Raw genomic sequence first — 55,091 nt, forward strand, 5'->3', positions numbered from 1 at the left:
CCGCCGCGGCTACCTAGAACGACGTTCCCCGAAGAAACGCCGCTGAACGCGCCAGCAATAGTATCGGCAAGAGAGCCGTCTACGTAGAGCAGAAGATCGCTTCCAGACCTTTCAAAATAAAGGTGATAGGTCCGCCCAACAGTTGGCAGCCAGTTCAAGTCAATATTTGTCGATTCCAGCCGACGGACTACGAGCTGACCGGAGTTATCCCAGAACCCCAAAATCAAATTGGACTGCCCGCCGACACTGAGAATTTGACCAAATGTATCTGCGGAACCCAAAGTGAATTTGAACGCCAGGCTCTCTCCGTCTTCGCCCCACGTCGTGCGTGTATCAATCTCTCCGCTAACTCCATCGAGCCAAACTCCGCCAGCCCTCGCGCGGGCGTTGAGGTCGCTCGTGAGGTCGGCTACAGCACTGGCAGAGGCAAACGAGGAGAGCCCACCGGTGACGGTGTCCGGGAGGATCACGCCAGCCCCGCTCATGTCTACCTCATCGGCAAAGGTCCAAGTCTCGCCCTCTAGAGCGTTTACCCATGAGCTTGCTGAGAAATCCGGCCCAATCGCTTCCGGATCATCGAACAGAAATTTGATCGCCCCTTCGGACATGGTGCCGAGGGTGGTCCGCATACCGGACGCTGTGATGTCGTCCAGGAGAGTCTCGGCGAAGGGGGTTACGGTGAACTCCAGTTTCTCCGCATTGACAGTGCCGTCTGTGATGTCGCCGCCGTCAATGCGGACGGTTTGGGCGGGGAGAATCATCGGCGTCACCGCCAATGCTACCAGTAAAATTTGTCTTAGTTTTGTCATTACGAGTTAACCGGTTGGCGGATCAAATTGACGGTTAGGAAGCCTCCCGAAGTGGTGGAGCCTACTTGCGTGCATACGAGAGTGATGACCTCACCAATAGCGAGAGAAACGCCCGAAGAAAGGACGGTCTGCGCGTGAGAGGAACCAGCGGCAAGCGTGACGCTCTCTCCCGTAGTCACCCCGTCTTTGTAGACGTCAAAAGTAAGGTCTGCCCCAACAGGCGGTTTCTGCGCGGAAAGCTGGACAGCGAGAATAGACTCCGCAACCGGGGCCGTCCAAGAGCCAACGACATCGGCAACCGCAAGATCCCCAAACCACGCGAAGAGCGCGGAGGCGCGAAGGCTGGCTTGCTGGGCAAACGTGGAGTTGGCAACCGCAAGGGTGATATAGTTCGTAATCGGATCGACGGTGGTCGCCAGCCCTACCCCGTCTTCCTCAAACTCGATCTTCCCGTATTGGACAGTGATCGGCTCGCCTGTAGTGAGGTAAACCTCCAAGGCCATCCAGTATTTGCCTTTGCCTAAATTGGTAGCACCCTCAGCGAAGAAAAAGGTGAGGTGTTGCGCGGTCCCTGCGTCCCAATCCGCCTGTGATGGATTGGCTGTAATCGATGTGATCGTCTGTTGCATCAAGGCGGGATCTGCCGGTGAGGGAGCGCCGCCTCCTGTTGCAAGATCCTTGATCGTAAGAATCGACGAGGCGATGTTTCCCCCGTCTACGATGGCTGCGTTTTCCTGTAGCAGAAAATCAAAGCGGATGGCGTTGCCCGGAATGAGCTTTGGCGTATCCTCCGTTGCGACGTCTATCCAGCGATCCCGCTCATCGACGCTAACTACGCTTCGAATCCGTAATGATGAAAGTTGCTCAGGCATGGATGAAAACGGGCTTAGGTCTGAATTGCTGCACGCCCAGCCGAAGCGACGATGAAGCGAAAGGACTGAATGGTAGAGACGCCTTCCTCGCGTCCTTGGTAACGTTGTAGCGCGGCGGTATCGAGATAGACGGTGAGACGGGGATCGCCATCGGTAAGGATGCGGAGGGTTTTGGTCTGCCGCTCGGTTCCCTCGAACTGCTTGTCCATGCGAAGGATAAAATCCTGAGCAGTGCCTTCATCAGGCCACTCTCTTTCAATCGTAAAAGAGAAGTCCCGGAGAGCGTTGCCACGCGGAAAGATTGACGGATGGTCCGCTCGCGTCTGCGGTTCCACGTCGACAACGCGTTGAATATCGTTCGAGAGGTCCCGAACGGCTTCGCCCTCTTCGGGGGCGAGAAGAATACTACCCCAAAGAATCCGCACATTAGGAGGAGGTTTCGATTACGGCGACAGGACCCGCGCGACCGTTTGTGATCGTGCGGGTGGAGCGGAAGTTGAACGTGCCTGCGAGGTGAGGGGCGGTGCCTAAGCGGTTGGCCAGATCGAGGGGGATAGCCCGCTTGAGTGTGACCTTGGGTGCGCCCGATCCTCCGTCCATGACGAGGTCACGGCCAAAAGCGCGGCCCATCTTTGTGCCCCTGGCTACCCCCGTTCCCTGCATTTTGCCAAACTCGAGGAGGTTGGCATGCGAGAGGTTGACGGGAATAAGCGTCGCGCTCGCGCGAAGATCGGTCACGCGCATGTCGATGGTGCCGCCTTTGTCGGTCTTCACGGGCTCAAGGGAGAGGTCGAAGGTAACGTCTACGCCGTCTTCCGTCTCGATGTCGTTAAAGGGGGAGGCTCCCCAGGCGACCGAATACGGGACGTGAATGAGTGCCTCCTCGTTGAAACTGGTATCGGTGAAAGCGGTATCGCTGAGAGCGACGATGGAATTCGCCGCGCTGAGTTCTGTCGCATTTCCTTTAAGGGCAGTAAGCGTAAGACTGCCGATAAGGTCCTTCTCTACGCCCAAGCCCAGCGGCGGGGGCGTAGTGATCGCGCCCCGGGCGTAGGTGTAGCGTTTCCCCTCGGTCATACTCTGGATGACGATCGGTTTATCCACATCGCCAAAGATGCGGGAGCCGATCGCAGCGGAGAGACAGGAATAATAGATAAGGTTGTGAGCATCCACCCACTGAGCGGGCATGACGGTGATCTCCGCCATCACGTCAAGGAGCGTATCATCGATGGTGCCAAAGCCGCGAACGCTGTGATCGCGCGTCTCCTTGGTAACGGAGACCTCAATATCTTCTTCAGTGTAGATCGAGATGCCGTCAAAGCCCACATAAGCGGGACCGGCGATAACAGTAGATGCGTCGGTGCTCATAATCTACTAAGAGGCGGATTCGGAAGTTTTGACGGCAACGCGGACGCGCCCGGCATAAACTCCCGTGGCGGTGAAGGCGTGCACGCCCTGTTTGTAAAAGACCGTGCGGCCGGTCGACGGATGGCGGTAAGGCTTCTTGACTGCGGTGGCTTTCGCGCGGTCAAAAGTGAGTTCGACAGGTTCATTACGAGTGGGCGAAGGAGTGGTCTTTTTCTTGGGCATGGCTAGGCGGTTGGTTTGATAGTGATGTCGGTCCTGAGTTGGACCGTGTAGAGATAAAGACCGTCGGTCCGGATCGAGAGATCCAGAGGGTCATCAACGATGCGGAAGAGGCTCGAAAGATCCGGACCCCAGCTCCAATGATGAAGGGCAAAAAGAACGGCTTCGGAGAGATCGAGACCGTTGAGTGTGCCGTTGTATTGAACCGGATTGGCAAAGATTGTGACGACCAGTTCCTTCGCAAAGCGGGGGAGCGAGAGGTTCTTCTTGCCGTCGGAGGAATCCGAGAAACTAAGGAGGAGGGCAAGCCCTGGGGCCTGAAGCATCTCCTGATCAATCAAACCGAAAGCGTCTGGCGTCGTCTCCCGAAAGATAGGCACCGTGGACCCGTCGGGGAGAGTCGGTTCACCGTCGTCAGGATCTCCATCGCGCAAACCGGACACTTGGTCCAGAAGACGGACTTTGATATCAGAGAGAAGGGTTGAGAGCATGACAAGGGGCCGTTAGTTCTTCACCTTCGCAAGGATGCGTTGAAAGCGTTTGCGCGTCTCGCGCTCCTCGCGGAGCTGTTGATCCCTGGCGATCATCTCCGAGCGGAACTTCAGGGCGTCCTCAGTTTGGCGGCGGCCGTGCGAGCCCCCTGCCCAGGCAGAGCGGTTTACGATGCGGATGAAACCACGCTTGGAGGATTGATCGGCCTTGTCTTCAATCGTCCCCGCATCTGCATGACGCTGTATCCATGCCGCCGCCGGTTTACCTGTGAGCTTGTTGAGCGATTGCGCCCAGCCGCCCTTCGCTTCGCCGACTTTCGCTTCTTTGGCCCGTTTTGTGGCGTTGTATCCACGCATATCAAAGGTGGCTAAACCTTTTTCGCGGGCAGTCTTCGGCACCCTGCCCCGACGGCGCTCTCTTTCCACCAAAGAAGGAGAGAAATCGACGATGTCCTTAATCGGGAAACGACGATCTTCAAGAGCGTTAATGAGCGCCTCTTCGTTCCTTTTCCGTATCAGATCCTTCATTACAGAAGAGCGGAAATCTTGCGGCTTGAGCAAGCGCACCGCGTAGAACATGCCGAGCCGGATCGCCGCACTCCCCTGCCCTTTCTTCGACGGAGGAGTGATCTTGATCAACGCGCGAACCAGACGCCCACCTTGGTCATAAAGACCTTGGCGAACGGACACTTTCCGATCTTCCAGGTAAGCGCGGGTAGCATCCTGGAATGCGGGAAGATTGCTCTTTACGGTTGCGTCAATCATTAGCGGGGACTGACCGATCCTTTAATCGTGAGGAGGAGAGAGCCTGGGTTGTCGTCGGGCTCCGTCACTCGCAGTTTGTGATACGGCAGCGTGATGGTTTCGCCGGTCTTCGGGTAGCCTTTGGCAAATGCGGCCTGATCGCGGGGGACGTGAAGCGTGCTCTCCGATCCGCCGCTATTGCGGGCAAAGGGCCCCATCTGCGTAACAAGAGGCTCTTTTTGCAGCATGGCGCGAAAGGTCTTTGCCTTGCTGCTATCCGTGGGCTTCCAAGAACACTCGTCGCCATTCAACTGAATGATCTGCGCGAGCTGCTCGGCGCGGGCCGCTTTGTCCGGACCATCCACTAGGGCGGGGGACTACTTGCCCTTTTTTGGTGGAGCGGGTGGTTTCTTGCCACCCTCGGGAGGCGTGGGACTCTGAGGAGGTTCCGGGTTTGTCGGAACGTCTCCGCCTTCAGAATTCTCTCCGCCTTCAGGAGGCTTGCCACCCCCGGAATTGCCTCCGGTAGCAGGATCTTTGCCTTCACCCGGGTCGGTTTCCGTCTCCGGCTCTTTCGCTATCGGGCGGCGGCTCGGAGGTAGCTTGGGCGCCGCGACTGCAGCAAGGATCGCTTTTGTATCCAAGCCCGCCTCTTCCGCTGCAGCGAGAAGCGCGTCGCGCTCCCGCAGAAGGAGAGCAATTGCCGGGATGCGCCTCGAGAGTTTTTTGAGGCGCGTAGCCTGAACCTTTGCCCGTTGCACCCCGCGAAGTTCGTTCTTTGGCGTATGAGGCGCGTATTTATCTTTTTTGTTTTCGTTTTCAGCCATGACAAAATCAGTTGGAAGGGTTGAGAAAGAAACGGGCGGCCAGAGAAACCCTTTAGAAAATCTGACCGCCCGCGATAGGGAGTGGGAATGAGTGAGAAAAAAACCGCTAACGATCAGCCGTTGGTGAAGATCCCAACGAGCGGAACGCGATCTGCCGTGCTAACTCCGAGAGCCCAATTGGCCGCATCCGCCAACTCGGCATTAGTTGGACCAGCGTCGTCTGAAAGCTCACCAGTCCACTTCATGCCATCCGGATGGATGATTTGACGAGTGCGGTCATAGATCCCGGTAACGTTTTTTTCCTTGTCCATGCTACGCTGGAGCGAGGCCACGTCGATTACGTCCAGACCCTGAGGCTTGGCACCGTAGCCAAAAGAACCAGGGGCAAGAATATAAGTGTCGTAGACGCTACCGGAGGTCTGCCCCGGACGGGCAAGACGCCGGTCGGTAATGATCTGCAATTCTCGGAACATTGTGATCGTCAGACTACCACGTGAAACGTAATGAAAATCGTTTTCATCAAGCTTGCGGAGCGCGGCGATTATGTTGCTGTGGGCGTAGAGAATACCCCCTTGAAGGGAATCTCCCAGATCGCCCATCACAGCGACCGCATCGGTGATGAGGTCGGAATCGATCAGCTCTGGAGTTCCGCCCACGGCATCTTCATCAAACGCACCTACTGCATTCGCAGAGAGAGCGCCTCCTGAACCTTCCGAGATGATTCCACGAAGGATGTTCATCAACGTGGTCTGGTTGCGGAAGCGGCGGTTGGTTGCCAGCTGGCTAAGGATGTTAGCCACTGGGTCTTGAGTGCGGCCCGGCGTGTTGCTGATCGCTGTGGCAAGAGCTTCAACGCCCCAACCTTTCTCGCGATTCATGATCGCTGCAATGTTCATGATGTCGCCATGAGCGCCAAGGCTGATCGTTCCTCCCTGGTTGGTCTCCGCATCCTCGGAGAGGTCACGGTAACCGGGGACGTTGATCGTCAACCCACCGCCCGAAGCGGCCTGGTCGAGAAGATCGTTTTGAACGAAAACGGGAGAGCCGATAAGGGAGGGATCGGTGCGGACTCTTTCGTTAAGCCCCTGAACCCATACTTGAGGCTCCCACAAGTCGGAAATGGTAGTAGCTGCCATGATATTTGGTTTTGAGTGTTAGGTGATGGAGTGTGGATAGTGGTTAAAGATAGCGGGCCCTAGGCGTCCTTCTTTTCGGGAGCGGGTGCAGGCAAGCCCTTGGCTTGCGCCTCAAGCGTTGCGGCAAGGGTTGGATTCTCCTTTTTGAGGCGAATCTGCTCCGTGAGATTGACCGAACCTTCCGCGAAAGGATTTACGGTGGGAACTCCCGAACCGGCAGTGCCGGTGTTCAAGCCTCCGGTAAAGCCCGAATCCTTGAGGTCGTCATACTTCTTCTGAAGATCCTCCTTCTCGGTGTTTGCGGTCTTGAGCTGCTCCTCAAGAGCAGTCTTTTCGGTCTTCAGCGTGTCGCGTTCCTCGGTGATCGCCTTGAGGTTCTCGGCTTCATCCTGAGCCTTGAGCTTCTTCTCGATCTCCTCGATGGAGTCTTTGGGGTTGTTAGCGTGGAGGAGGAGAGCGCGGGACAACCGGGCCTCGTCATCGCCAAACTTCTTCTTCAGTTGTTCGATCATGTCGGTTTGATTTTGGTTGGTGTTGCCCGCGCTCGGCGCGGAGAAGTTTTCGAGGGCTGGGATCAGCCGCGAAAGTGCATCAACGCCCTTTGAGCGTTTCTTGCCAAAGAAAGAGGAGAGTTGAGCGAAGAGACCGGAGTTCGCGGCGGGGTCAGAGACGAAGGCAGCCGCCCGAAGATCCGTCACGCGGAAGGCGGGCATCCCCTCGTAGCGAAGCTCAACGTCCTCGGGCTTCTGCGAATACTCCGTGCCGTCGAGTGCGACAAAGACCGCATATCCCCAAGGCTCAATCGAAAGCCCGAAAAGGTCTGGCGTCTTCTCTGCCATCTCAAGAAGGAGCGAAGCCTCCGAGCTATGATCCCGGAGAAAAGTCTCGTAGAAAGAAAAACGTCCGGAGATGAGTGCCGCTTCACCATCAATGCTCCCTTTCGAGATGCTCTCGAACCAGCCAGGCATCTCCATGAGCCGGTCGATCTCAAGCCACCACTCTTCAAAATTGTCGTGGCAGATTTTTGCCTGCAACTTACCGCCGTTCTCAACGATCACTTCGAGAGCCGTTTCAATCGTGCGCTCGTCGATATAAAACCCATGACCCTTCGCGTCGCGCCCGGAAGTCAAGAGAGCGACATCACTCATTTGCCCAGCTTCCCGATCAACGGAAAACCGCCGCACCGGCGAGGAAAAGTGAAGTGAAGATTTTTCAGGCATGTTTACTAAGGAACCCCAATCGGAAGTTTTAATTTTCTTCTGGATCGATTGGGGGTTCTTCGGGCTCTTCTGGGGGTTCGGTTGGCACCGCCGCCGCATTCTTCATCTCCTCTGGCAAGAGCCCCCGCAGCAGATACAACTCCGGGACCTCGATCCCATCCTCGTCAGCATCCTCGGGAATCTTGCCGGTCGCCTTCATCAGGCTGATATACGTCGCCCGACGTTTCGCAAAAATCTCTTCCGGGGAATAGCCTAGCTCCTCCCAAATGTCTTCAACCCCTACCTCTCCGGTCTTCAACCGCGTCTCATTGGCCTTCGCGGTTTTCTCATCGTCGAGGACTTGAGGCTCTCTCCAGCGAAACTCCCACAAATCGGTCTGACCGGTCGGATGCGGGGGAACGTCACTTTCTTTAGTCGCCTTCGCCAGACGCCAGCCAATGAGACGATCTAAGAAGTTCTCCTTCGCAAAGTTTTGATAACGGCGGCGGCGGCCAATCCAGAGCGTTCCCAGGCCCTTATATCCCGAATACGAAACATCCCCAACGCCCGAGAACCAAAGCTCAACCGGAAGCCCAATCGGACAAGAAATTTGATGAAGCAGGATAAAGATCAGCTCCTTGTAATCTTCGGCCCTATACTCCGACATCAATTGATGAAGCTTTTCGCCCGGCTCCAAACCAATGAAAGTGCCGTTAGTCAGTTTAATCGTTATCGGCTCGTCAGTATCGCGATCAGCGGGGGAATTCTCGTCTTCAGCCGCGGCGTTCGATTCGTCGGGAAGCTCGCTTTGTTTATCCATCCAGTCAGCCGCGCCGTCTTTCTCGATGGCTCCGCTAATCTGGTTGGCATCCTTGATCTGCTTGGTTTTGGACCGGCAAATTTCGTAAAGATCACGAGCCGGTCGAAGAGATGCCAAAAGCCAAGGCAGACCACGGCCCATCAATACCCGATCTTTCCGCCAAACATGGATGACAAAACGGGCGGGGATCTCCACCGGCTCGGAGAAATCAACAAGTCCATAACCGTTGAGCTTGCCGAACAGATAGGCAATCGGCGTTCCTGAACGATTGTAAACAACCCCGTTCATCTCGTATTCGCCATTTTCGCGCGGAGCGTATTGACCAGCGATAGACCGGGAGCCGCAAAGCTCGGACGTGATCAATTGAATCTTCCCATTCGGGCGGAGAACCGCAAAAATTTCTCCTGCGATCAGCATCTCCCGCCAAAGAATCTCCTTCACCGTGTGGAGACTATCCCGCTCTGGAGTGACCATATTCCCCCAAAGCCGAATGAAGCGATCCACCGTTGAGTTGAAATCAGCATCGGGAGTCCGTTGACGAACCTCCGGGCGACCGATAGCGCCGGGAAACTCTTCAACCAGACCTGCTAAAAAAGCATTGTTGCGAACTTCCGAGCGGAAGCGCCCAATCGTTGTTGATCGGATCGACGGTGCAAAATGGTAATCCTCGAACCCCCGGATCGGCTGGCCGAAATCGGCCTCGTTCGTTGTCGCCGAAGCATCATAGACCGCGCCCAGCTCAATGGTTTTGCGGGGAGATTTGTTCAGAGGCGCAACCATCATTCCATCGAAGTTTTGGTCTGCGCGATCCCCGAACGACGGCTAGTCCCGTTAAGCCGATTCTCCAGCCGAAGAATATCATCCCTCAAATCCCGCTTACGCTTGAGCGCCCGGTTATAGGAAATTTCGGTTACAGAAGACCCGCCAATTGACCAAGAGCCCCCGTTTTTTTCGTGCCGGTCTATTGTTGCCTCAACCCGGGCCAACTCAGTACGCAGACGAATAAGCCGCTGACCAATAGTTTCCTTTTCGACAGCCATCGAAAAGGGGCGGAAACGGAAGTTTTAACAACCAGACATCTCAATCAGCCCACATAAGCCTTCCGGCGTGCCGAATAAAACGCACTCCAAGTCCTAACCCCTATAACCCGCCCAAACACCGAAACAGCAATCCGGTTGGCCCGATCTCCCTGGCGAATGACATACTCTACGGAAGCATACCCCGGACGCGTCACCCGCTCCACCATAAGCAACTCCCCCTCCATCGGAGGATAGTCTCTGGGAGGTCCAGCCATTCTATTCGCAGCCTGCACCACCTGCGACCGTCGACCCATCCGCGAACACCGTTCACGAATAGCCTTCTGCTTCCTCTGTCGGAAACTTTGCAAAGTTAGGATATCAACTTGTTCTGCAAAGGAAATGAATGACATCACCACAGTGGAAGGAATCGGCAAAAAGTTTCGTGAGTATGTGTCTACCCTCGATCTTCCACAATACTATAAGACCTTCCACACTACACCCCAACATGACGGATCGCCACATATCGAAAGTGAAGGAAATGAATTCCATTTTGTGGTTACTGAGCGGGGTGAAGAATTCCAACGCATAAGGTCTTTTGATCCCAATGAAATCCTCTACCTTCTTCTGAGTGGCGTTACTCACTACGCAGCTACGCAGCATGAACTAAAGAACAGAATTGAAGGAAAGGATTGTCGGGAGATATTCTTTCCTCACCAAGAGCAGCTTCTCCATCAAATGAATCCGACATGGGGAGAAAGAAAAAAGAAGGAGCATGAAGTTATCTTATCGAAGCACCCTCTACGAAATGAAACCTAGGAGCAGAACAAGGCGGTGGTGGCAACGCCGCTAGCGCGCCGTCGCCACACCTTAGCGTTCGAGAAGAGAAAAATGAAATCGAGCAAGGTATTGATTCCGTGTGATTGAAGTGAATACAACTGCTTGGAAAGAATACCAGCAGGATGGAACAGAGTTTCTCACAGAGGCACCAAGGCACAGAGAGAAACAAGCTCTGTGTGCTCCGTGCCTCCGTGAGAGAATGGCATTTGGGATCTGCCTCTCAGCTTAGGGTCTTTGCATCTTGGCGTGAGCCCTCCCCACTCCGACTCGAACAAAACGGCATAGGCAACCCGATGAACGTCTCCGTGAAATCGACAACCCATAGAACGCTGGACCTCTCAGGCCGGGCCGCCTAGCCTCTACGATAGACCGAAGGAATGGAAATCGAAACAATCATATGGGGCGTGTTTCCGTTAGTCTTGTGCGTTGCCTTCACATTTTGGAGTATCCAATTATCTCGAAAGCGAATAAGGGTTTGGAAGATAATCCTTTCAGCTTTGGTTCTGCTGTCTTTGACCTTTTCCGGGTTGATTCTCGTCAATATGATTCGGGGTGCGTGGCCTACGTTTATCCCGCATATAGTGATCGGAACCGTCTTCGTCGTGCTATGTCTGCAGCAGCTTTTTACTTCACTGAAAAATCGAGGGTCTATCCAGGCGAGGTAGTCAACCCGAGTTTCACGCCCGGCCTTGTGCTTGAGTCCTCAGGCTCGGTTGCCTACTCTTTACGATATGGGGAGAAAGAAGAACCGAAACCACGGATGACAGATGGGCACGGATAAGAGAAGAAGAAGGGAATGAAGCCGATCTATCCGCGTAAACCGTGATATCTGTGGTCAGAAAAAGAATGGAATGACGGTAATGAACTCGTTCGGTATATCCCGACTAACCGGGCACATTCGGTGGCCATATCCAGCCGGCGTAGGCAACCCGTTGAACGCGCCCGTGAAATCGACAACCCATAGAACGCTGGACCTCTCAGGCCGGGTCGCCTAGCCTCTACGTTGGAAAACAAAATAATGAAATCCTCTTCTAACCCAAAAACTGAAGATAGAGAAACTCCATCTTCAGAAAATGAACTCTCTGAAGTGAACTTATCCGCTCCTTGGGGCACGGTTAATGGATGTCAAAATATTGCAAGAGTCTCGAGGATAGATGCGAAAGAATTTGTCGAAACTAGATCCAAGGTGCATGAGACCTACATAATCGAAAATGAAAAAACGAAAAGAATGTGCCTTTGGATTGCCTGTATTTCCTTTATTTCAAGCTGTTTGGTTTTGATCTTTGGTCCTGAAGGAAAAGAAGTAATGACCTATCTTTTAGGAGCATCATTGATGATTATTTCAGCTGGAGCCGTGGGCTATAAAAGAGTATGGGGAAAGACTGAAAAATTTGAATTCGGTGCCAGTAATTTTGAAGAAAAAACCAATTCCAACAAGGCGGCAGAGAGGAATGCCGAGTAGCTCCGCTCCTCAGCATCCCTCACCTTCCCGTTCTGCAAAAGAAAATGATATCACTCCAAGAAGAGATTTCCGACATTTTCTCCGTTTTGCACGATGGGCACATTGAGAGTTCAGAACGAAATGAAGACACCCTTTCTTTTTCGGTTTCCATAATGTATCTCACCGAACGAATTGAAGGTTCCAACATGATACACGTCGCACTCTTTGGTTATCGCAACTCCGAGTTTATAGCGTGGATGAAAGATGGAAATAGTAAGACCATCTCGGACTACTCCTTGACTGACTTAGACATTCTTTCTGGAAAAGTAGAAGAAGGGAGAATCAGGGCTGATTTCAGCAATCATTCCTCTGATTCAGAGTACTGTGGAGGCACCCTTTATTTTGAATGCGATTCATATGCCATTGAGGCCCCCGAAGGAAAGTCGATAACTCTTCACGCCATCAAAGAAGTTGCCGCAAAGTATTGGGGTGATTTCGGTAAAAAGTAGGCAGAACAAAACGGCGTAGGCAACCCGATGTTATCGCCCGTGAAATCGACAACCCATAGAACGCTGGACCTCTCGGGTCGGGTCGCCTAGCCTCGACGTTATGCCTGCATTTCGTAAGCGATCCCGCGCACGTATTTCCACGGGTCACCTATGGCTTCGCGGCGTTCGTAATGCTTTACAAAGCGAATCTTGCCCGCAGTGGTCGGCGTGGCACGACAAGTAATCTTCCAGAGTCGCCGCTTAAGGTAGCGCCGAACGGGGAAGGCATAACAAGTCGCGGCACGAGAACCGCTCTTAATAGCTTCAGTGTTCATCGGTCGTCTTAGGGTTCGCGGTCTGTGCGCTTTGATCGTTAGATGAAATAACTTCCACTTCTTCCCGCCACGGGAATGGCCTCTTGATCGGCTCGTGCCGAAAGATCAATTCTTCGGTCTCTTTTACATACACCTTACCTTCCCACCAAAAAGTCTCCCCACATGGAATTTCCGAAAAAGGCATTTTGTCCATTCTCGCAGGCAGCCAATGATATCGAATGTATCGAACCAATCGAGATAGCCAACTTCTTCGAGGCAGCGGCGATTGAGAATCAGGCGGGGTTTTCATGGTCTTTTTTTTTGTTAAAAATGGCGGTTAATTTCTACGTTACTTCTCAACTTGAATACTTCTTTTCGTCTTTATCTTCCTTCGGCGGGCGGATTGCCTTTGCTGTAGCGTTCTGAATAACGCCAAGATATACACCTCATCGTCAAACTTGTGGTTGGGACCGACAGCGTAAAACTCGTGATCAGGAAGCCCCAAGCGTCTCTTTTTGCGGGGGCGCCTCTTTTCATTCAAAATCTCGCGATAGTAGTTTTTCTGGTCCTCGATTTCCTCTCCAGTTGGATCGGCCCCTAGCCGATAACTCCACCAATTCTGAATGTCGCCATTGATCCGCTTCTCAATCTCGACCTTGAACGCATACAGCGAGATATCCAACTTGGGGACCATGATGTTCGCCTTCTGCTTCGTATCTCCCATATAGACGTTGGCTTTGGTTACTTTCGTAAGGGTTTTCGCAACTTCAAAACCTTCTGCTCCGATCCAGTTCATATGAACACGATGATAGATCGCCTCAAGCGTCTCAGCACGCCGATCCTCAAAGTTGATATCCCCAATCACCCAGGACGTCCCAAAATGAGAGTAATCGTCCTGAACAGCTTGCAAATCACTCCAACTAGCCGCTAGCCCATCGTCGATCTTGTAGGATTCACCTGTCCATTGAAAAGCTCGACACACCCACGGAAGACCCCACGTCTGCACATCGAAACCAATGATGACCACATCGGCCTTCCACCCCTCAGGAAGAGCGCCTCGTTCGTAATCCTTTTCCAATGCCGCGCATTTATCCACGGAGAGATCAGCGACATTATCCACCCAGACCATACCCATCCGTGCGTTCCAAAAGTCCTGCCGGTCGACATAGAAACCGTCTGAACGGGCCTGAAGAAAATCACGAGCCAACCTACCCAACGAGTGCGCCTTCAATACGCCATCGAGACCAATGTTTTGATAACTCCGGTAACCAGGAGAGGCTTTCCGGGTTGGCCTCCACTCACCTTGCCGAACGACTTCCAAACGGACCTCATCATCCCACAGTTCACCTGTCTCCGGGCATTTATACCTTGCAGTGTTCATCACGCCTTCAAGATCCCATTCGCCATCTTCCTGCTTACACTCTTGATCCCATACCACGTTCGCCCACTCCATCGCGTGCCGCTCTTTCGCACCAGGAAACGAGACAAACCAGCGACGAAGATCGCCTTTAAGAACCTCTTTCCACTCAAGGGACTTCTCCCTCCTTGGAGTCGTCGAGTAGTAGTGCTTGCGACGATTCTCAAAAGACTCCGTCCGGTGCATAGACTGTTCGACTATCGCCGCTTCATCTTCGGTTGCGGGTCGCCACTTTCCAACCTCATTTCCAAACACGCGAACCACGGTCTCACCGCTGACCTGAGCATCCGAGTTTGCCCCAAAAACCGTCAAAGCAGCTCCGGGGAACAACATCATCCCATCTCCGTAGTGATGCCGATTGCGGGGCTTTCGGGAACGCAAACACTGGTTCCCCTCAACCAAGGGATGCCACTCTTTCTTGATAAAACCGCGACCCTTATCCATCGTTGAATCGATTAGAAGCGCGGGCCCTGGGTCGCCAGCGACACCGTAAGCCATCCCCACTTTCAACAAAAACGTCTTCCCGAATCGAGTGGGAGCAACATACCAAACCGTCTCAACTGCAGGATCACCGAGACAGTCGATAATCTCCTTCAAAAACGGTCTACGATCAAAGGAAACGGGTCCAGGAGTCGTTTCATTTGCACCCGATGGCAGAACTATAGATCGCTCAATAAACTGCGAAGGCGTTTCAAAGTTATGCGGACGGAAGAAATTTGCTGAAAAATCAAAGACAGACAAGCCGCCCCGAACGCCTGAATGAAGGTTACTAATCATTGGCTTTCTCAAACTGTGGACGGACCGACTTTAGCCGATCAGTAGTCTTTTCCAAGATCGCCTGAATCGCCTTCTCAATCACCGCTTTCGCCAATCCTGGGTTTTCCGGGTTAGCTTCTACCGCGATCGCACTAGGCAAAGTTAGCAGTTCGGACCGATGAGGCTGAAATACGTTCCCTACGACATCGAGGACTCGATCCAAGTCCAACAGCATCCCAGACTTTTCCTGAATCGCCAACCATTGAAGCCGCTGTTCACCCGCAACCTTGGCAGACTTGTTCCAAAGATCCAACGATTGGGTCAACCGATGGACGCTCCCTTGCTCTGCAGCTTGCTGATATAGCCTGTGCGCAATCAACGGGATTTCTTCCGCGTGACCAAGGATTACATCTTCGAACTCCTTACCTTCGGCCCCCGCCTTAATTTCTTCGAAGTTGATGATTACTCCGGGCGCCGTCACACCTACGGACCCGTTCAAAATTGCAGGGTGATGTTTCCGAGCCCACTCGTCAGCCTGATCCAAAGAAGAGAAGGCAGGCATGTTCTTCTTCGATTTCAATTTTGAGACCATTGCCGGGCTGACTCCCCAATGTTTCGCCAGCTCTTTGCCTTGAATCATTCTTGAGACAGCCTCTCCGCTTGCTCCGTCCGCAGTCGCAACAAAGTCCCGATCAACCTTATTCACAGTTAACCCCCCTCTGTAAATTTTTCACATAAAAAAACGTAAGAATGAGCGGGAACTTCCAAATACCACCTCCCTGGAAAGGACCCGCAAATAACTCTTCAGAATTCGAGCGAACCCAAAGCCTTCTGACATCAAGTAGTTCTTCAAAGTTCCTTGCCGTCACGCCAACACAGCCAGAGAACACTAACGGGTTAAATAGAAAACCCCGTTTTGTGACAGTGTGACAGAAATACCATAAACCTATAAACGCACTCGCATACATGAAAGGTCGTCTCCCCGCTGTCACGCTGTCACAACCCAGTATCTCTCGAAGACGATAACGGTTTTTAGCTGTCACAAATTCTAGGGTTGCTGTCACAATCACAACTCAACCTCCTTTTGCTCAAACGGTTTATCACTCGCTTTCTTTCTAAGAATCCAATTGCGAGAACCTGTCCCGCCTTCGCGTTCGTAGTATACTCGGCCTTGAAACTCTTCCTGCTTGGAGAGCTTCGTTAGAATCGTTCCGATCACACTAGCCGCCCACAGGTTGTCCTTTTCGGATCGACTCAGCTTCTCTGAATTCGCTAGAACGCTCTTCAGTTTTTCTGCACCGCCCTTCCATTCCGACACCGATTCAAAAATTCCACGTTCGATCAGCTCCCACAAATAGGCGGATTGTGACAGCGAATTTAATCCTCTCATCAAAGAAGGATGATGCCAAAAGCGAACGCCAAAACGCCCCTTGTTCTTCTCAGCAATCTCGTGGTCGAGCGCCCACTGGATAAAATACGGCAGTTCATAGACGAGCAGTTTCCAATAGGCTTCGCGTTCCGCTCGCGTTTTAGAGGGTAGAGGCTGTGGCTGACGGTATCCCTTTAAGATCATTAGCTTGTCCCGGATATCGTCATTGACATCCGGAAGGATCTTCAGGCGGTCTGGCTCATCGTTCAGCAGGATCATCAATCGCCAGGTAGGGCGTAGTGTGAACCCGTCCTTCTGCATAGCCCTTATCCGCTGATCCAAATCCGCAACCATCACTTTGATCTCTGCTCCAAACGCTTGGCGGGCAGCGTAAGTGGTGTTTGCGTTCTCGTCATCGATCGACAACAAAGGAGCCGTAAAAAGGTCGGCGTTGTGGGTCTCGGCCTTAATCATGTAGCGATACGGTTTCGCAACCCGGTTCCCAACAGAGGATTGGACCAAGAGCTTTAGCAGAGACTTTCCGCAATCCGCTTCTCCAGCTAACGCCATCGCCAAACCCTGAGAGTGCTTACCCTCATAAATCGACTCAAGGAAGTGCGCCCACCAAGAAACGAATCGGTCTCGCTGATCACAATCCGGGTCAGATTCTTCGTCGTTCGGATCATTCTTGTGAAGAAGTAGATTACCTAACAGCATCCCGACTGTTGGAAAACCGTGACAGCCGCCAAAATAATCATCGTTATCCGAGTGATGCAGAATGCTGGCCACGCACTTGCGCAAAGTTTCGCGATCAGCGAATGCAAAAAGCCTGTTGACCTTCTTCTCCCATTCGAGACGCCAGCCATCAGCCGCTTTCAACGGTTCAATCAACTCAGGGTCCTTAGTCACTAGGACCGTATGACCAGAGATCGAGTGAACGCCCCTTTTCCAACCGGCTAAGTCGATAGCCATATCGACACGATTCCCAAACTCGATTTCTGCCAACTTAGCGTCTAGAGGTGAAAGCAACTCTCCTTTGTCGGGGTGTGGGTCAAAGCCCCGGCCCTTCAATAGCCGCCTCATTCCAGGCTCATTCGTCGACACATAACGGCCAGTCTCCTCATGGAGAAGCCAATAGCGGCGGGACGATCCATCCTCGAAAAAGTACTCTTCCTTGGCGGGGGCCGTCAGGTCGTCTGTTAAGCTCAAACCGTTACCTCCTCGTTGACCAACCCAAGATCGTAAACCGCTTGGATCATCTCTTCACGGCTCGGCGACTTCGCCCGATAGTAATCATTAAAATCCTTGCCCCACGGCCCCTTCAGAATACGCACCTCCACCTTTGCTCCGTATATTTCAAGTCTCTCGCGGAACGATGGATTCTTTTGGCGGATGCCATACCAACTTTTCCCCGCTTCATCCGAGTCTCCAACCATAAACACCCCTCGATTCTTCAACCCTCGGGCATAGTGATCCATAAACGCCGAAACTCCCTGCACTCCCCGTATTCCAAAAATCGCCACAGAGAACGGAAGATCCGGGATTTCATCAAAAAGACCCAGAGCGCCCCAAAACGTCAGCGCATCCCACTGCCCCTCCGTTAAGATCCACAGATCCGCCTTCCAAGGGTTTCCCAACACGAACGGGACCGGCGGGCACCATTGATCGCCCTCGCGAATACCCTCGCCATCAGCGGCCGCCAACAACGCCCTCTGATACACCGTCCGCACCACCTTCGGACGATGCGGGAAAAAAGTCCAACCCTTGCGCCCCTCGTCTCCGCCATCCTTCGGAGGGACAAAAAACTGTTGGTGGTATCCAAAAAAGTGACGGCTAACATCCTTCAACACCACTTCAACGGGGAAAGCCACAAAACGCTTACCCCTTCCTTGCTCTCCAAACTGATCAACCGGAAACCGCAACCATCCCGCCTCCGCTGCAAACCCTGCCCAATCAAAAGGCCAACCCCGCTTCTTTGCCAGCTTCGCAAGCCGCTCTTCTCCAGGCTCAGAAGCCTCCTGCCAACGCGAACGAACACAATCCGGACAATCCATCAACAAAGCAGCCCCCAACCTCCGCAGATCGGCTTCCCGCTTCTTTCTGCGTGCGACCATCTCCTCTCTCTCCTTGCGCTGTTTCTGTAGCCTCCATTCTCGCTTCTCAGCAGCCGTCAACGTCCTCTTCTCACGGGACGCCTCCCAAGCTCCCGCACCCATCACCCGATCGACAATACACTTCGCCACCTCAGCCTTCGACCACTCTGGACGGCACTTCTCGACAAACGTCCAGGAATTGCCTCCCTCACCAGTCCCGAAATCTTTCCACAACCGCAAATCCTTCGAAATGGAAAATCCCGGCTTCTTCCCGTCCTCTCGAAACGGGGATTCCAGCACCCCATCACGAGTCGGGACCGACCTCCCAAACCCAAACGCCGCCGCCAAGTCCCAGACATCGGCCAACGTGACCCGCTCCAGAGCCTCTGAGACGACATCACTCATGCCAACCGCAAAGGCATCACCACGCACTCGGAACACTCGTCAGTTCTAATCACCATCGGGCTCAATTCACCCTGAAGCCGGAGTTTAACCGTCTCCGCCTCCGACCCGGCCAACACATCAATCAGAAAAGCCGGATTGAACGCGATCCGCAGCTCCCCGCCTTCCCATTCTATTGGGAGAAAATCCTCGACCTTGCCAAAGTAGGCCCCGCCCGCAGAAACCGTTAGACGGTTCTCCGCGAACGACAAACACACCTTCTGGTGATCCGGATCACACATTAAAGCCTCTCTCTCCAAAATCTCTTGAAACGCCTTTCGAGCCACTTCGACGACATGATCCAATGCTCCGGGATGCGCTTCCTTCCAATCGGGATAGCGCGCTTCGATCAACCGTCCTCCAATGACGACCGAACCCAAAAGCCCAGCATTCTCCAGCTTCTCTCCCACAGTCAGTTTCACCACTGTCCGCCGGTCATCCCAACACATAGATAGAGATTCCTCTTCATCACAGAGGCCTTCTATCACATCGATCATCTTGGTCATAAGAACGATCCCACGATCAGCATTCACTTCAATCGGAAAGTTCCGGCCACTCACTGCCAGCCTTCTGCCATCCGTAGCCACAAGACGGATACAGCTCCCCGCCGTCTCGAGCTTCACACCACAAAGAACATAGCGGCCCTCATCCCTTGACTGGGCGTAGGCTACCGCCCGAATTCTATCTCTCAGCTCTCCCTGATTTTCCGAAATTTCACTATCAGATTCAACGTTCGCAAACGGCGGAAACTCATCCGGGTCGATCGTCTTGAGCGTAAATCGAGCCGACCCAGCTACCATTTCAATCTCAGATTCACTAGCCTTCTTAAACTCAAGACTGTCATCTCCCAACTTGGCGACGACAGCCGCCATCTTTTTCACCGGCAGACACACCTTCCCCGGCTTTCTTACCCTTGCCTCAACCTTCGCCGTAACGTCGAGGTCAAGATCCGTAGCACGCAGCCTCAACACACCCTCGACAGCGTCCATCAAAACCATCTTCAAAACCGGCATCGTCGGGCGACCACTCACCGCCTTGCCGACTACCTTCAACGCAGCCTCCAATGCCTGCTTCTCAACCGTAAATTCTACCATCATCCTGCCTTTCGTTCTCTTTGTTTTTTGGGCACCCGAGGCTCAACTGGATTGCGCAACAGCGCCTTTATCTCCTCTCGGTGCGTGTGAAATGCACGTGGGGTGATCCCGCACAAAGCCGCCGCCTGATTGTGCGTTTTCCCCCCTAAATATTCCGGCGCGCTTTCGGCGAGAAGAGCGACCAAGCGATTCAACATCACCTTTCCCGGCGGCGTTCGACGCGAAATTCTACCCGGACTCAAATAGGTAAAAAGCTGCTTCAAAAACTCTCGGAACCTCTCGTCACTATCACAAAACAGATCCGCCTGTTCCTCCTTTCTCTGCAGCGCCTCCAAAGGCGTATCCCCCTCATCTCGCTCATTCCAACCGATCGGATAGCGGCCTCTATTGATATTCCTAGCCATCCTAGTCCCGGTCCTCCCACCAATAGCCGCCCGCTGGCTTGGCGGACCGCACATATCGCTCGCGAAGGCGCTTATTCTTCGCCCGACGCTTTGTGCTTCGCTTTTGAAGCTCTCCGCAAGCCTCAGAGAATGAAATTCCCTTTCGCTTACTCACCGCCCGGGCCATCGCGATAAACTCACTCACCTTGCGAGACCTCCTTGAAAAACACTACCCAATGGAGCTTGTTGCTCTTTCCACAGCGGTTACCAAAGAGCGGCCCCGTAGGTGCAAGTGGAAGAATCCGACTCAGAGGAATTTGAACCTCAGACCACTTGAATATCAGAGTTCCATTGCCTTGAAGAACTCGCCAGCACTCGGAAAAACCATCTCGAAGCTCTTCTTCCCAATTCTCTTCAAGTTTCCCATACTTGGCTATCATCCAAGAGTTCTTCCCACCCCTCTTTAGATGCGGAGGATCAAAGACAACCAATGAGAAAGAACCATCACGAAAAGGTAGATTCGTAAAATCCGCAATCAGGTCTGGAGAGACTGTCAAATGGCGAACACCACTCTTTTTTGAGCGGTCGATCAATTGAAGTTCCTCTGCACGCTTGTCGATAAACACCGCCCGCGAGTCCGATTTATCGAACCACATCATCCGGCCACCACAGCACGCATCCAAGACAGCAGCACTCACCCCGCGAGCCTCCCCTCTGCATGGTCGAGCACGATATCCAGTGCCGCCCGCTCGGTTAGATCCGCTGGGAAATCTCCCCGCGCCAGAAGATCACGCACCAACAGCGGGAGGAAAAACAACCGCTCCTTGCCCGGCTTTGTGCTCGACAGGACCGGGGCCTTCCCCGGCTTGCGCGTCGCCAGCCGCCGCAACGTCTGGACCGAGTAGCCCTCGTCCCTGCCTCCAAGAAGCTCCGAGACCTCCTCAATCCGATACCCCAACCGGCGGGGCCCCCGCTCCATCGTAAAGTCAAACTCTCCCGTATCCGGATTCCAGCTACCCGTTACCCGCGTTGCTCCATCCGCAACCAACTGCCTCACGACCCTCTCCAACCCCTCCGGGATCTTCGCCGCCTCCTCGCTGAACTGGACGAGAGCCGTCAACCTTCGCCCTCCTGTTTATTTTTTGCATGCAGCCTCGAATAGAGTCTTTCACGCGTAGAAAGCCGCTTGTCACGATAGTAAAACCATAGCAAATAAAACGCAGTCCAGAATCCAAATAGATAGAACCACAGGCACAAAATCACATAGATCCAGTCGTCCACTACGCCGCCGCCTCCTCTCTCCTTGCCCGCTGGCAACACTTGCCCGTCCGAACAATGCGGATCAACCGGGCGGAGTCCCTACCGCCCCGGCGGACGAACTCCTCCTCACCCGGCCCCCCGGCAAACACCCCGAAGAGCGACAACGCCAGTAGCAACACACAAGCCAGCCCCTCACGGAGCGAATGCGCCGCCGCGACCGTCCGCTCGATCAGGATCTCTCGTCTGGCAACCGTAAACTCGTCATCCCCCTCCAGGCAATCGGCTAGATCGTCCAAATCGTTTTCCAGCTTCACCGCGATTTCAGCCGCCTCTAACAGCCCCTCGTCAATAGCCTCCATCCACTTGGCCGCGTGCCCCGGCAGATTCTCCACCTCACGGACCGTCAACTCGCGATCCCGCCAAAGCCGCACCGCATCGCGAAACACCCGCGCTACTGAGACCAAAGGCTTCACTTCCCGATACCTTCCCATCCTTCCGGCGCGTCAATCCAATACTGAATAAGCACCTCCTCATGTTCGGGGTCATCGGTAATCGAGAGTCCCGTCAACGCCGATACCCATTCGGGAATCTTCCACTGGATCAAGCCGCAGAACGGCACAAAATCATAAATTCCAGATTCATCTCGGCACACAATCAATCCCGCAGCCACAATCGCTTTCCCCTCATCCTTACAAGGTTCTCCTTGATTCCATTTCATACCACCTCTCCCAAAAACGCCGCCTCACGCGCCTCCCACTCCTTGAGCCGGGATTGCATCCGCCGGTTCAGGAATTCATTCAGGGAAAGCCCCAGCCCCACGGCTGGAGCGACAAAGAGAAACAAAATTACAAAAACCGTCACGCCGTCTTCCTCCCCTCTTGCTGAGGCTCGGCAGCACCCGCACCCACCGGAGTGGAAAGGGCGGAGCGGACAGTTTCTCTTGGCAACATTTCACGAATTGCTTCGCGAATTATGCTTTGAATGGATCGGTCCCCTTGATCCTTCGATCTCTTCAAAAGTTGATCGTAGGTATCACCGTCGATTCGAAATGAGATTTGTTTGTCCATATATTTTGGGATACGAAACTGGTTATGTATCACAAAATATATCCGTCAACAGGAAAATTCAGAAAATCACAAAAACATTGACTTGGGATGCAAAACCTCCCGTTAATCAGTGATAAACCCATGGCGAGACCACCTAGATACAAAGACGGTAGACAGATTTCTCTCCGACTAGAGGGCGATCTTTTGACCGGCCTTGATGAGAGGGCAAAAGAGCTAGGTATAGACCGTTCTCAGTTGATCAACCGTCTCTTAAACAAGCATTTATCGGACAACCCATTTATTGCACCAGAATCAGAAGGTAGTTACGGAGCAAAAAAAAAGAAGGTTCAAGGAAGACCCCCGACAAGTGCTGATAGCCTTCCCAAATCAGACAGGACCGCCTGATTTGCCTTGCGGGATAGACCCCCGCTATACCCCCTGCCGCTTCTGTGTCCCCGGCCTCTGGTGTTACCGCCCCTGATCCAATTTGACTATTTTTCCGTGGGCTCCTAGGCGAAATTGGTCCCGATCACTTTTTCGGTTCGTCGCTGGTTTGTAGAATACCCTTTTCACCAACTCTTCAATCTCACTTAAAGACAGATGAGTATCCCAAACGTGCTGGACAACCGTCGGCATAACGTCATACCCCAGTTCATCTCCAAGAAATTCTGCATCAAAAGTCCTATGCTTCGCGCGATCTCCGAAGAGCTTGTCTAGCCGGGAAATCTTCTCCTCGAGAGTTCGATTCGTTCGGTTTGACATCTTGTAAAACTGCCGCGGGAAATCCCCTTCTGGAGGCACCTGAACTAAACTGACCGCGTTTTCACCTCGGGGAATAGGCGGCGGCAGATTCGGCTGCAGCCAGCCTTGGTCACCCTTCCACATTGCACAATACAAGTTCCCCTGTGTCGTCTGAATCTCTTTCTTTTCTTGAGTCCCCGAAAAAGAAACCTCCACCCTGACAGAACTCTTCCAATTCGTAGCGAAACTACCCACCACGCCACTCGACCGCTCAGGGAGCAAGATCCGAAACGTCACGCACTCATCCCGCGAACCCCATTTTCCATAGGCGCTCTTCGCACTATGGAGAATGTCCCCCTGCTCAAACCGACAGAGCGATAGAGCGTCAAGAAAAGCCGTCGGCACGGGCCAAGAGAAACCATCAACATATTCCATCAAAATTCCTGCCGAACTCATGTCTCGCCATCCTCCAACAGCTCATTCAAAAAGACTTCCTCTCGAATAATTCGATAGGATTTTGGTGGGTTCTTTATTTTTCCCAAGAATGCTCGTCGGAGCTTCGATCCATTAAGAAGCGAAGTCCAACCCTTTTGAGGGTCCTCCCCAAGAACGAGATAGTCTACGTCGTTATTAACCACTTTTGTCTCAGCCACCTTTCCTCCCCGAGCTTCAACAAGTGACTTTGCTTGAGGTCGGGTCCCCCAAGCCATAGCCCCAGTAAACTGAAAATTCTTTCCTTTGAAATATACAGGTTCCGTCTCGTCGATGAGTTCATACTCAACCAGAAGTGCAGGAAGAGAATAGTGCCCCAACTCGACATCTGAGATAAATTGTTCGTGCCTTCTCTCTTCTTCTGCCCGTTGAGCAATCTCGGAAAGAAGTTCATCGTAGTCTATACCTTCGATTTGACAACGGCACATCAATAGAGGCTTCTGCTCCGAAAACTGCATAATCTGATCAATTGAATCGAACCCACAATTACGCATTTTGGGGAAGACGATTCTTGTTAGAAGGTCTACTACAGCCTCCACGTCTCCAAGGGCGCTGTGAGATCGACCACCTTCCAGAGCAAACTCTTCGCGCAAAAAGCTAAGAGAGTGGGTAGGTAACACCGTCAGAACCCTCCGGGACAGTTCCCACGTGCAAAAACCTCTTGATCCTATCGGTTTTACACCAAGCCTTTTCCATTCTGGAACCAGGACACGACTCCCATCATACCGCAGATAGTGAGCCGCCAAAGCGCCATCACAGACATAATCACGAAACTCTTCGTAGACCTTTATGGGTTCTCTACCATTCGTTTCGATAAAATCGTCAGTATAGCCATGAATATCGGACGCTTCGACAGGGATTCGAACACCAGGGTTCAAATAAGCATGAAACGGTTCTCCCAAAGGCTGTAACCCGTCAAATCTCTGAGCCGCAATCTCGACTACATGAATCGGGGCAACCAATCCAGTTGTCTCCGTATCTACCAGAGTCCAATTGTTACTGTTCAAGAAGGAAGGCCTCACTCACTTAACCCAGTATCAATAAAGTCTCTTTAGAACTTCCACTTGCCCTGTCTCCTTAAGAGCCGGAAACAACACTTCTTTCAACCCATTGACAGCAAACTTTTCTGACCCCGCTCCAGCGTAAGAGGGCCGGACGAAGAAAACATCGTTGGAAATCATCATTTTAAGGACCTGCACCTTTTCCTCATCCGTCATTCCATAAGACCCAGCGCCCACGGTCACTATTGGCCCATCTCCCCCTCTCACATCGACACCAAAATCGTCAAAATCAGATAGGTCTATCCATATATTCTCCGGGTCGACTGAAATCGTAAGTTTCGATTCATTAAAAACCGAACTATCCTCACTGTTGCGGGTAAACCAAAACTCTTTTGCACCATCCATCTCGTCGACCTCCTCGCGAACTGACCATCTCGCTTTTCGTTCTTCGACCATCGCCTCTTTGCTAGCTTGATTCTCCTCTAGTTGAGTCAAAATACTCTGGCCGATTTCCTGCGCCTCACCAGCAGCTTGCACGAACCACACTACCGGGACTCCCACCAACAAAACTAGGAAAAGCAAAAGACCACCCAGAACTCTACCCTGCACCATAGCGACCACCGCCAACACCGCAGAGACGCCCAACAAAGGGACGTAAATCCAAAACATCAGCACAGAGGCCCACATCGCAAACACCCCGACAAAAGCGCACGCAAAAGCCCCTACAAGTGCCGTTTGTTTAACGTTTGTCTTCACCTCCTTCTCCGCAGCAGCCGGAGTCTTTGAAACCGCCTCTTTCTCAAACCACTTCGGAAACACCTCCCCCAACGGCTTCCACTCGCTCCACCCTTCGAGGCAGACCGATTCTTCCGGACCATACATCCCCGCCTTCACCCCGGCAAAAAGATCCGCCTCAGAGACCTCCAGATTCGTCTCTCCTCGATCTACAAAATAGTTCCCCATGGGCTTGACCCTTATTCAAGAATCTTCACGTCCTCAAGAGAATTCCCAACGGCTGGAACGTTTAAGCCGTCATCCCGTTAATCTCTCGTGTTGGTCGCCACAGGCTAGGCGGGGAGATCGATTCCTCCCGGATATGCCACTGCGTTAAACCATATCGGTTCGCCCAAGTTCGCACTCCATCCGCAAGCCTCAGCGAGACCTGAATCCCCCTGTAGTTCTCAGGAGGCGGCCATGCCAGCCAATCACCCTCATTTTCTTTCGTTTTCATTCCGATACGGATACTCCAGACCAATCTGATTCCCAAGGCAAAAAAAGTTATCAGAAAAGGTAACTTTTTCCTTGCACTTAATTATCAAATTCGGTAACTTCAAACCATGATCAAGGGATTCAAAGACCGCAAAACCGAAAAACTCTTTGAAGGCACACTCCGCAAGGGCCTCCCCTCCACGATTATTGAAAGAGCTATCATCAAGCTCGATCAGCTTGACTCCGCTCAGACTCTCGACGACCTCCGCCTACCACCCTCCAATCACCTAGAAGCCCTCTCCTTTGATCGCAAAGGCCAACACTCTATCCGCATCAACCGTCAATGGAGGATTTGCTTTGTATTTCAAAACGGTCACGCTTACCAAGTAGAGATCGTCGACTACCACTAATTCACGAAACCATGACCAAAAAACCAACAGTCAACGCCGCCGCTGCCACACTCGACGAAATCCTCTCTGAGCTTCCCGTCTCCCAGAAGGAAGTTGCAGAGGCGACCGGCATCCCGACCGCCCACCTCAGCATGCTCAAGGCCGGAAACCGCCGCTTTACACCGGAATACGACCTCCGCCTCTCGCGCTACTTCCGCCAGAGCGAAGGCTTTTGGCTGCGCCTGCAAATGCGGGCAGACATCCGCAAAGCCAAAGCCGAAAAACCCGGCATTACCAAGGAGGTCAAAGCCATCGACCAGCGGAAGCTAGTCAGCGCCTAGGATTACCTCTGGTGCCAACCTCCAAAACCTCCCCGCCTTCTCCTGATTCCCCCGGGCGAGGTTCCAGTAATCCCGCCGGGCAACCGGCTCGGTATTGCCCATCTGCCCGGCCAACCGCCCAACGTCCCATTCATGGACTGGCAACCAATAGGTGGCGAAAGAATGGCGCATGAAATCCTGCCGCCATTTCACCCCCGCCGCCTTGCAAATTCCCTCGCGATACCCCCGCGAAAAAGCAAAGAACGGCAACCGATGTTTCCTTAAATACCGTATCCATTCAATCAAGACAGGCTCCAACGTAACCACCCGTTGACTCTTCCGCGTCACCTTAGAGCGCAAAACGTGCAGCTCCCTTTCCTTCACAAAAACATTTCCCTTCTCCAAAAACGGAATTTCCGCCTCCGGTCGTAACCCAGCAAAAAAACCAAAGCACAAATACCCGAGCGCAACCCCCCGTCTGTCCCCGGCGGGCTCATAGTCGATTGCCGCCCTCAACAACGCCTCCACCTCGCCCGGCTCGGCGACCTCTGGAGCCTTCCAACCGATCTCCGGGACAGACAACCCCGCAACCGGATTCTCACGGATCGCTTCCCGCTCGACCAGAAACTCACCAAAACGGTGCAACCGCGCCCGCACATTCCGCACCGTCAATGGAGCGCGGTTTTTCTTCAACCCATCCAAATACACCCGCAGACGCTCCTTGGTAAAATCACTCACCCGCACAGCTCCCGTATCGCGGAAAAACTTTGTGACAGACTCCGCAAAAGACTTCTCCGTCTTCTCACGCCGCCCATTGCCGTCCATCTCCTTCCGGGCTTCAAGCAACCACTCTGAAAGCGTCTTACGGGAATCGGGAGACATGGCTGCCAAGCCCGCCCTTACCACCTCGCGAAGGTCAGAATCCCCCGCCTCCGTAAACGCCCACTCCGCGAGCCTCACCCGTTCTTCATCCAACCAAGTCTCGACCGCCCGCCTCCGGGACCGGATCGAATCGCCAAAAGCGACCACGGCAGCCCGCTTCTCTTCGGCCTCTCTCTCACTGGAAAACCGCCGGCGAACCTTCTCCTTAAACCCAAATCTTTCCCGCACCCGCCGGTCATGGACCCGCCCAAACAGCAAAAAATACCCCTCACGCGGCTCAACTGCCAAATGCCCCCAAGAATCCCGTTTCCCCATGTTGTCCAAAAAATGTCCAAAACAGGCGTACAAGTGATCGCGAATGATCGCAAGTGATAAAAATAAACTCCTTGAGTTAGCTAAGAAACAAAGCCGCTAGAAAAACTCCAATCGCCCCACAACCCCACTACACAAAGCAAACAAGGGCCCTACGGCCCCAAATAATGGCGGAGAGGACGGGATTCGAACCCGTGGAACCCCTTTCAGGGTTCACCGGTTTAGCAAACCAGCGCATTCGACCACTCTGCCACCTCTCCGTAGTCTGTCGAAAGATCCTACGGTCTGTGGGCTGTCGTCAAGTTTATACCGAATTCGGTATAAACCCACAGGAGATGCCTTTAAAACGCGTATCGGAGACTCGCGCCCAAGAAAACCGTGTCGGTATCGATTTTCGTATCGTCGTCCTGCAAATCCGCAGTGTCGTTGAACCGGTAGTTCGCAGAGATATCGAGGTAAAAGTTCCCAATTAGAATGAAGTCGAAACCCGCTCTCAGGGCATAGAACGGACTGCTTTCCCAGTCGCCGTCGGCATTGACGATTCCAATGCCTGCACCCAGGTAAAAGCCTTCGCCAAAGAGGATAAAGGCTTCCGGGGCCCAAGCGTTCTGACCGAAACGATCCGGCAAGAGCTCGGCGGCCAACTCCAAGGCCCACAGGCCATCCCAGTATTGATAGGAAACCAGGTAAGAAAATCCAGTGTCATCCACGTCGTCGCTCAAATCGTCGAGAGTCACCCAGTAGTTGACCCCTCCCCCAAAGCGACTCTGTGTTTCCTTAGCCGAGACCAACCCGGAAACGAAAAAGAAGGTAGAAAGAATGGTGAGCAGTGAACGAACCATCCGCTGACCATCAGGTGCATACTACCAATTGACCAGCATATTTTGCTACTCGCACCCCTTCCTCTCTACCGCCAGTCTCCTCTAAGATGGACGATATTTCCTTTCAGACACTGCTCGCTACCTTTGTGCTTCTCTGGGCGGTCATCGATCCGATTGGGACCATACCCGTCTTCATATCGGCTACCCGGGATCGAACCGATGAAGAGCTCAAGAAGATTGCAGCCGTTTCCGCATTGGCCGGTGGGGGAATTTTGCTTTTTTTCCTCATAGCTGGCGAAATTATTCTGCGAGCAATGGGCGTTCCCTTGCAGGCGTTTCAGATTGCAGGTGGTCTTGTCCTCTTTCTTTTCGCTCTGACCATGATATTTGGCGAAAGTAAGCCTGAGGGTGAGGTGAGAATGTGCCGCTCGGTTCACGAAACGGCCATTTTCCCTTTGGCTACACCATCGATCGCCTCACCCGGAGCTATGATGGCGATCGTCCTTCTCACTGAAAACAGTCGACATTCTCTTCTTCAGCAGACCCTGACGGGCGTCATCATGATCCTCGTCGTGTTTATCGTTTATTTGCTAATGAGAATAGCGGTCAAGCTCTCCCGCTTTATTGGCGAGGCAGGTGCCAGCATCATCAGCCGGGTTATGGGGCTCATCTTAGCTTCAATTGCTGCCACTAATGTTCTTGCCGGAATCAAGGAGTATTTTTCCTGAGGTCTTGTGGAGCAGCCGCTTCAGTTACCATTCGAAATCCAAATCGAAATCACTATCGGTCCCGAGCGCAGCGACTGTAACGTCGGGGCTAGGCGACCCGGCCCGAGGAGTCCAGCGTTCTGTGGATTGTCGATTTTACGGACGATCCCACCAAGTTGCCTACGCCGGCTGGATATGGCCCCGAATGCTTCCGGCCAGTCGGGATATACCAAACAGGGCCGTTCCCTTTATTCCATTATCTTTTTCACTTAACCACGGAGAACACGGAAAACACGGATCAAATAGTTTATTTTTTCTCTTCCTTCATCCATCCGTGCTCTCTGAGTCATCCGTGGTTCGTGTTCGTATCTCTTCCATATCAGAAAGGTCCCCGGATACTACCGATCACGATCCGATACCGATTGTTCTGGTCGGATGATATGAGCTGGCTTAATAACCGGTCATTGGAAAGAGGCATAACCTCTGAAATCGGATCGAAGGAATTGACTCCCACCTCGAAAACTTCCTCCATGAGGAGTGAAATTAGAATTCCCTGACGGACGAGAAGTCGAATTTAACCCCTGGCGCTTTGCGTGGATTCCGATCGTGGTCGTGATCGGACTGGTCGTGGCGACGAGCTTCCACCAGGTAGATGCGGATGAGGAGGGCGTTTTACTTCGCTTTGGAAAGCATGTGAAGACCGTCGGTCCCGGGCTCCATTTCCATCTACCCTACCCGATTGACGAGATGGTCAAGGTAACCACCCGACGGGTCGATGTGCAGGAGTTTGGATACCGCAGTGTCTCAGGCGGCCGGATCTCCGAGCGGGGCTACGAAAACGAATCTTCGATGCTCACGGGAGACCTCAACATTGTCCTTGCCGGGTGGGATGTTCAGTTCAGCCGCGAAAATCCGGAAGACTTCCTCTTCAATGTGAAGGACCCACTCGCGACCCTCCGCGATATCGCTCAATCGGTGATGCGGGAGATCATGGGAGACCGGGCAAGTATCCCGATTCTAACGGTTGGACGGGCCGAGATTCAGGAACGCGTCCGAAAATTGATCCAGGCGCAGGCCGATCAGTTTGAAATGGGCCTTCGGATCAGCGAAGTAAATTTGATTTTCGTAAGCCCCCCTCAACAAGTGCAGGCGGCGTTCAACGATTTGAACAAAGCCGAGCAGGATGCGCAGCGATTCTTCGAGGAAGCCTCTCGGGAGTATCAGGAGAAAGTGCCACGAGCGAAGGGACAAGCGGAGCGTCTGGTCCTCGAAGCTGAAGGGTTCCTCGAAAGCCGCGTCAACCGCGCGGAAGGAGATGCTGGACGGTTTCTCGAAATGCTCACTGCGTATGAGGAAGCCCCAGAAGTCACTCGACAAAGACTCTATTTGGAAACGCTGGAAACACGGCTCCCCGCACTTGGACAAGTTTGGGTAGTCGACGAGGAGCTGAAGGGAGTGCTTCCACTTCTGAACCTCAATGAAGGAGGTGCAGAATGAGTGCTGCAAAAGGAGTCACTGGCGCAAAGGGGGTTCTCATCCTCGTTCTGGTCGTTGTCTTGGGTGGGGTTGGTTGGACGAGCCTGTATACGATTAACGAATGGGAACAGGCGGTCATCACCCAGTTTGGTGAAGTGGTTGGCGAGCCGGTCACCGAGGCGGGTCTTCACGTGAAACTACCGTGGCAGCGGGTACAACGTTTCGACTCCCGACTTCAACGTTGGGACGGCAGCCAGACCACGACAATCACCCGTGACCGGAAGACGGTCAATGTCGACGTCACCGCCCGCTGGCGAATCAACGACGCTAAACGCTTTTTGGAAGCCATCCGCTCGATCAACCAGGCAGATACCAGGCTCAACGGTATTATCGCCGGTGCCGTCAAAGACGAGATCGCGAAGTATGACCTCTTCGAGGTGATCCGCAGCAGCAATCGTATCCTTGAGGTCGAAGAAACGGAAATCGGAATTGATCTGGATTCGGAAGAAATGGCGGAAATCACCGTTCAGGAGGTAGCCACTCTCGGATCCGACCTACCGGAATTGCCTCAGGCACCCGACGGTGCCTATCTCGCAGGCCGCCCGATCGTCCTCGAAGGCATTCTTCTCGAGGCCCGGAAACGATTGAACCAGATCGGTCTCGGAATCGAGCTCGAGGACATCCTGATCAAACAGTTGAACTACACGCAGGAGATCGAAGCCAACGTGTACGCCCAAATGAACGCCGAACTCCAGAAAATCTCTGCCGGGTTCCGCTCACAAGGAAAGAAACGCGCCGAGGAGCGACTCGGTGAGATGGAACGGGAGCTGGCGCGCATCAATAGTGAAGCTGAACAGCGCGCTCAACTCATCCGAGGACAGGCCGAAGCGGAAGCGATTCGCATCTATGCCGACGCCTACAACCGAGATCCAGATTTCTACCGTTTCCTGAGGACCCTGCAGGCCTACGAGACCGGACTCGGACCCAACAGTCAGATCCTGATCGGCTCGGACAGCCCCTTCTTTGAACTTCTCAAGGATTTTAGGGAACAGAAACCCAGCGAGTAAGGCACTTTCGGTCCAAAGGAGCGGCGACTTCAGTCGCCGAAAGAAAACCCTAGCTTTGCCTCACCTTCAAGGCGAGGCATCCCATAAAATTCCTTGAATCGAAAGAACCGACTAAGTGCAAAAAACCTCTTCTCCAACTCAAACATTGCAACCAACCTGAAAAACCGTAGGACTGCTTTGCATGAAAAGGGCACTGCGGTCAGCACGATCCGCGTTATCGGTTGCAACGTTGCTTCTCGGAGCAGCCTTTTCTTTCGGCGCAGAAAGCGAGAACGAGAGCATCAGGGAATGGACGAATTTGAGAGGCAATACGATCGAGGCGGAAATGATCGGCTTTCGCTCTGACAGTGGCTGGGAATACGTTACGGTCCGACGAGTTGATGGGAGGGTCTTCGAAATCGCCTTACAGGATTTGGTTCCTTCTGATCAGGCTTATGCCCGCTCCCGGCAAGATCGATTTTCTGCCGATGGATCTGCTTCAGAATCGGGTGACTCCCCAATCCAGCTCACCCGATTCGAGGAGTCTGCCCGTGAACACCTCGTTGAGTTCAACGGGCGACGACTGGACGACTGGGAATCCAACATACAGCCGGAATACTACGCCATTTATTACTCTGCCGGATGGTGCGGGCCGTGCCTTCAGTTCACTCCTAACCTGGTCGATTTCTACGATCGCTACCACGACCGATACGAAAATTTTGAGGTCATTTTTGTCAGCAGCGATCGCTCTGAAGATGAAATGGAGGCTTACATGGAGAAGGCGGATATGCCCTGGCCTGCCTTGGAGTTTTCGAAGAAGAGCCGAGTAAGGGAGCTCACCCGGTATTCCGAGAGGGGAATCCCCAATCTGGTCGTGGTCGATCGGGACGGCGAGGTCCTTTCGACCAGTTACGTGAATGGCAGCTATGTCGGTCCCTCGAAAGTCCTCCGCGATTTGGAGGATTTGGTCAAAAAAGAAAGCTAGCGAGCTTCGAGGCCTGAACGGAGAAGATTACAGTTAGCAATGGACTGGCGTTATCGGATAGCCGAGCCCAGAATGACGCCAAGATAGATTTTCTTCAGGAAGATTGAGTAGCATCCAACGCGGAGGCGGATGATTTCGGAGCCATAAGAAACCAGAGGCCTTTGGGGTCATCGGTCTTTGGGGCCGATGCAGCATGAAGTTGAACACGAAGGCTTCATTCGAGAGAACCTCCAACCTAGCCCACTCTTAAAAGCATCTCAACAAGCACCCGTTGGCTTGCGACTGAGAAGCAAAAGCACACCTCAACACCCTCCCAAGCCATCAGATCCCAAGCTCAAAGATCCGAAACATCCAGACTTCTTCACCAGATTTCCCATGTTTCACCTTCGTAACAGTAGAAAAATTGACCTCTCGTTAAAAACTGGCAGAAAACCAGCTCTCCTACTGATCAAATTCGAGCCAATAGCTCCATTCAAATCCGACTAAAATATTATAGAATGACTGAGAACACAGGAAGAATCATGAAAGCCAACCTAACCGTAGCTGCTTTACTCACAGCAAGTGTCACCAATGCCCAAATTTTTAGTGAGTTTGAGCCAAACCCTGCAGGCGGCGACCCAGCTAATCAAAACGTCGAACTATTTGGAACGGCACTGGCTGCCTTTGATTTGTGGATTCTTTCAATCGAAAACGACGGTTTTGACGGCTCTGTTGATAGAGCAAGCAACGTCACCGGTAGTTTTGACGCAAACGGCATCGCGGTCGTCTCAATTCCGGATTTGGAAAACCCATCAAACACACTTGTCCTCACCGATAGCTTTACCGGTAGTACATCCACTGACATTGACCCCTTAGACGACGGGGTGCTTGATCTGTCCACAATTGGAACCGTTCTCGACGCAGTTGGTGTATCAGACGAGGTGGGTGATGATGGAGTTCTCTACGGATCGATTCTCGGCGGCTTTGACATACTCTTCAATGGCCAGTTTGAGCCACTGAACGTATTTCGTCTCGGGAGCACCGGTGCCTGGTACAACTCTGTAACCTTGAACTTCGGCCAACCTGATGAGCGAATCGGACTTTTTGGGCCAAACAACCCAACCACCGAAATATTGAATGCACCCTCTGACACCCTCGCCACCACCTTTGGTTCTATAAACCCAACAGTCGTTCCTGAGCCGAGTATGTATGGTGCCCTAATTGGGCTACTGGCGCTTGGGTTTACGGTTTCACGACGACGGGGCCGATAACGAAAAATCTCTTACATGTTATCGGTAACTAGCTTACAAAAAAAGTCGTCCTTAAGGAGGGCCCCTCAGATGCGCTCACCAATACTGAAAAGGACTTTTCCACCAAACCATTCGTAACACGCCTAAATCCCACACCGACTTATTCCACAATGATAGCTTTAGGATAGTTGACCCGCTGCTGTAAACTGGCAGAGAGCCAGCTGAAGTTCTCGGCAACTACTGTTACTGACATCAATGGTGAGACGCCAACTACCGGAAATCACCTTTTCCAGAAATCACATCGAGAATTATAGACTAGAAAAACAATGAAGAAAAAATTAGTCACGCTGGCCCTTGGGGCTGGACTAGTCGGAGCTGTTAACGGCCAAGTGCTAATCACCGGCGTAGTCGACGGCACACAAACTGGGGGTAACCCAAAAGCAATCGAAATTGTTGCCACCGAGGCAATTGCCAACTTATCGATCTACTATCTCATCCGCGACACCAATGGAGCGGGTCCATTCGACACGTTCGAGCAGCTTCCCTCAATCGCGTTGAGCACTGGCGACTTCTACTACATCTACGGTAACGGAGATTCCGAGACGATCATGACGGGTTTTGGTTTTCCGGCATCTTCGTCTGATGGTGCGGAAACAAACGGTGTCGCCAATGTCAATGGCGATGACATAATCGGCCTTGGAACACCAAACGGAACGTTCACCGACGGCTCGACAATTAGCCAGTATGACCTCATCGACTCATTTGGCCAAGAAGGTCAGGGAGATACAAACTTTTACGCAGATAGCTACGCCTACCGACCAAACGATTCCGCAGCGAACCCATCTGGAGTGTTTGACGCTGGAAACTTCACGATTACCGCCTATTCTGATTCAGGTTTGCAAGCGACATTCGGAACCTACGTCGTTCCAGAGCCCAGCATGTATGGCGCGATCGTCGGTATCCTCGCTCTCAGCTTCGCAGCGACTCGCCGTCGCCGTCGAGGCTAAGCGAGCTTGAAATTGACCCAGTTTTTTTTGAGGCCGTCCTTTGAGACGGCCTTTCTTTGTCCGTATCTTTCACCCAGAAGATCTCCTCATTGGCCCTAGCCCTATCGGTAAATGTTTCAACGCTACCCAAAGACCGCGAACTCTTGACTGTCACGACCATCAGCGATGTCGGTTCGCTCGGTCTCAGTGCGTCATCCCCTTTCGCCCGGAATACTGTCAGGTAGTCTCACCGTCCCACTCCAACGATGCGATGAGCAAACAAATAGGGCCAGCCCAACGTTCGGTGCTAGAACACCATAATTGAGCCCTGATCGCGAGCTTGGCTATCGAGGGGTGAACCCTCGTCCTACGGTTTGTTGTTAAAGACCGGTTATCGGGTGTGCGAAACCGATTCCATCAGCGCTAATCGCCGAAATCGGTGGATCGACTCGCAAAGCATCAAAGCGTCCGCTATGCTCCTTAAATTATGAAATCTCTGGTTCTTCTTTTCTTCGCAGCGACCGCGCTTACCGGTCAAACCGCCACCAAAGTCGCTACCTCGAACGAAAGCATTGAAAGTGGTGGGCCGTCCGGGACGCCATGGTTTCATAACGCTCAGACCCTTGGAACCTTCCAAGAATATGGGATTTCCAGTTTTGCCTTTGTGCCTACGGACTTCGGGTTTCCGACTGTCACTGGAATCTCAGCCATCAAGATTTCTTACCTGAAAAACGGGGCCAGTTTCACGAAAGACGGACCCGTTGAGTTTTTCATCACCTTCGACACCAAGATCGCCAGCGGGAACTTCAGCGGACTTACCCACAACGGTCTGGCAGCAGGTATTGAAGATACGCAGTTCTCCGATACCCCCACTCTCCAGACTGTCGGAACCGGTTCTTTCGTTGAATCTGCTGGGGGTCTTGTGGATACCTACCCATTGACTCTTTCGCCGGAGTTGGAAACTTCATTGGTCAGCGCCATCAACGGCGGGGAACCATTTGCCGTCATTCTGGGCGCGCCCTCTGGCAACACCTCGGCAACCTACGCAGGCCTTGAAAGTAATCTCTTTGAAAGCAGAGGAGGATCCCAGCCCGACAGCAATAGAACCAGTCTCACGATCACTGCTTCCGGCGAATGAGTCTAACGAAACTAACCACTAGCTAAGTTCTTGTAGGAGAGGGTTTATCCCTCGACAGAAGAGCAGTGAATTCCAACCCTACCGTGTGAGGGGTGAGTCCTATCCCAAAGTCGCGTGCCTCTTCGAAAAGAGCACCGTATCCCGAAAGTCATTTCTAGTAACTACAGGTGGGGCTCCGACAAGCCGTGCACTCTGAAAATAAGTCCCATTGTATTAGACGCGACCACGCTTACTAAAACTGGAACAGAGTCGTGCTAGGACAAGCCTTTACGAGGAGCATAGAGTAGCATCCACCGCAGAGGCGGATGACTTCGGTGCCATGAATATACCGTCAGCCTTTGCGGATCATCGGTCTTCGCGATCGATGCTACATGAATTTGCCCGGAGTGATTCTTATTAATTCGCTACTCAAATAGAACCTACTTGGGATTCGATGTCGGTATCGAAATCGTGTCTCGAGAGCATTCGATAGCGATACCGATTTCGATTTCGATTTTTGCGATCATGCTTTGTACGGGGCGCGGTTTAATAAACTAGTGACATTCATGACAAAGTCTCCCTCTGTTTTTATTACCTCGCGGCTTGCCGGACCTGTGGTGAGCCTGCCGAAACGAGCTCACGCCCTACCGCGGAAAACTCCCTCAATCCAACTGATCCGGGAACCTCAAAAACAGCAAAATTGGCAACTGCGCCAAGACTAGAAAGATCAAAGTGCCGTCCCACGCGGGTAGGCCAAGTTCACCGCCGCCTGCTTCAATGACGCGTGCGGAAAAAAGAACGCCGATGATCCGCGCGAAGACGAAGATCACCGAGAAAAAAATCAGGACAAAAAACATCCGTCTCCATAGCCCGGGATCCGTCTCGCCCCATCGACCGAAGGGAAGGAGGAGAAGAATTCCCAGCAGGATTTCGAATACGGCGCGAGAGACAAAGAACCACGCAGGTTCCCAGGGTGGCTCGATAAAAGTGCGCGACGCAGAGACGAATAGCACAACCGCTACGACCACAGACAGCCATCGCAGCAGTCGAAGGATTTTTAGCTGGGCAGCCCGATCGCTCTCTTCCGGCATCGCCGTCAGATCGCTGCGCCCGGAATTACCTCTTCTTCCGGTGCGGCTTCAACGGTGCCGGCATCACCACTGTCTTCTTCCTCAGCCTCTACCGCTTCACCCACCTCCTCCACTTCGGGAATGGCCAAAATGGTTTCCAGCTCAGGAAGATCCAACAGCTCGGTAGCTCCCCACGGAGATGCCCGACTGCCATACAAAGCTCTGGCTTCGGCAACCTGCTCCTCGGAGATCGGTCCCGCATCATTCCCCCAAGCCTGTCGGATGTAGGTAAGGACCGCACCAATATCGCGGTCACTCAAGATGCCTGCGAACGCTGGCATATTGCCGTTGTAGACGTTCCCCATGACTTCGATTTCGCCGACGAGTCCATTGATCAAAATCGCCGTCGGTTTTACCCTGTTTTCAACTACCCAACGGGCACCGACGAGAGGAGGATAGACTCCGGGAACTCCCATCCCTGTTCCTTGGTGACACTGCGCACACTGCTGCGAAAAGACTCGTTCACCTCTCGCAATCGGATCGAATGCCGGCGCTTCCTGCACCTGGCCAAGCATCGCCGGATCAAAATTGGGGTCGTAGACATCCCAGCGGAACCCAGCTGAGTTTTTACCCATGTAAATTCCGCAGACAAAAATCACGATCGAGAAAAGAAACAGCAGAGCGATGGGGACGGGAGGAAACCCTTCCCGCGGTTCCTCTTTCTCCCTCATCAACTGAGCATGCACGTCCTGCATCTCCGGATCCGAGAGTGGGGACTTTTCCGAGCGGGGCTCGTGTTTCAGGGCGGGGGGAAGTTCGTCCTTACCGCTGCCCATGTCAGGCTGGTCGTTCATTCCTTGATTCAATCGTTGCTATCCTTACCCCATTCACCTTAGTCTGCCTACACAAAAGTTTCAATAGTCACGCCCCTTCTTAATGTTAGGCAATTTCCTTCGGCGATTCACGCCGCTTCTCACAGTTCTCTTCCTTGCAGGTTGCAATTTCAATGCCCGGCAATCGTTCATGGACCCCAAGGGCGTTATTGCAGAAAAGCAATACCACCTGTTCATGCTCACGGTTGGGGTGACCGCCGGAATCTTCGTCGTTGTCGGAGGAGTGCTCTTGTGGACAGTTTGGCGCTATCGCGAGAAGAAAGGACAAAAGGATGAGCTGCCCTCCCAGTCCCACGGAAATCCTCTCATCGAAATTGGGCTGATCGGCGTCTCGGTAGCACTCCTCGTGGTTATCGCGGTCCCCACTCTAAGAGAGATCTGGTATACCCACAGCATGCCTGACGACCCCGCCAGTAATCTCGGGCAGTGGTTTGATGGAGAAACCGCGGAAGATACCGACGAGGAACCGTTGATCGTATACGCTCGCGGTTGGCAGTGGTGGTTCTCCTTCGAATACCCACAGCTGGGGATCACAACCGGAAATGAATTTGCGATCCCTGCGGGAAAGACAGTCCGCATAGAATTGCGAGGTGAAGACGTGATCCACTCTTTCTGGCTTCCGAAAATCGCTGGAAAAGTCGATATGATCCCCGGGCGAAACAATTACATGTGGATTCGTTCAGATGAACCCGGTTATTACTATGGGCAGTGCGCCGAGTATTGCGGAGAGGCCCATGCTTACATGCAGTTCCGGACCGAGGTTCTACCCGAAGAGGAATTTGAAAAATGGGTGGAAGAACGCCGCTCCTATCCAGCACCACCAGCTGGGGAGGATTGGAACCAATTCATCGGGATGATGGCAAGGACTCCGGAAGAGCTCCCTAGTGACGATCTAATCAAGGGCGCAGGCCTCTTTTTCGGCAAGGGCACCTGCGTGCAATGCCACGCAATCGACGGGACCATTGCCGCAGGAAAGCTGGGGCCAAACCTGACCCACGTTGCCGACAACCGTTCCATCGCCGCTGGATGGATGGAACACGAGAACCCCGATGGGTCGATCAACAAAGAGCAGCAACTCGAGAACTTCTACAACTGGATCCGGGAATCCGAGAAGATTAAGCCCGGTAATCTCATGTATTATGGAAGCCGAGGAATGAACAACGGTCTAAACAACGTCGAACTCAGTGATGAGGAGGTTCGACAGATCGCCGTGTTCATGCAGGCGCTCCAATAGCACTTTCCATGTCCCTCACCACTACAACGACAACCGCTCCGAGCCCTACTCCTCCTCATACGAGTGAAGAGGGACCATCGCGGAGCAACATCGGGCTGGTTCGGCCCGATTTCTCTACTGGTCTCAAGGATCTATTGACGACAGTCGATCACAAGAAAATCGGAGCGATGTATGCGATTTTCGCTCTGGCTTTTCTCATTATCGGTGGTGTCGAGGCCTTATTCATCCGCGCCCAACTAGCAGTGGCTGAGAACAATCTGGTCTCTGCCGAGACTTACAACCAGCTCTTTACCATGCACGGAACGACCATGGTCTTCCTTGCGGTCATGCCACTGAGTTCCGCCTTCTTCAATTTTCTCGTCCCCTTGCAGATCGGCGCTCGGGATGTCGCCTTCCCTAGACTCAACGCCTTTAGCCTTTGGACCTTTGTCGCAGGGGCTATCGTAGTGAACATTAGCTGGTTGTTCCAGGCAGCCCAGGCTCTGGGATGGTTTACCACTGAGAACGGTATGACTGACATTGTCCCAGCGGGGGGATGGTTTGGATATGCACCGCTGACCAGTGATGAGTATACTGGCATCGGAACTGATTTTTGGATCTTCGGCCTTCAGGTTCTTGGCATTGCCTCGATTGCAGCCTCGTTGAATTTTATCGTTACGATCATCAACTTCCGGGCACCGGGAATGAAGATGATGCGACTCCCGGTTTTCGTTTGGATGACTCTGATCACGTCGATTCTGGTGATCTTTGCGTTCCCCCCGATCACAGTCGCTCTCGGGGAGCTCATGTTTGATCGCTATTTTGGAACGAACTTTTTCCGTGTTGATCAGGGGGGACAACCCATCCTTTGGCAGCATCTTTTCTGGGTCTTTGGTCACCCGGAGGTTTACATCCTCATCCTCCCTGCGATGGGTATCATCTCTGAGATCCTCCCAGTCTCCTCCAAGAAACCGTTGTTCGGCTATTCCCTCATCGTCTTTTCCGGAGCCGTGATCGGCTTTCTAGGTTTTGCCGTTTGGAGTCACCACATGTTCACCACCGGACTGGGCAAAGTTGCCACCGCTGCCTTCTCACTTCTGACAATGGCGATCGCCGTGCCGACTGGAGTGAAGATATTCAATTGGATTGGAACCCTCTGGGGTGGTCGGATCAAGTTCACCGTCCCGATGGTGCTTTCTCTAGGATTCATCTGGATGTTCATGATGGGTGGTTTCTCCGGAATCATGCACTCTTCCGCCCCTTCGGACGCTCAACAGCAGGACTCCTACTTCGTAGTCGCGCACTTCCACTACGTCCTCATCGGAGGAAGCATCCTTTCCCTGATGGCTGGGGTCTACTTCTGGATGCCGAAGATGACCGGAAAGATGTGGTACGGTAAGTTGGGTTATTGGGTCGCGGGAATTGTAATCGTCGGTCTGAACCTGACCTTCTTCCCGATGCACTTCCTCGGAATGATTGGGATGCCTCGTCGGACCCATACCTATCTCGAGGGGACCGGGTGGGAGCCCATGAATCTGGTCTGCACGATCGGTGCTTTCATTCTCGCAATCGGTATCTTCTTCTTTCTCTACGATATCTTCCGCACCCTGCGGAAAGGTCCACCTGCTGGAGACGACCCTTGGGACGGGCGGACATTGGAATGGACGATCTCCTCACCGCCCCCCGCCTACAACTTTGCCCGCACCCCCATCGTCCATTCACGTGACGCTCTATGGGCGCACAAACATGGGAAGGAGAGTGTGAAGCTGGGATCTGTCGAGCCTTCGCCCGGTGGAATCCATATGCCGAGTAACTCATGGTTTCCTCTGGTCGCTTCGGTTGGATTCCTCATCCTCGGTGTGAGTATGGCGCTGAAACAAGCGGGAGTCCCCTATTGTGGATACATTGCCATCTCCGGCCTTTTGATCACTTTTGTTGGCATCTACCTCTGGGCGCTGGAGGGTCCCGGCGGCTACCACCTCCATCCTGAGGAAAAAGCATGAGCCACGCTGCAGACGCTTCCCATCCGGCTGACCACATCCCGACCGGGCTAGACAACAAGAAGCTCATGATGTGGTTGTTCCTCGCGTCCGACTGCATGTTTTTCGGCACTTTGATCACGACTCACCTCGTCTATCGAAAAATCTATGAAAACGTAGGCGTGGATCCAATTACGGTATTCGACATTGAGCTAACCACTGCCAGTAGCTTCATCCTCCTGATGAGTTCTCTCCTGATGGCTCTAGCTGTGTCGGCCATTCACAAAGGGGACGTGAAGTCATTTCGGTGGAATCTCGTCGGAGTCATCATTTTTGGGACTCTGTTCCTCGGCGGGCAGGTTTACGAGTTCAACCACTTTGTCCACCTTGGCCTCACTCTCTCAACAGGGACATTTGGTTCGACCTTCTATGTCATGACCGGCACACACGGGGTTCACGTCGCTCTCGGGATTCTGTGGCTCATCTCATGGTTGGTTTACTCATTCTCTCCCAAGTTCAACGCGCACGAGAACGCAGTCGATGTTGAGACCGCAGGGCTTTACTGGCACTTCGTCGACATTGTTTGGATCGTCATCTTCACCGCGGTGTATCTGATCGAGTATGTGTAGGGATGAACCACAGAGGGCACGAAAAACACGAAGGAACTGAAGAGTGTTAAAGCTATCGACCCCATTCACGTCGCAACAAATCCTGACCTACATGAAACTCGCGCAAATCCATCTCGGGCTGATTCTCAACTTCAACGTTTCTACACTCAAGGACGGTATCAAGCGCCTCATTCTCTAGCCCTCAGATTCTCTGTGCTCTCCGAGTCCTTCGTGGTTGCCCAACTCGCAGATTCAAATCCAAAACACCACCCATGTCACACGCCACGGTAGCCGATCCCTCAGTCGATAAAGAATTTCTCATCGCTGAGCAGAAAAAGTATTTCACTTTCATGAATCTGGCCTTCCTGATGACGGCTTTGACGGGCATCGAGCTGGTGATCATTTTCCTCCCCTTTCCCGGCTCGTGGTTGATTTTTGGTTCTCTGATTTTTTTGTCCCTCGTAAAGTTTGTCGGCGTGATTTTTTGGTTCATGCACCTCATTTACGACGGGAAATTGCTGACCATAATTTTTCTCTTCGGCATGGCACTCGCATCCGGAACCGCCGCCGCCCTTCTGCTCCTTTTCGACGACAAGCACATCGACAAAGATCTACCGTTCTACCAGGAAGCTGAACTTATGGAAAGCGATGGTGCCGGGCATTGAATATCGAGCCGGTTCTTTTCCTTGCTGAGGGGGCATAGGGAGCCACCCAAAGGCGCCACGGACCGAGCTGAAAAACAGCAAAGAGACAGCTTCACCCTGGAGATGAGAGTTTCGCTTTTGGCATCGACCTTTTTCGCATCCTGACGCTACACAAGACTCAGTGGAAGCCGCTGCACAGGTTTTGGAGTCTTTGCCCTGGTTGGGGTGGGTTTTCGCTTTTGTCCTAGGTTCAATCGTCGGGAGCTTCCTCAATGTCTGTATCTACCGGATTCCCGAAGGTAAATCAGTCATATTTCCCGGCTCGAAATGTGCCTGCGGAAAATCAATCTCTTGGTATGACAATATTCCTATTCTGAGCTGGTTCATCCTCCGGGGAAATGCCCGCTGCTGCGACCTCCGTTTTTCTATCCGCTACCCCTTTGTCGAGTTTCTAACCGGCTGCCTTTTCCTAGCTTCTTGGCTAATTGCACCAATCCCTGTAGCACTCTGCTGGTGGGTGTTCTTCGCACTCCTCGTGCCTGCAGTCTTCATCGATCTCGATCATTTCATCATTCCGGATCGTTTTTCGGTTGGTGGAATGTTTGTCGGAGTCTTTTTGTCGGCTTTAGTCCCTGAGCTCCACGATTTTGCCAATCCCGGAGGTGTTGCCACGTTCTCCGGGTTGAGCACTGCGGTTATCGGCGCACTCGTTGGATCTGCCGTCCTGTATTGGTTCGGAGCCATTGCGGAGATTATCTTTCGAAAAGAGGCACTCGGCCAGGGCGACGTAAAATTGGCGGGCTGTTTCGGCGCTTTTTGTGGTTGGGAGGGTGCGGTATTCTCCCTTTTTGGCGGTGCGGTGATAGGAACCGTTGTTCTTCTCCCCATTCTCCTCTGGAAGCGGGTCAGTGGAGATGGGGAAAAATCAATCGAACCCCCCAAGAACGATGGTCGGGAAGGGGAGTCGGAAGAAGAAAGTGAAACTCTTGGCTTCGGAACGGCAGTTCCATTTGGACCCATGCTCTGCCTCGCGGTAACGCTTTACGTATTCTGGCTTAGAGAGCCAGTGCGAAACTGGATTGCCGATGTCGGCGATCTGCTACGAGTTCTTTTGTAGCAATGCCTCGACCCTGCATCAAGAAACCCCTTTCTCACGAACCCACCTTCCTGTTTGAAGGATGACAAAATAATCAATATCGTTCCTGCTTTCTAAGACCATCTCCGTGCGCTTTCGAACTTTCATCATCTCCGTCCTAGTGATCTTTGTTTCGGTCCAGATGGTGTTTCTGTACATCCGTGCCCCTCATCTCGATGGTGTCTTTTCAGTCTCCTTCTGGCGTAATTTGGGCAAAGTCGGATACGTAATGCTGCTGGCCGAGGAGTCCTACGTCAGCGAATCACGGTCACACTTTGATCAACTGGGCGACAATGCTCTCCATGGTTTGATCGGAGGACTGGACTCTTACTCGACCTATTTGACCGATTCCGAATTCGAAACCTACGACATCCCTACTCGACAGTCCTATGGAGGGATCGGGGCAGAAGTACGGGAAGTCGAAGGAAAAGTCTATATTATGGGCCTGAATCCACAGGGTGGAGCTCGTGAGGTAGGGTTTCTCGCCGGTGATTGGATCGTGGAGGTAGATGGCCAAGACGTGAGCATGGAAGGAACGGGGGGAGTAGTCGCACTCTTGCGTGGGGAACCAAAGACTACTGTCCAAGTCGGGGTGCGACGAGAGGGTGAAGCAGAAGTTTTGCGCAGATCTGTCGAAAGGAGACAGCTTACCTTCGCGAGCATAGGCGACGTAGAATTGCTCGAAGGAAATGTCGGTTACATCCCCGTGGGGATCTTTGGACAACGGACTGCCGACGAATTACGGGAGGCCATAGGAAAGATGGTAGAGGACAACGTGTCCGGCCTGATTCTGGATTTACGCAACAATCCGGGAGGGCTGCTCACCGCTGCACAGGAAATGATCGACCTCTTTGTCCCGGCGAATCAGACGGTCTTGTCCGTAGAGGGAAGGGGCGCTGGGGTCGTGCAGCAATTTCGAACGACGGAGCCTGTCTTTGTCCCTGAGTATCTTCCCATCGTCATTCTGCAGAACCGCTTCAGCGCATCCGCTTCTGAGATTCTCGCCGGTGTCCTTCAATCTCTAGGACGAGCCGTTGTGGTTGGAGAAGTGTCTCATGGAAAAGGATCGGTGCAATCCGTCTTCCAGTTTGAGGGAGGCGACGGGCTTTCCCTGACGACGGCTCGGTATATTTTACCAGACGGTCGGGCAATCGAAGGAGTTGGACTCGAGCCGGACATGGTAGTCGACCTGAGTGAAGAGGACATTCTTCGGCTATCCATCCAATCCAGTCACGATTTCGGGCTCTCCGAAGATGAGTTCGTGGAACGTTTTGGATTCACTCCTGTGGAGGATGAGACTCTTGAGACCGCTCGAAGGTTAATCACCGGCGAGCAGCGAGACTATGATCCTCGGAGTTGAGAGTTCCTGCGATGAATCAGCTCTTGCCGTCTTCGATCCTTCCCAAGGGATAGTTTGGTCCGTCGTCCATAGCCAACTCGATATACATCGTGAATTTGGAGGCGTGGTTCCCGATCTTGCAGCGCGAGAACACCTAGGGCACTTCTCCCGTTTGTTCCTCGAATTCCGCAGGTCTATTGACCCCAACGAGATCACTCAGGTAGCGGTAACACGCGGTCCAGGCCTTGCCGGATGCCTTGCAGTAGGGATTGCAGCCGCCAAGGGATTTTCGATCTACAACGACTGTCCAATCGTTGGTGTGAACCATTTAGTCGGGCATGCATGGTCTCCTTTTCTCGGGATACACACAGCAGCTCCCAGTTCTTTTCGCGAGGAAGTAGATCAGCTGCTTCCACACCTCGGTTTGATCGTGAGCGGGGGTAACACCCTGTTATTCCGTATCGAGAAAGACCTGGAACTCTCGATCCTTGCCGAAACCCGAGACGATGCAGCGGGTGAAGCACTCGATAAAGGAGCAAAGCTTCTTGGCTTGCCCTACCCCGGAGGCGTCGAGATCGAAAGGTTGGCGCAGGAAGGAAACCCTCGAGCATTTCAATTCCCTCGAGCCTTTGCTGATTCCACTGATCGAGCTTTCAGTTTCAGTGGGGTAAAAACGAGCCTTCGCTACCGGTTGGAAAAAATGGATTCTTTGTCAATCAAGAGTTCCATGAACGACCTTTGTGCCTCCTACCAAGAAGCGGTGGTCGACGCGTTGTGCCGAAAAGTCGAGCAAGTGCTCAAGGGAGAGGAAACGATCCGAAGCCTCGGTCTTTCAGGAGGTGTGGCCAATAACCGCTCTCTGCGCAGCCGTTTCACTGCAATTGGTGAAGAAAAAAAACTTCCGGCCTTAATTGCCGATCCTGAACTGACAGGAGACAATGCAGCGATGATTGCGTTTGCGGCTTTCGCCGATTCCGATCGGGTCGCAGAAGATGGGGATTCGCTTTCCTTCGAGCCTTCGCTCCAGCTAACCGAGTGATACCGACTCGATTTGATTCCTCCAAAGACGAGTGCTCTAAAAAGTGCTGGCTCCCGTTCGCTCCATAATCCAATAAAGCACCTTCCTGAAGGCCGAAGGATCGTGGTATTTGTCAAAGCTCAGGCTCGTGACCAAATCCGAAGGAACACCCTCGCTGCCCTGACGAGAATCATCCCCCCACACGAACGAAAAGTAGTCACCCGCCTCCACAAAAACCGGTGAACTGATCGGTCCAGACAGCGAAACGTTGGTCTCAAGATTGTAGTTATCCAGATTGCGACGAGTCCAGTTGGCGGAGCCAAGAATAAGGGTGGCTCGATTTCCTCCGTATCGAAAGAGCGCCATTTTCGTGTGAAACTGCTCACCGCTTGTCCGGAACCATCTTACCTCGACTCCCCGTTGAACCAACCATTGCGCCACCTGACGGTTGGGGATGCCGTTCTTCTTACGTCCAAACGCATCTTCACTAGGATCCAACAAGAGGCGAACAGTCGCACCCCGTTCTTCTGCTTCGACCAGAGCTCTTTTGAGTTCGAAATCTGAAAAATAAAAAAGGGCGAGGTCCAACTCATCCCCTTTACCAAGCCCACCAATTTGATCCAGAAGCTCCCGTTTGATCGCTTTCTCCGTAATGATTTTCGCCTCCAGACTCTCCTCATCCTTAACCTCATCGATGGTCTCCGTTTTGAGCACCTTCTGAATCTCCAAAGGAAAGTCCTCACCCGTAGACATACGGTAGACTGCCTCCTCAGAACGGAGTAGATCCACTGCCAAGGGGCCCGAAAATTCAAGAGCAACATTTCCATGTAAGCTACTAGCACTGTGAGGATTAGCGGAAGTCACCAAACCGAAAGTGTCTCCCTCGTTCATTCCGATAATCAACAGTTTGCGATGATTGGCCTTGAAATTCAGCATTTCGAGGAACGCATGAAGTCCGATCCTACCCTCCCCTAAAGGGTTTTTGACCAGTTGACCTCGCGGGCTTCCCCACCAACCGAAAAAAGCGCGCCAGAATGCGGAGTAAGCCAGATTACTATCCCGTAGCTGGCGAAGATCCGTCAAAACAACTTCTACTCCACTTTGATCAAGCTTTTCGAAAAGCGGTTGATCTATGCCACCGTAGAGGGTGTTGAGCGGATCCGTGATCAAGATCACCGGCATCGCTGGGCTCGCACGCTTCGCCTCTACTAGTGCTTCGACAAAACGGGACGACAAAGAGTCATCTTTCTCCACGCCTTCTGGAGGACCACCAGCAAACTCATTGATCAAAAAAAAGTCTGCAACAATGAATCGGTCCGCAGAACGGATCTGCTGAAGAACGGTCTCAAAAATCTCCTGACTCACCCAGCGTTCACCACCCGAACGCTCTGCCGTGATGTCGGCATAGAACTTCACGCTTTCCGGACTCAGAAAACGAACGGGCCCACGTTCGTTGAGTCCGGACGGGACAGACTTTCGAAAATGAAAAATACCTACAGCGGCCACCACACAGAGAATGAGTAACAGGAAGAGCAGCGCTACCTTCATCAATGGCATCGTAACCAATCGACTAGTCCACTCCAGCCACAAAAAGCATCAGGTAGATCGCCACCAGAATCAAAACCGATCCACTTGCCCGGGCCGCCAACACCCATTTGGCCAACTTTCCTTCGCGGTTCCCAAAAAAAGATCCAATCAACACTACAAGAATTACGGCCCATAACCCGCGGCTCGAGTAGATCGTATTCACCACAATCGGATTCTCGACCACCAATGCAAGCCCGAGCAGAAGAGCTTGAAAAGCCAGCAAGAATCCACCCAACCCCAACCACTTCCATGCAGAAACGGGAATCGCCCGTAACGGCGCACTAAAGAAAGGAATCAGGACAACAGACATCACTGCAACCGTCAGAAACGTAATCACAAGAAACGCTGGCCTCCCAAAAGCCGGTGACCACTCCGATACAAGATTGTCGCTCATCGAAAAAAACGAACACGAGACAAACGCCCAACCAATGGCCTTCCAGACAGAAGCCCTACTCCCTTCCGAGTCAGGTGTGATTCCAAGAAGAACGACTGCGCCTCCCGCTAAAACCACCGCAACCCAACCCATCATACTCAATTCCCTCCCAAAGAAAAGACTCCCATAGACCGCAACAAGAATCACTTTGGTGCCCATCGTCGGGGTGACTATTGACACATCCCCCACTCGGATTGCGACAAAAGTGAAGACTTGCCCAAGGAAAAAGAAGAGACCTCCAATCAGTGGAAGATGGAGATTACCCCATTGGATCGGTTCTCCTTCTAAGGGAAGAAGCCCAATGATCATGAATCCCATCATTATATTTGAAACGAACAGCACTCGCATCAATCCGACACCATCCTGAAACGCTTTTTTCAAAAAGAGGGAAGAAAGCGCATACAAGAATCCCGCCAGCAGCGGGAGGAGGATTAGGACTAGAGACATTCAGAGACGAGAAACTGTCCGAGCTTGAGTCCGGACACTGCAGATCCCTCAACACGAGGCCCTCCGAATCCATCACCCGCTAGCCCAAGGGAATACTCGCTGCTCCAATAGTAGCCGCAATCCAAACCGCGCAGCGGCACATTGAACTTCCAGCGATGAACTGAACCCTCGACAACGGTCGATCCAAGATGGACTTCCGCAGCCTCTTGTAAGAGAGGTAACCTTTCATCGTCCGGGGCATCCCAATACTCTCGCGCAAAAGCGGGAGTGCTATGCACCGTGACGGTCGAAACGCCGGGAGAAATCCCTTTGCGGGTATTGTCGCCGAGCCACTCAATCGGCTCCCCCGACAGCTTCACGCCACCGGGCTCCGGCAACCCACTTGGACCATCGAGAACGAGAAGAGCAGTCAAACAGGGCTCATAGCCAACGGCTTGGATAGCAGTCCAATCGTGGGCTGGAAGCGATATTCTGGAGCCATCCAAAAGGGCCACCGCTTGCGGGACCGGAGCGGTCACGATCAGCGTATCCGTCTCGTAGGTCTCCCCATTTTCAACCTTTACTCTCCAGCGGTTTCCATCCCAACGTGTCGATTCTACCCGAACCGAACGCTCCACATCCAGCTCCGCCCCTAAGCCCTTTGGCACCTCGGTCATGCCCGAGATCCCTACGTAGCGAGGATGGCCTCCCGGAGTCGAATCCCACGGCGCCTCCCGAAACCACTCGCGAATCCATCCTTTTTCCAACCATTCTTCGACCCAGACGCCAAACTCGGGTGTGCGGACCGTAAAAAACTGTGCCCCATGATCAAGGCGACCTCCCGCCATCCGCCGCGTCGCCATCCGACCGCCAAAACCGCGGCCCTTCTCCAAGACCTTCACTGAAACACCGGCCCGTTGAAGCGTAACCGCCGCCAAAAGCCCGGCAATCCCTGCACCGACTATGAGAACTCTGCTCTGGCTCCTTTTCATCCCGGAAAGGGAGTCAGCCTTTCGTTGAAAGCGCAAGTTAGTCGGGGGATTGATGTTTACGGAGTCCGACTTGAGGAATCACTGGTCTACCGCAATCGTGGATTATGTCTTTGCAAGCCTGCAAGAAGAGAGTGGTGATGACCCAACGGTGGAAAGATCTTCTGTTCCTCCATTGGAGATTCGAGGAAGGAGCAATCGCAAAGACACTACCGGAGGGTCTGAGAGTGGATACGTTTGACGGCTCGGCATGGGTGGGGATCGTACCATTCCAGATGGAAAAGGTGCGGGTGCTCGGTTTTCCACTTCCAGGAAAGCGAAGTGCCTTCCCTGAACTCAACCTTCGCACCTATGTAAGGGATTGGAAAGACAGGCCTGGAGTATGGTTTTACTCCCTTGACGCCGGAGCCCCTTTCGCAGTCTGGGGGGCGCGGGTTTTCTTTCACCTGAACTACAAAAATGCGAGGATGAGCGTCAGCGTGGTGGATGACAGCATTCACTACCGGTCAGAACGACGAAACCGCCATACCGAGAATCCCATCGACGAGTTTATCTGGAGGCGCCCTTCCGAGGGTCTTCAAACTGCAAGGCCCGAGACACTGGAATATTTTCTTCTCGAACGATATCGCCTTTTTGCCTCAAACCCACGCAACGAAAAGCTGTATACGGGAACCGTATCCCACGAGCCCTATCGCTTCGCACCCGTTACCCCAGATAAGTGGACAGCACATCTTTTTCCCCTCAATGGGTTCGAGCCTCTTGAAAGACCTCCAGAATCCTGTCTCGCCTCTCCGGGGTTCCCGGTAAGGATTCATCCTCTGGAAAAGGTGTCCTGACTTTCTCATTTGGGTATCCATATTTTTGGCTCAGAGGGATTGGCATCTTCCGGCAGGAACTTCAAAGATCCTCCGGCCACCCGAGCGAGGATAGCCGCGTCGAGATAATCATCCATCTTGGCCTTCTTGAGTGGCTGACAATTCGTTGCGTTTTGCAGACTCTCATCGAAATCCAAATCAAACCGCCGCAAAATCTCCATCCGCTTGAGAATCCCTTCGGCAGTATGCTTGCTACCCATATCGTGACTACCGGATAGTGCTTGAAAACACACCTCTGGGTGAGACTCGCGCAGATCGACCGTTGGAGACCTCGCCAAAAACTCCTCTACCTCCCGAATCTTAGGGACGAGGTTCCACGCCTGGATAGAGAACCCTTTTCCGACTTCAGCACGGTTCGTTTCTAAGGCTTTCGAGTAACTTGGAGAACGACTCGCGTTTCCCGAAGGAGGAGAAAAGACACTTGAGCTTCTTCCTTTTCCAATTCGCCTCCGCGCCTCACTATCGCACCGACGGAACGGCTGTTCGCGAGTAGGAAGTCCAATCGGTATATCGATCAAGACAAGACTTGATCCAACTTCTTGGAATAGCCCGCGGAGAGAATCTAGAAACGACCAACGATAACCCGATTGGTCCCACGCGGCCAGGATCCAGCCACCGGAGCAGCCGTCGATCCCGTACCCGTTGGTCTCCAAACCCTGGACCCAGAACTACCCTTTCAGGTAGCTTCCCAACATCCAGCAAGTCTTCTCGTGGACTTGAATCCGAGCAATCATCAAGTCCTCCGTTTCCTTGTCATTCGCGGAACCAGCGGCATCGCGCGCCTCCGCCAGATGAGCGATGAGGAGTTTGTTTTGCCCAATTAGCTTTTCTACCATCGTTTTTGCCGGAGCATCTTCGACGATCTCTTCAAAACCAGCCATCTGTGCCAGGTTTGCGAGACCTCCGGGTGAATAGGCACCCAGCGCACGGATTCTCTCTGCGATTTCATCCACTGCGGTGAACAGCTCGGTATACTGCTCTTCGAAGGCGGTATGGAGCGTGAAAAAGCTCGGTCCCTCCACGTTCCAGTGACAGAGCTGAGTCTGCCCGAGAAGGGCATAGCAATCAGCAACGACTTGCCGGAGAGAGTCAACGACACGGGTGTGAGTATCAGTTACTACAGTCATAGACGGAGGATACTTAGGAAGGTGAATAGATGCAACCAAGGTCCGACGAAGAAAAGGCTTTGCACTCTTCCGGGCTCCTGCCAACTGTTACCTTGATGAGCGCTGAATCCGAAAAAGGCGGTGGGCAAACCCGGCAAATCAATCTTCAGGACCTGGTCAACCAATTCATGGGCGGGCTCCAACGCCATTTTGATATGCTGGCTTTCAACCTAGCCGCTAGACAACGGGCCGAAGAAGAGGATTACGACAGGATCGCGAAAGGTGTGTTTATCATGCCTGCCGGACGCGCTCACCAGAACTTTGAGCAAACCCAAGCCTACGCGCGAGACCTACTGATTCGGCAGGTGGTAGGTGATGCCATGAATCTAAGTGTAACCTGCCTCAACAATGCCCATCTCTTTCTATCTCTCGCAAAAGCAAACCGTGATCTACCTGGGCAGCAAAAGGAGATTCAGGATCAAGCCCAGACAGCGCAGAAAGCATTCGTGCAAGCGCCCCTTGACCAGAAATTTGACGCTCTCGAGAGAGATTACGACATTCGCTGTGAGCTGGAGGATTCCCTGACCTCACTCGGCTTCATCGCCCAAGGATTTATGCGACAAAAGACAAAGGTGGACGCCTCGCAAACCGACGAGAGCGGGGAGTTGGTCGTAGAATTGAAAGCCGTCGACGAATCCACTGTCATCGATCCAGAAGTCCCTCCTCTCCAACCGCAGATGATTGAAAAGCGGAAGGTCTTCCGAGAAGGTGATACGATCTTTTTCACGGACCAAGAACTGCAACTCGTTCTAGTGACCATTGCCTCCTTCGCTCATGCCCTTTTTGCCTCAGTTGCCAATTACGCAAGAGAGGCACAGCAGGGTTGATCCAATTGAATCTCAAATTTGAGATTTCAAATTTCAAATCAGGAGTGTCAGGCTACCTTTTGAACTCCGCTACGAGCGCTGCCACCGTTTCTTTTGCATCACCGTAGAGCATTCTTGTTCTTTCAAGAAAATACAGCTTGTTCACCAGGCCCGAGAATCCGGCGCCCTGTCCTCGCTTGAGAGCGTATACCGTTCGGGCTTCATTGGCCGTGATGATAGGCATCCCGTAGATTGGGCTGGAAGAATCTTCTGACGCTGCAGGATTAACGACATCATTTGCACCAATCACGATAGCCACATCAACGGATGACATCCGCGGGTTGATCGCATCCATCTCGACCAACTGCTCGTAGGGAACATCAGCCTCTGCTAGTAGCACATTCATATGGCCCGGCATCCTGCCAGCCACCGGATGAATCGCGTAGGAGACTTCGGCGCCGTTATCTTCCAGAAGATCGCCCAATTCCTTGACCACGTGTTGAGCCTGAGCAACCGCCATTCCGTATCCAGGTATGATGACTACAGAGCGAGCAGCTTCCAAAACGTAGTAGGCATCCGATACAGAGGCCGCTTTCATCTCACCCTCTACTTCCTCAGTGCTTCCCTGAGTTTCTCCGCCAAACCCGCTGAACAAGACGTTTGCCAGATTGCGGTTCATGGCCTTGCACATAATTAAGGTCAAAATCAGACCTGAGCAGCCTACCAAACAACCGGCAACAATCAGAACATTGTTCTGAATCGCGAATCCCGCTGCCGACGCAGCCAAGCCCGAAAGACTATTGAGCAGCGAAATCACTACCGGCATGTCCCCACCGCCAATAGGCAGCACGCCGAAAATACCAAGGCCTATCCCTGCAACCAGAACCCCTAGAAATATCCCGTACGCGATCGGACTGTCTGGGTAGAGACCGAAAACCGTTCCGCTTGATATCGTTAGCACCACAAGAACAACGGCAATGAGCCGTTGCCTCGGAAGCAGCGTAGGTTTCCCAGATAGCCTTCCCGAGAGCTTTCCCCACGCAACCATACTGCCCGAGAATGTGAGTCCTCCGATCCAGGTAGCCGCCACGATTACAACCGCCAGAAAAGTCGCGTTCTCAACTCCACCAATTCCACCTTCCGAAAAGTATTTTTGATACTCCGCCCAAGCGACGAGAGTAGAAGCCAAACCTCCAAACCCGTTGAAAAGAGCTACCAGTTCCGGCATTCCAGTCATTTTGACCCAACGCGCCCAAATCGCACCAATGACAGCACCAACCCCGAGACCAATCCACACCCACTGGTAATCCATTCCGGACTTAAAAAGGGTGACAACAATCGCCAGCAACATACCCAATGCTGAGATTAGGTTACCTCGACGTGCCGTGTCGGCAGAGCCGAGCATCTTGATCCCGAAGATGAAAAGGATTGCAGCAGCGATGTAAGCGATATTGACGAGAATCGAGCTCACTGTGAGTCCTTCTCCTTCTTCTTGAACATCACTAGCATGCGGTTGGTGACCAGATAGCCGCCCACAACATTTACCGTAGCCAAAACGAGCGCAACAAAGCCAAGAACATGAGAGAACGTCGAATCGGAGAGCCCTGTTGCCATGATCGCACCTACAATTGTGATGCCGGATATCGCGTTCGATCCCGACATAAGTGGCGTGTGAAGTTGGGAAGGAACCTTGGCAATTAACTCAAATCCGAGAAACGCGGCTAGGGTGAAAATAAAGAGTAGTAGTACTAGTTCCATCGTCTTGTGCAGTTGGGGTGTTCAGGATGTCTTGAAAGAATCTTTGATGATTTTGCCATCCTTCACAACGAGGCATCCCTGCAAAATTTCATCGTCTTCCCGGTAGCCAAAACCGTCGGCTCCTTTGTCATAAAAATGATCGATCAAAGCGAGTAGGTTCGAGGCTAGCATTCCCGATGCGTCCCGAGCAACGGTGGCCTCCAGGCACGTAGTGCCAACTATCCTTATTCCCTTGTCCAATTCGACTACTTCTCCTGCAACCGTTCCCTCCACATTGCCTCCACTGTCTGCAGCCAAATCAACGACCAAGGCGCCCGGCCGCATCTGGGCCAACATTTCCTTGGTCACAATCCGGGGAGCAGGCCGCCCAAAAACTTTGGCGGTAGTGATGACCACGTCGGCATTCGCACAGGCTCTCGCCATTCCTTTCTTCTGCAACTCAATCTGTTCAGGACTGAGCTCTTTTGCGTAACCTTGGTCGGTCTGGCCCGTCTTCCCAATATCGATTTTAAAATACTTCGCTCCCAGCGACTTTACCTGCTCCTCCACATCGGGACGGGTGTCGTACGCTTCGACCCTGGCACCAAGGCGTTTCGCAGTCGCAATTGCCTGAAGTCCAGCCACTCCAACTCCGATCACAAAAACGCGAGCCGGAGATATCGTTCCAGCCGGCGTCATCATCATCGGAAACACTTTTCCCAAGAGCTGGGCGGCTGTGATCACAGCTGAAAACCCAGCGAGGCTGGACTGCGAGCTCTGAACATCCATTTTCTGCGCAAGAGTCGTTCGGGGAATCATTTCAAGGCTAATTGCGTTTACGCCTCGCTCGGCAAAGGCCTGAACCAAGTCCGAATTTACCTTCGGGTCCAGAAGGCTGATTGAGAGACTACCCGCCTGATAATCCTTCACCAGGTCCAGATCGGGCGGCCGCACCCCAAGAACAATGTTCGCTCTCGCCAAACCCTCTACCGGAGAGGGCAAAACTGTCGCGCCAAC

The 55,091-nt window shown here is 52.9% G+C and carries 65 protein-coding genes, 1 tRNA gene and 1 pseudogene (1 of these 67 running past the window's edge); 23 read left to right on the forward strand and 44 right to left on the reverse strand.

The annotated features are described in order from the left end of the window. The 13 genes from AAGJ81_08105 to AAGJ81_08165 form a co-directional block, all read right to left on the reverse strand. Positions 1 to 809: hypothetical protein (locus AAGJ81_08105; protein MEM0966093.1), on the reverse strand; the 809-nt coding region annotated here is incomplete at its 3' end. After that, positions 809 to 1,681 (reverse strand): hypothetical protein, encoded by an 873-nt coding sequence (locus tag AAGJ81_08110; GenBank protein ID MEM0966094.1) that lies wholly within the window; start codon positions 1,679 to 1,681, stop codon positions 809 to 811. The genes AAGJ81_08110 and AAGJ81_08105, both read right to left, overlap by 1 nt. A 14-nt stretch (positions 1,682 to 1,695) precedes the next feature. Then, positions 1,696 to 2,106: a hypothetical protein gene (locus AAGJ81_08115; protein MEM0966095.1), complete on the reverse strand. Its 411-nt coding sequence runs from the start codon at positions 2,104 to 2,106 to the stop codon at positions 1,696 to 1,698. A 1-nt stretch (position 2,107) separates the two neighbouring features. After that, the gene (locus AAGJ81_08120) at positions 2,108 to 3,049 is read right to left on the reverse strand and encodes a hypothetical protein (protein MEM0966096.1); all 942 of its coding nucleotides are present in this window, start codon (positions 3,047 to 3,049) and stop codon (positions 2,108 to 2,110) included. 6 nt (positions 3,050 to 3,055) lie between these two features. After that, on the reverse strand, positions 3,056 to 3,271 hold the full coding sequence (locus AAGJ81_08125) for a hypothetical protein (GenBank protein MEM0966097.1): 216 nt from the start codon (positions 3,269 to 3,271) through the stop codon (positions 3,056 to 3,058). A 2-nt stretch (positions 3,272 to 3,273) separates the two neighbouring features. After that, positions 3,274 to 3,759, reverse strand: coding sequence for a hypothetical protein (locus AAGJ81_08130; protein MEM0966098.1), 486 nt, complete (start codon positions 3,757 to 3,759; stop codon positions 3,274 to 3,276). A gap of 12 nt (positions 3,760 to 3,771) precedes the next feature. Beyond that, a complete protein-coding gene (locus AAGJ81_08135) occupies positions 3,772 to 4,524 on the reverse strand; it encodes a hypothetical protein (GenBank protein MEM0966099.1) in 753 nt (250 codons plus the stop codon). Further along, positions 4,524 to 4,868 (reverse strand): hypothetical protein, encoded by a 345-nt coding sequence (locus AAGJ81_08140; protein MEM0966100.1) that lies wholly within the window; start codon positions 4,866 to 4,868, stop codon positions 4,524 to 4,526. Before AAGJ81_08140 ends, AAGJ81_08135 begins: the two co-directional genes overlap by 1 nt. A gap of 12 nt (positions 4,869 to 4,880) precedes the next feature. Further along, the gene (locus AAGJ81_08145) at positions 4,881 to 5,330 is read right to left on the reverse strand and encodes a hypothetical protein (GenBank protein ID MEM0966101.1); all 450 of its coding nucleotides are present in this window, start codon (positions 5,328 to 5,330) and stop codon (positions 4,881 to 4,883) included. Positions 5,331 to 5,443: 113 nt separating this feature from the next. After that, positions 5,444 to 6,466 carry a hypothetical protein gene (locus tag AAGJ81_08150; GenBank protein ID MEM0966102.1) on the reverse strand — a complete coding sequence of 341 codons (1,023 nt, stop codon included), beginning with the start codon at positions 6,464 to 6,466 and terminating at the stop codon, positions 5,444 to 5,446. Positions 6,467 to 6,525: 59 nt separating this feature from the next. Next, entirely contained in the window at positions 6,526 to 7,686 is a 1,161-nt protein-coding gene (locus AAGJ81_08155) for a hypothetical protein (GenBank protein MEM0966103.1), read from the reverse strand. A gap of 28 nt (positions 7,687 to 7,714) precedes the next feature. Then, a complete protein-coding gene (locus tag AAGJ81_08160) occupies positions 7,715 to 9,268 on the reverse strand; it encodes a phage portal protein (GenBank protein MEM0966104.1) in 1,554 nt (517 codons plus the stop codon). A 301-nt stretch (positions 9,269 to 9,569) separates the two neighbouring features. After that, positions 9,570 to 9,779, reverse strand: a complete 210-nt coding sequence (locus AAGJ81_08165) for a hypothetical protein (protein ID MEM0966105.1) — start codon at positions 9,777 to 9,779, stop codon at positions 9,570 to 9,572. A 124-nt stretch (positions 9,780 to 9,903) separates the two neighbouring features. On the opposite strand from AAGJ81_08165, the gene AAGJ81_08170 reads away from it, so the two are divergent. From AAGJ81_08170 to AAGJ81_08185, 4 genes are all read left to right on the forward strand, one after another. Then, the gene (locus AAGJ81_08170) at positions 9,904 to 10,320 is read left to right on the forward strand and encodes an Imm63 family immunity protein (protein ID MEM0966106.1); all 417 of its coding nucleotides are present in this window, start codon (positions 9,904 to 9,906) and stop codon (positions 10,318 to 10,320) included. A 418-nt stretch (positions 10,321 to 10,738) separates the two neighbouring features. Then, positions 10,739 to 11,122: a hypothetical protein gene (locus tag AAGJ81_08175; GenBank protein ID MEM0966107.1), complete on the forward strand. Its 384-nt coding sequence runs from the start codon at positions 10,739 to 10,741 to the stop codon at positions 11,120 to 11,122. Between the two features lie 237 nt (positions 11,123 to 11,359). Continuing rightward, a complete protein-coding gene (locus AAGJ81_08180) occupies positions 11,360 to 11,803 on the forward strand; it encodes a hypothetical protein (GenBank protein ID MEM0966108.1) in 444 nt (147 codons plus the stop codon). 44 nt (positions 11,804 to 11,847) lie between these two features. Beyond that, on the forward strand, positions 11,848 to 12,291 hold the full coding sequence (locus AAGJ81_08185) for a hypothetical protein (GenBank protein ID MEM0966109.1): 444 nt from the start codon (positions 11,848 to 11,850) through the stop codon (positions 12,289 to 12,291). A gap of 98 nt (positions 12,292 to 12,389) precedes the next feature. On the opposite strand, the gene AAGJ81_08190 is transcribed toward AAGJ81_08185, so the two are convergent. The 18 genes from AAGJ81_08190 to AAGJ81_08275 all read right to left on the reverse strand — a co-directional run bounded on the left by AAGJ81_08190 (position 12,390) and on the right by AAGJ81_08275 (position 25,908). Next, positions 12,390 to 12,605, reverse strand: a complete 216-nt coding sequence (locus AAGJ81_08190) for a hypothetical protein (GenBank protein ID MEM0966110.1) — start codon at positions 12,603 to 12,605, stop codon at positions 12,390 to 12,392. Between the two features lie 328 nt (positions 12,606 to 12,933). Then, complete coding sequence (locus tag AAGJ81_08195) at positions 12,934 to 14,778, reverse strand: terminase gpA endonuclease subunit (GenBank protein MEM0966111.1); 1,845 nt, start codon at positions 14,776 to 14,778, stop codon at positions 12,934 to 12,936. Then, positions 14,771 to 15,463, reverse strand: coding sequence for a hypothetical protein (locus AAGJ81_08200; protein ID MEM0966112.1), 693 nt, complete (start codon positions 15,461 to 15,463; stop codon positions 14,771 to 14,773). Before AAGJ81_08200 ends, AAGJ81_08195 begins: the two co-directional genes overlap by 8 nt. Before the next feature lie 360 nt (positions 15,464 to 15,823). Beyond that, positions 15,824 to 17,335 carry a hypothetical protein gene (locus AAGJ81_08205; protein ID MEM0966113.1) on the reverse strand — a complete coding sequence of 504 codons (1,512 nt, stop codon included), beginning with the start codon at positions 17,333 to 17,335 and terminating at the stop codon, positions 15,824 to 15,826. Then, positions 17,332 to 18,660: a hypothetical protein gene (locus AAGJ81_08210; protein MEM0966114.1), complete on the reverse strand. Its 1,329-nt coding sequence runs from the start codon at positions 18,658 to 18,660 to the stop codon at positions 17,332 to 17,334. The genes AAGJ81_08205 and AAGJ81_08210 overlap by 4 nt, the downstream gene beginning before the upstream one ends. Next, positions 18,621 to 19,757 carry a DNA polymerase III subunit beta gene (gene dnaN / locus AAGJ81_08215; GenBank protein MEM0966115.1) on the reverse strand — a complete coding sequence of 379 codons (1,137 nt, stop codon included), beginning with the start codon at positions 19,755 to 19,757 and terminating at the stop codon, positions 18,621 to 18,623. The genes AAGJ81_08210 and dnaN overlap by 40 nt, the downstream gene beginning before the upstream one ends. Continuing rightward, a complete protein-coding gene (locus AAGJ81_08220; GenBank protein ID MEM0966116.1) occupies positions 19,754 to 20,158 on the reverse strand; it encodes a hypothetical protein in 405 nt (134 codons plus the stop codon). Before AAGJ81_08220 ends, dnaN begins: the two co-directional genes overlap by 4 nt. 1 nt (position 20,159) lies before the next feature. Beyond that, positions 20,160 to 20,342, reverse strand: a complete 183-nt coding sequence (locus AAGJ81_08225; GenBank protein MEM0966117.1) for a hypothetical protein — start codon at positions 20,340 to 20,342, stop codon at positions 20,160 to 20,162. Beyond that, positions 20,335 to 20,835, reverse strand: a complete 501-nt coding sequence (locus AAGJ81_08230; protein ID MEM0966118.1) for an SAM-dependent methyltransferase — start codon at positions 20,833 to 20,835, stop codon at positions 20,335 to 20,337. Before AAGJ81_08230 ends, AAGJ81_08225 begins: the two co-directional genes overlap by 8 nt. Next, positions 20,832 to 21,194 (reverse strand): hypothetical protein, encoded by a 363-nt coding sequence (locus tag AAGJ81_08235; protein ID MEM0966119.1) that lies wholly within the window; start codon positions 21,192 to 21,194, stop codon positions 20,832 to 20,834. Before AAGJ81_08235 ends, AAGJ81_08230 begins: the two co-directional genes overlap by 4 nt. Before the next feature lie 223 nt (positions 21,195 to 21,417). Continuing rightward, positions 21,418 to 21,888: a hypothetical protein gene (locus tag AAGJ81_08240; GenBank protein MEM0966120.1), complete on the reverse strand. Its 471-nt coding sequence runs from the start codon at positions 21,886 to 21,888 to the stop codon at positions 21,418 to 21,420. Next, a complete protein-coding gene (locus AAGJ81_08245; protein MEM0966121.1) occupies positions 21,867 to 22,115 on the reverse strand; it encodes a hypothetical protein in 249 nt (82 codons plus the stop codon). The genes AAGJ81_08240 and AAGJ81_08245 overlap by 22 nt, the downstream gene beginning before the upstream one ends. Continuing rightward, on the reverse strand, positions 22,112 to 22,258 hold the full coding sequence (locus tag AAGJ81_08250) for a hypothetical protein (GenBank protein MEM0966122.1): 147 nt from the start codon (positions 22,256 to 22,258) through the stop codon (positions 22,112 to 22,114). Before AAGJ81_08250 ends, AAGJ81_08245 begins: the two co-directional genes overlap by 4 nt. Continuing rightward, the gene (locus tag AAGJ81_08255) at positions 22,255 to 22,464 is read right to left on the reverse strand and encodes a ribbon-helix-helix protein, CopG family (GenBank protein ID MEM0966123.1); all 210 of its coding nucleotides are present in this window, start codon (positions 22,462 to 22,464) and stop codon (positions 22,255 to 22,257) included. The genes AAGJ81_08250 and AAGJ81_08255 overlap by 4 nt, the downstream gene beginning before the upstream one ends. 447 nt (positions 22,465 to 22,911) lie before the next feature. Then, entirely contained in the window at positions 22,912 to 23,640 is a 729-nt protein-coding gene (locus tag AAGJ81_08260; protein ID MEM0966124.1) for a hypothetical protein, read from the reverse strand. Continuing rightward, positions 23,637 to 24,698 carry an exonuclease domain-containing protein gene (locus AAGJ81_08265; GenBank protein MEM0966125.1) on the reverse strand — a complete coding sequence of 354 codons (1,062 nt, stop codon included), beginning with the start codon at positions 24,696 to 24,698 and terminating at the stop codon, positions 23,637 to 23,639. The genes AAGJ81_08260 and AAGJ81_08265 overlap by 4 nt, the downstream gene beginning before the upstream one ends. Positions 24,699 to 24,713: 15 nt before the next feature. Beyond that, the gene (locus AAGJ81_08270) at positions 24,714 to 25,640 is read right to left on the reverse strand and encodes a hypothetical protein (protein ID MEM0966126.1); all 927 of its coding nucleotides are present in this window, start codon (positions 25,638 to 25,640) and stop codon (positions 24,714 to 24,716) included. 61 nt (positions 25,641 to 25,701) lie between these two features. After that, a complete protein-coding gene (locus tag AAGJ81_08275; protein ID MEM0966127.1) occupies positions 25,702 to 25,908 on the reverse strand; it encodes a hypothetical protein in 207 nt (68 codons plus the stop codon). 106 nt (positions 25,909 to 26,014) lie between these two features. On the opposite strand from AAGJ81_08275, the gene AAGJ81_08280 reads away from it, so the two are divergent. Continuing rightward, a complete protein-coding gene (locus AAGJ81_08280) occupies positions 26,015 to 26,296 on the forward strand; it encodes a type II toxin-antitoxin system RelE/ParE family toxin (GenBank protein MEM0966128.1) in 282 nt (93 codons plus the stop codon). An 11-nt stretch (positions 26,297 to 26,307) separates the two neighbouring features. Further along, entirely contained in the window at positions 26,308 to 26,616 is a 309-nt protein-coding gene (locus AAGJ81_08285) for a HigA family addiction module antitoxin (GenBank protein MEM0966129.1), read from the forward strand. Here AAGJ81_08285 and AAGJ81_08290 read toward each other — a convergent pair. The 3 genes from AAGJ81_08290 to AAGJ81_08300 all read right to left on the reverse strand — a co-directional run bounded on the left by AAGJ81_08290 (position 26,602) and on the right by AAGJ81_08300 (position 28,631). Continuing rightward, complete coding sequence (locus AAGJ81_08290) at positions 26,602 to 27,792, reverse strand: site-specific integrase (protein MEM0966130.1); 1,191 nt, start codon at positions 27,790 to 27,792, stop codon at positions 26,602 to 26,604. The two genes, AAGJ81_08285 and AAGJ81_08290, sit on opposite strands and share 15 nt — an antisense overlap. A 165-nt stretch (positions 27,793 to 27,957) precedes the next feature. Further along, positions 27,958 to 28,049: transfer RNA gene (locus AAGJ81_08295), tRNA-Ser, on the reverse strand. 81 nt (positions 28,050 to 28,130) lie between these two features. Next, positions 28,131 to 28,631: a hypothetical protein gene (locus AAGJ81_08300; protein MEM0966131.1), complete on the reverse strand. Its 501-nt coding sequence runs from the start codon at positions 28,629 to 28,631 to the stop codon at positions 28,131 to 28,133. Positions 28,632 to 28,717: 86 nt separating this feature from the next. On the opposite strand from AAGJ81_08300, the gene AAGJ81_08305 reads away from it, so the two are divergent. The 7 genes from AAGJ81_08305 (at position 28,718) to AAGJ81_08335 (ending at position 36,177) form a co-directional block, all read left to right on the forward strand. Further along, positions 28,718 to 29,338, forward strand: coding sequence for a MarC family protein (locus tag AAGJ81_08305; GenBank protein MEM0966132.1), 621 nt, complete (start codon positions 28,718 to 28,720; stop codon positions 29,336 to 29,338). 516 nt (positions 29,339 to 29,854) lie between these two features. Next, positions 29,855 to 30,814 (forward strand): FtsH protease activity modulator HflK, encoded by a 960-nt coding sequence (hflK, locus tag AAGJ81_08310; protein ID MEM0966133.1) that lies wholly within the window; start codon positions 29,855 to 29,857, stop codon positions 30,812 to 30,814. Beyond that, positions 30,811 to 31,860, forward strand: a complete 1,050-nt coding sequence (gene hflC / locus AAGJ81_08315) for a protease modulator HflC (GenBank protein MEM0966134.1) — start codon at positions 30,811 to 30,813, stop codon at positions 31,858 to 31,860. Before hflK ends, hflC begins: the two co-directional genes overlap by 4 nt. A gap of 181 nt (positions 31,861 to 32,041) precedes the next feature. Further along, positions 32,042 to 32,824, forward strand: coding sequence for a thioredoxin-like domain-containing protein (locus AAGJ81_08320; protein MEM0966135.1), 783 nt, complete (start codon positions 32,042 to 32,044; stop codon positions 32,822 to 32,824). Between the two features lie 497 nt (positions 32,825 to 33,321). Further along, positions 33,322 to 34,074, forward strand: coding sequence for a PEP-CTERM sorting domain-containing protein (locus tag AAGJ81_08325; GenBank protein MEM0966136.1), 753 nt, complete (start codon positions 33,322 to 33,324; stop codon positions 34,072 to 34,074). Positions 34,075 to 34,379: 305 nt separating this feature from the next. After that, positions 34,380 to 35,060: a PEP-CTERM sorting domain-containing protein gene (locus tag AAGJ81_08330; protein MEM0966137.1), complete on the forward strand. Its 681-nt coding sequence runs from the start codon at positions 34,380 to 34,382 to the stop codon at positions 35,058 to 35,060. A 466-nt stretch (positions 35,061 to 35,526) separates the two neighbouring features. Beyond that, a complete protein-coding gene (locus tag AAGJ81_08335; protein ID MEM0966138.1) occupies positions 35,527 to 36,177 on the forward strand; it encodes a hypothetical protein in 651 nt (216 codons plus the stop codon). Positions 36,178 to 36,818: 641 nt separating this feature from the next. On the opposite strand, the gene AAGJ81_08340 is transcribed toward AAGJ81_08335, so the two are convergent. Together AAGJ81_08340 and AAGJ81_08345 are read right to left on the reverse strand one after the other, a co-directional pair. Beyond that, positions 36,819 to 37,247 (reverse strand): hypothetical protein, encoded by a 429-nt coding sequence (locus AAGJ81_08340; GenBank protein MEM0966139.1) that lies wholly within the window; start codon positions 37,245 to 37,247, stop codon positions 36,819 to 36,821. A 5-nt stretch (positions 37,248 to 37,252) separates the two neighbouring features. Further along, positions 37,253 to 38,080: a cytochrome c gene (locus tag AAGJ81_08345; GenBank protein MEM0966140.1), complete on the reverse strand. Its 828-nt coding sequence runs from the start codon at positions 38,078 to 38,080 to the stop codon at positions 37,253 to 37,255. An 82-nt stretch (positions 38,081 to 38,162) separates the two neighbouring features. Between AAGJ81_08345 and coxB the strand changes: the two genes are divergently transcribed. The 8 genes and pseudogenes from coxB (at position 38,163) to tsaD (ending at position 46,076) form a co-directional block, all read left to right on the forward strand. After that, complete coding sequence (coxB, locus tag AAGJ81_08350; protein MEM0966141.1) at positions 38,163 to 39,353, forward strand: cytochrome c oxidase subunit II; 1,191 nt, start codon at positions 38,163 to 38,165, stop codon at positions 39,351 to 39,353. An 8-nt stretch (positions 39,354 to 39,361) separates the two neighbouring features. Beyond that, positions 39,362 to 41,335 carry a cytochrome c oxidase subunit I gene (ctaD, locus tag AAGJ81_08355; protein MEM0966142.1) on the forward strand — a complete coding sequence of 658 codons (1,974 nt, stop codon included), beginning with the start codon at positions 39,362 to 39,364 and terminating at the stop codon, positions 41,333 to 41,335. Continuing rightward, a complete protein-coding gene (locus tag AAGJ81_08360) occupies positions 41,332 to 41,940 on the forward strand; it encodes a heme-copper oxidase subunit III (protein ID MEM0966143.1) in 609 nt (202 codons plus the stop codon). Before ctaD ends, AAGJ81_08360 begins: the two co-directional genes overlap by 4 nt. A 33-nt stretch (positions 41,941 to 41,973) precedes the next feature. Continuing rightward, positions 41,974 to 42,118 (forward strand): annotated as a pseudogene (locus tag AAGJ81_08365) (GxxExxY protein). A 73-nt stretch (positions 42,119 to 42,191) separates the two neighbouring features. Beyond that, positions 42,192 to 42,584, forward strand: coding sequence for a cytochrome C oxidase subunit IV family protein (locus AAGJ81_08370; GenBank protein ID MEM0966144.1), 393 nt, complete (start codon positions 42,192 to 42,194; stop codon positions 42,582 to 42,584). Between the two features lie 160 nt (positions 42,585 to 42,744). Continuing rightward, the gene (locus AAGJ81_08375; GenBank protein MEM0966145.1) at positions 42,745 to 43,680 is read left to right on the forward strand and encodes a prepilin peptidase; all 936 of its coding nucleotides are present in this window, start codon (positions 42,745 to 42,747) and stop codon (positions 43,678 to 43,680) included. 106 nt (positions 43,681 to 43,786) lie between these two features. Next, positions 43,787 to 45,058 carry a S41 family peptidase gene (locus tag AAGJ81_08380; GenBank protein ID MEM0966146.1) on the forward strand — a complete coding sequence of 424 codons (1,272 nt, stop codon included), beginning with the start codon at positions 43,787 to 43,789 and terminating at the stop codon, positions 45,056 to 45,058. Next, positions 45,042 to 46,076, forward strand: a complete 1,035-nt coding sequence (gene tsaD, locus AAGJ81_08385; protein ID MEM0966147.1) for a tRNA (adenosine(37)-N6)-threonylcarbamoyltransferase complex transferase subunit TsaD — start codon at positions 45,042 to 45,044, stop codon at positions 46,074 to 46,076. The genes AAGJ81_08380 and tsaD overlap by 17 nt, the downstream gene beginning before the upstream one ends. Before the next feature lie 36 nt (positions 46,077 to 46,112). Here tsaD and AAGJ81_08390 read toward each other — a convergent pair whose 3' ends face one another. Genes AAGJ81_08390 through AAGJ81_08400 form a run of 3 tightly spaced genes read right to left on the reverse strand, consistent with a single transcriptional unit; the run spans position 46,113 to position 49,493 of the window. Then, positions 46,113 to 47,603: a phospholipase D-like domain-containing protein gene (locus AAGJ81_08390; protein ID MEM0966148.1), complete on the reverse strand. Its 1,491-nt coding sequence runs from the start codon at positions 47,601 to 47,603 to the stop codon at positions 46,113 to 46,115. 22 nt (positions 47,604 to 47,625) lie between these two features. Then, on the reverse strand, positions 47,626 to 48,522 hold the full coding sequence (locus AAGJ81_08395; protein ID MEM0966149.1) for a DMT family transporter: 897 nt from the start codon (positions 48,520 to 48,522) through the stop codon (positions 47,626 to 47,628). Further along, positions 48,513 to 49,493: an FAD-dependent oxidoreductase gene (locus AAGJ81_08400; GenBank protein MEM0966150.1), complete on the reverse strand. Its 981-nt coding sequence runs from the start codon at positions 49,491 to 49,493 to the stop codon at positions 48,513 to 48,515. Before AAGJ81_08400 ends, AAGJ81_08395 begins: the two co-directional genes overlap by 10 nt. Positions 49,494 to 49,630: 137 nt before the next feature. On the opposite strand from AAGJ81_08400, the gene AAGJ81_08405 reads away from it, so the two are divergent. Continuing rightward, positions 49,631 to 50,326 carry a DUF2071 domain-containing protein gene (locus AAGJ81_08405; protein MEM0966151.1) on the forward strand — a complete coding sequence of 232 codons (696 nt, stop codon included), beginning with the start codon at positions 49,631 to 49,633 and terminating at the stop codon, positions 50,324 to 50,326. Between the two features lie 5 nt (positions 50,327 to 50,331). Here the strand turns inward: AAGJ81_08405 and AAGJ81_08410 are convergent, their stop codons facing one another. Both AAGJ81_08410 and AAGJ81_08415 read right to left on the reverse strand, forming a co-directional pair. Continuing rightward, positions 50,332 to 51,018 carry a DUF429 domain-containing protein gene (locus AAGJ81_08410; protein MEM0966152.1) on the reverse strand — a complete coding sequence of 229 codons (687 nt, stop codon included), beginning with the start codon at positions 51,016 to 51,018 and terminating at the stop codon, positions 50,332 to 50,334. A gap of 15 nt (positions 51,019 to 51,033) precedes the next feature. After that, positions 51,034 to 51,492, reverse strand: coding sequence for a DNA starvation/stationary phase protection protein (locus AAGJ81_08415; protein MEM0966153.1), 459 nt, complete (start codon positions 51,490 to 51,492; stop codon positions 51,034 to 51,036). A 95-nt stretch (positions 51,493 to 51,587) separates the two neighbouring features. On the opposite strand from AAGJ81_08415, the gene AAGJ81_08420 reads away from it, so the two are divergent. Then, positions 51,588 to 52,358, forward strand: a complete 771-nt coding sequence (locus tag AAGJ81_08420; GenBank protein ID MEM0966154.1) for a hypothetical protein — start codon at positions 51,588 to 51,590, stop codon at positions 52,356 to 52,358. Positions 52,359 to 52,410: 52 nt separating this feature from the next. On the opposite strand, the gene AAGJ81_08425 is transcribed toward AAGJ81_08420, so the two are convergent. The 3 genes in view from AAGJ81_08425 to AAGJ81_08435 are tightly spaced (at most 21 nt apart) and all read right to left on the reverse strand, a layout consistent with a single transcriptional unit that may run on beyond the window. Then, positions 52,411 to 53,808, reverse strand: coding sequence for an NAD(P)(+) transhydrogenase (Re/Si-specific) subunit beta (locus tag AAGJ81_08425; protein MEM0966155.1), 1,398 nt, complete (start codon positions 53,806 to 53,808; stop codon positions 52,411 to 52,413). Then, a complete protein-coding gene (locus AAGJ81_08430; protein MEM0966156.1) occupies positions 53,805 to 54,095 on the reverse strand; it encodes an NAD(P) transhydrogenase subunit alpha in 291 nt (96 codons plus the stop codon). Before AAGJ81_08430 ends, AAGJ81_08425 begins: the two co-directional genes overlap by 4 nt. A 21-nt stretch (positions 54,096 to 54,116) precedes the next feature. After that, on the reverse strand, positions 54,117 to 55,091 hold the 3' portion of the coding sequence (locus tag AAGJ81_08435) for an NAD(P) transhydrogenase subunit alpha (GenBank protein MEM0966157.1). It continues 162 nt past the right edge of the window; only the last 975 of its 1,137 coding nucleotides appear in the window; the start codon falls outside the window, past its right edge; it ends in the stop codon at positions 54,117 to 54,119.

This window comes from Verrucomicrobiota bacterium (assembly GCA_038744685.1).
GTDB lineage: Bacteria > Verrucomicrobiota > Verrucomicrobiia > Opitutales > Puniceicoccaceae > Puniceicoccus.

What these genes read in the sequence shown, in the direction of transcription:
- AAGJ81_08360 (MEM0966143.1), top strand. Translation starts at nt 41,332, where the DNA reads ATGAGCCACGCTGCAGACGCTTCCCATCCGGCTGACCACATCCCGACC.
- AAGJ81_08135 (MEM0966099.1), bottom strand. Translation starts at nt 4,524, where the DNA reads ATGATTGACGCAACCGTAAAGAGCAATCTTCCCGCATTCCAGGATGCT.
- AAGJ81_08255 (MEM0966123.1), bottom strand. Translation starts at nt 22,464, where the DNA reads ATGGACAAACAAATCTCATTTCGAATCGACGGTGATACCTACGATCAA.
- AAGJ81_08125 (MEM0966097.1), bottom strand. Translation starts at nt 3,271, where the DNA reads ATGCCCAAGAAAAAGACCACTCCTTCGCCCACTCGTAATGAACCTGTC.
- coxB (MEM0966141.1), top strand. Translation starts at nt 38,163, where the DNA reads ATGTTAGGCAATTTCCTTCGGCGATTCACGCCGCTTCTCACAGTTCTC.
- AAGJ81_08280 (MEM0966128.1), top strand. Translation starts at nt 26,015, where the DNA reads ATGATCAAGGGATTCAAAGACCGCAAAACCGAAAAACTCTTTGAAGGC.
- AAGJ81_08165 (MEM0966105.1), bottom strand. Translation starts at nt 9,779, where the DNA reads ATGGCTGGACCTCCCAGAGACTATCCTCCGATGGAGGGGGAGTTGCTT.
- hflC (MEM0966134.1), top strand. Translation starts at nt 30,811, where the DNA reads ATGAGTGCTGCAAAAGGAGTCACTGGCGCAAAGGGGGTTCTCATCCTC.
- AAGJ81_08400 (MEM0966150.1), bottom strand. Translation starts at nt 49,493, where the DNA reads ATGAAAAGGAGCCAGAGCAGAGTTCTCATAGTCGGTGCAGGGATTGCC.
- AAGJ81_08185 (MEM0966109.1), top strand. Translation starts at nt 11,848, where the DNA reads ATGATATCACTCCAAGAAGAGATTTCCGACATTTTCTCCGTTTTGCAC.
- AAGJ81_08300 (MEM0966131.1), bottom strand. Translation starts at nt 28,631, where the DNA reads ATGGTTCGTTCACTGCTCACCATTCTTTCTACCTTCTTTTTCGTTTCC.
- AAGJ81_08150 (MEM0966102.1), bottom strand. Translation starts at nt 6,466, where the DNA reads ATGGCAGCTACTACCATTTCCGACTTGTGGGAGCCTCAAGTATGGGTT.
- AAGJ81_08155 (MEM0966103.1), bottom strand. Translation starts at nt 7,686, where the DNA reads ATGCCTGAAAAATCTTCACTTCACTTTTCCTCGCCGGTGCGGCGGTTT.
- AAGJ81_08340 (MEM0966139.1), bottom strand. Translation starts at nt 37,247, where the DNA reads ATGCCGGAAGAGAGCGATCGGGCTGCCCAGCTAAAAATCCTTCGACTG.
- ctaD (MEM0966142.1), top strand. Translation starts at nt 39,362, where the DNA reads ATGTCCCTCACCACTACAACGACAACCGCTCCGAGCCCTACTCCTCCT.
- AAGJ81_08190 (MEM0966110.1), bottom strand. Translation starts at nt 12,605, where the DNA reads ATGAACACTGAAGCTATTAAGAGCGGTTCTCGTGCCGCGACTTGTTAT.
- AAGJ81_08245 (MEM0966121.1), bottom strand. Translation starts at nt 22,115, where the DNA reads ATGAAATGGAATCAAGGAGAACCTTGTAAGGATGAGGGGAAAGCGATT.
- AAGJ81_08325 (MEM0966136.1), top strand. Translation starts at nt 33,322, where the DNA reads ATGACTGAGAACACAGGAAGAATCATGAAAGCCAACCTAACCGTAGCT.
- AAGJ81_08405 (MEM0966151.1), top strand. Translation starts at nt 49,631, where the DNA reads ATGACCCAACGGTGGAAAGATCTTCTGTTCCTCCATTGGAGATTCGAG.
- AAGJ81_08335 (MEM0966138.1), top strand. Translation starts at nt 35,527, where the DNA reads ATGAAATCTCTGGTTCTTCTTTTCTTCGCAGCGACCGCGCTTACCGGT.
- AAGJ81_08195 (MEM0966111.1), bottom strand. Translation starts at nt 14,778, where the DNA reads ATGATTAGTAACCTTCATTCAGGCGTTCGGGGCGGCTTGTCTGTCTTT.
- AAGJ81_08270 (MEM0966126.1), bottom strand. Translation starts at nt 25,640, where the DNA reads ATGGGGAACTATTTTGTAGATCGAGGAGAGACGAATCTGGAGGTCTCT.
- AAGJ81_08415 (MEM0966153.1), bottom strand. Translation starts at nt 51,492, where the DNA reads ATGACTGTAGTAACTGATACTCACACCCGTGTCGTTGACTCTCTCCGG.
- AAGJ81_08305 (MEM0966132.1), top strand. Translation starts at nt 28,718, where the DNA reads ATGGACGATATTTCCTTTCAGACACTGCTCGCTACCTTTGTGCTTCTC.
- dnaN (MEM0966115.1), bottom strand. Translation starts at nt 19,757, where the DNA reads ATGATGGTAGAATTTACGGTTGAGAAGCAGGCATTGGAGGCTGCGTTG.
- AAGJ81_08430 (MEM0966156.1), bottom strand. Translation starts at nt 54,095, where the DNA reads ATGGAACTAGTACTACTACTCTTTATTTTCACCCTAGCCGCGTTTCTC.
- AAGJ81_08180 (MEM0966108.1), top strand. Translation starts at nt 11,360, where the DNA reads ATGAAATCCTCTTCTAACCCAAAAACTGAAGATAGAGAAACTCCATCT.
- AAGJ81_08320 (MEM0966135.1), top strand. Translation starts at nt 32,042, where the DNA reads ATGAAAAGGGCACTGCGGTCAGCACGATCCGCGTTATCGGTTGCAACG.
- AAGJ81_08420 (MEM0966154.1), top strand. Translation starts at nt 51,588, where the DNA reads ATGAGCGCTGAATCCGAAAAAGGCGGTGGGCAAACCCGGCAAATCAAT.
- AAGJ81_08330 (MEM0966137.1), top strand. Translation starts at nt 34,380, where the DNA reads ATGAAGAAAAAATTAGTCACGCTGGCCCTTGGGGCTGGACTAGTCGGA.
- AAGJ81_08110 (MEM0966094.1), bottom strand. Translation starts at nt 1,681, where the DNA reads ATGCCTGAGCAACTTTCATCATTACGGATTCGAAGCGTAGTTAGCGTC.
- AAGJ81_08120 (MEM0966096.1), bottom strand. Translation starts at nt 3,049, where the DNA reads ATGAGCACCGACGCATCTACTGTTATCGCCGGTCCCGCTTATGTGGGC.
- AAGJ81_08390 (MEM0966148.1), bottom strand. Translation starts at nt 47,603, where the DNA reads ATGAAGGTAGCGCTGCTCTTCCTGTTACTCATTCTCTGTGTGGTGGCC.
- AAGJ81_08130 (MEM0966098.1), bottom strand. Translation starts at nt 3,759, where the DNA reads ATGCTCTCAACCCTTCTCTCTGATATCAAAGTCCGTCTTCTGGACCAA.
- AAGJ81_08145 (MEM0966101.1), bottom strand. Translation starts at nt 5,330, where the DNA reads ATGGCTGAAAACGAAAACAAAAAAGATAAATACGCGCCTCATACGCCA.
- AAGJ81_08170 (MEM0966106.1), top strand. Translation starts at nt 9,904, where the DNA reads ATGAATGACATCACCACAGTGGAAGGAATCGGCAAAAAGTTTCGTGAG.
- AAGJ81_08160 (MEM0966104.1), bottom strand. Translation starts at nt 9,268, where the DNA reads ATGATGGTTGCGCCTCTGAACAAATCTCCCCGCAAAACCATTGAGCTG.
- AAGJ81_08260 (MEM0966124.1), bottom strand. Translation starts at nt 23,640, where the DNA reads ATGAGTTCGGCAGGAATTTTGATGGAATATGTTGATGGTTTCTCTTGG.
- AAGJ81_08220 (MEM0966116.1), bottom strand. Translation starts at nt 20,158, where the DNA reads ATGGCTAGGAATATCAATAGAGGCCGCTATCCGATCGGTTGGAATGAG.
- AAGJ81_08240 (MEM0966120.1), bottom strand. Translation starts at nt 21,888, where the DNA reads ATGGGAAGGTATCGGGAAGTGAAGCCTTTGGTCTCAGTAGCGCGGGTG.
- AAGJ81_08175 (MEM0966107.1), top strand. Translation starts at nt 10,739, where the DNA reads ATGGGGCGTGTTTCCGTTAGTCTTGTGCGTTGCCTTCACATTTTGGAG.
- AAGJ81_08290 (MEM0966130.1), bottom strand. Translation starts at nt 27,792, where the DNA reads ATGGGGAAACGGGATTCTTGGGGGCATTTGGCAGTTGAGCCGCGTGAG.
- AAGJ81_08395 (MEM0966149.1), bottom strand. Translation starts at nt 48,522, where the DNA reads ATGTCTCTAGTCCTAATCCTCCTCCCGCTGCTGGCGGGATTCTTGTAT.
- AAGJ81_08370 (MEM0966144.1), top strand. Translation starts at nt 42,192, where the DNA reads ATGTCACACGCCACGGTAGCCGATCCCTCAGTCGATAAAGAATTTCTC.
- AAGJ81_08275 (MEM0966127.1), bottom strand. Translation starts at nt 25,908, where the DNA reads ATGAAAACGAAAGAAAATGAGGGTGATTGGCTGGCATGGCCGCCTCCT.
- AAGJ81_08285 (MEM0966129.1), top strand. Translation starts at nt 26,308, where the DNA reads ATGACCAAAAAACCAACAGTCAACGCCGCCGCTGCCACACTCGACGAA.
- tsaD (MEM0966147.1), top strand. Translation starts at nt 45,042, where the DNA reads ATGATCCTCGGAGTTGAGAGTTCCTGCGATGAATCAGCTCTTGCCGTC.
- AAGJ81_08345 (MEM0966140.1), bottom strand. Translation starts at nt 38,080, where the DNA reads ATGAACGACCAGCCTGACATGGGCAGCGGTAAGGACGAACTTCCCCCC.